This window comes from Cohnella endophytica (assembly GCF_003628305.1).
Classification (GTDB): Bacteria; Bacillota; Bacilli; order Paenibacillales; family Paenibacillaceae; genus Cohnella; species Cohnella endophytica.
The window spans coordinates 1-57,671 of sequence record NZ_RBZM01000004.1; the positions used below are offsets into that span (position 1 = coordinate 1).

Here is a 57,671-nt window from a genome sequence, read left to right on the forward strand (position 1 = left end):
AATCGGTTTTTTTCAAAAAACCTAAATATGGGGTTTTTTGTGCTTTTTTGTTTGCCCCCCCCCCCCCCCCCCCGTCCTACAGGTGTAATACGAAACCGTCCTGCATCAATTAATTTAATAGAAGAGACTCTGTATATCAGAGTCTCATTTTTTTCTCAATGAGAAGGGATGTATTAAGATGAAATTTTTTATATTTATATATTGTTTCCTCTTGTTAATTACTGGGTGTCAAAGCCAAAGCAAGGAAAATAAGCCTTTCGAAAAGGAAATGTCATCCGATTTATTTACACTCCTAGTTAAAATAGAAAAAATAGAAAAATCAAAAATAAATGTTCATACGGAATTGGTGTATACAGGCGATCAATCCGTTAAGTTTGTTCACTCTGACCCATTAGTGGGTGTAGTCCTTGGAGATGGTTTAACTCGGCCAGAAATTGTGAATAGTTTTGTTGGTATCTCAGGGACATTAGTTAAAAATCAAGTACATAGTTATGATAAGGACAGAGTTTTTGAAATTCAGCCCGTAGATAAAATAATTTACACTGAGGCGTTTCTCACGAGTAATGATGAAAAGAAAGTAATAGATTTAGAAATAAATTTAGATGAAATCAAATGAAATTACGTAAAACATGCCTGCAATCAGACTGGCCGGTGTTTTACGTTGTAAACTTATGGGTGTTGAGCAGCAAACATATTATCCTTTTGTGAGAGACCGTCCTCAAATAAGAAATTAGTTGTAACCAATAAACGATCAATAGATAATGCAACTTTACAAAAAAGTGTCCGAAAATTAAAGGAGATTGATTGGTCATCAAGTGAACCTTTGAGAATTATTAAGGTTCTTCTGGGTTCCAGGACACTGTCCGAGGAAATTATTGAGCTCATGTCACTATAAAATGTAAACACACCGTATAGATTACTCTCTATACGGTGTGTTTATTTACTGTGTTATTTTTTAGTATCAACAAGATATGAATACTTCAGTTAAATCAAATCACTAGCGTTTTGTCGATAATGCTCTGGTATGAGATAATTGATAATTAATAGCGGTAGAGATCTTGGGGAATAAATATAAGTAGCACAAAAGTAGTTATGAATGGGATGATAAAATGACTGAAGATCAAAAGAATAAGAAACTTTTATATTTAAGGAGTCAAAGAGAAAATCCGACAGGTAACTACAGAAAGTATTTAGTTAATACATTCAATTATATTTTTAATGATTCAAAATTAAATGGGACGGGGTGGAGCAGAGCTGCTATTCGAGATATGATTAATTTTGTTTATGATGGCAACCCCGATCATATGGCCTTTAAGATGATTAATGAATACAAAAAAACTTTAAAAGACTTGGGGTATATTAGATATATCAAAGAAAATAACGAGTGGCGAACATACATTCAGAAAGAATTAGATTTCTAGAATCAATGCTTTTTCTTTGAAATTGAAAGGGAAATAATTACTTAAACAGCTGAAAGAAGGGCTATGGGTTGCGCATATACTGCAAAAGCGGCATGATTACAATCTGCATTGTTTTTATTCTAAGTGGGTGCCGTTTTTCCGGTCAAACCGACGACAGGTCACTCTCCGAAGAGGCAAAGGGACCATTCAGTAAATACGAACTGACTGTTCCGATCCGTATCGGAACATCGGTAGACCCGGCGGATAACAGTTTGCCTGCTGGCGACACACCGGGAGACAATATGTATAGTCGATATGTGAAAGACCAATTAAATATTGAGACGAATGTCTTATGGTTTGGATTAGACGGAAAAGACTACGATCAGAAAGTAAGTCTATCAATCGCCAGCAACTCGCTACCTGATGCGTTAACCGTTAATGATACACAGCTCCGCGAAATGGTAAAAGCCGGAATGTTGCAGGACTTGACACGGGCATACAACGATTACGCTTCACCATTGATGAAAGGACTAAACGACAAAGTGGAAGGCCGGGCTTTGCAGACCGCGACATTCGATGGTAAGTTGTATGGCATCCCTGGCATCAATGTTCAAGCTGATGGAGTCCATACGATGTGGATCCGCAAAGACTGGCTAGACAGGCTCGGACTCGAAGTGCCCAAAACGCTGGATGATCTGGAGAAGGTAGCAAAAGCATTCGTTGAACAAGATCCCGACGGTAATGGTAAAGACGACACCATTGGCATTTCCGGACCTCAAAGCGGTGGCCGACTGTATGGGACGTGTTTGAGCCCGACTAATAACACTTTCGGTTTCGATCCGATATTAAGTTCGCTCCATGCCTTTCCGGGATATTGGATCCAGGATGCTAACGGACAGCCGATTTACGGCTCGATTCAGCCAGAGATGAAAACGGCGTTGGGTAAATTGCGTGAATTGTACGCCAAGGGATTGATCGATCCAGAGATGAGCGTCCGCAAGGATGCGGCGGAGCCTGTCATTTCAGGTAGATCCGGCATTTTTTTTGGTCCCTGGTGGATGGGCTACTGGCCGTTGCCGGATGCAATAAGGAAAAATCCGAAGGCGAATTGGCAATCATATGCAGTTCCGCTTGACGCTAATGGCCGTTTCAATGCTCATATGCCTTCGACTACTCATAGCTGGGTCGTTGTCCGTAAAGGTTACGAACATCCAGAAGTGCCGGTGAAGATGCTGAATTTGCTCGTTCGAGACGAAGGACCGGTTTTCTACTCTTGGACAATTAGTGCTGGTAACTATCCGCTTCGTGTCGTGCAAGCAGCGGTGGACGAAGAAGAGTTCACTGCTCAGGCGCTTCGGGATGTACTTATGGGAACGAAACAACCCGTGGATTACAACAATTTGCCGGAGTACAAGCTTCTGAAGAGCGACTTGGAGAACATCAAAAAAGTGAAACTGGAGCCATACGACAAGTTGGATATCGACGCTTGGAATACGTTGGCTGACCTGGGGGCATGGAGCCGGCTGTACTCGCTGATGGTTGGAGTTCCTTACTACAAAGGAGATTACGACAAGGTTTACAGCCTGACCTACTCGCAGACGAAGACGATGGAGAGCCGATGGGCGAACCTGAAGAAACTCGAAGACGAGACGTTCCTCAAGATCATCATGGGGGTGGCTGCTCTAGACGACTTCGACAAGTTCGTCGCCGACTGGAAGAAGCAGGGAGGTGATCAAATTACGCAAGAAGTAATGGCAACTTTACGCTAGCAAGTTATTATGTGAAGTTCCAGACGTGTAAATGTTTCCTCTGTTCTTATTGACTATTGTCATCTTAAACGATAGACTTTTGTCCGATGCGTTGGGGTACATCAATCTGTAAATCCCAAGTGCACAAGCATTTGTCACAATAAATACGAAACCACTTTCTGCACAGGAGGGTGGTTTTTTTATGTTAGTTTTTAATAAGGCTAGAAATTAACAGCAAAGGAATGGGCTTTTAGAATTGACATCTTGGTGATGCTAATAGTTTTAAGTTGCATTACAAACCAGGGAGGTAAGATTCTATGTTGACGAAGAGTTTGAAAAAAGCGGTAGTCTTGATCATGAGTGCCTTGTTAATGATTTCAGTCGGAATGGTAACCAATAAGGCGAGTGCTGCCCAAGTAGTTGTATCTAAAATTGTAACCGGTAGTAACGGAAAGTCATATGTGGAGGTTGATGGAATGCCTTTCATGTATGAGAACGTAGAAAACATGGGGACGTGGCAGCTAAAGGGTTTTAATGATAATGCAATTAACGGATACACGACTCCTTTGCCTCAAGACTGGCTTGAAAATGTATTTGAAAAAACAAAAAATGCAGGATACGGCATGATCAGTTTATTTCTAAACTGGAATGATATAGAACCAACATCTCAGGGTGTGTATGATTGGACACTAATTGACAAATATATTTCCTGGGGCCAAAAGTATAGTCTTCGCATAAGTTTTACTTGGATGGGCACAGATACAGGAGGCGGAACTAGATTGCCCGGTTATGGAGCTGGATGGGCTACTCAGGTTCCACAATACCTTCAAGACTGGTCGACATATTGGAATACGAAAGGAACACCACCAGCTAGCGCAAAAACTTCGCATTATGTATTCTATGCGACTAAAACGGGCACTGCTGGCACAAATCTTAAGACATGGGAGAAAGCTACTTTAACCGCTTTGTGTAATCATTTAGCTACAGCGGATACCACTCACAGAGTGATTTCATTAATGATTGAGAATGAAACGCACAATATTCCAGATAGTTGGATGTCTGAACTTGCCGCTGCAGTTAAGAGTTCAAATTATGTTATGGTAGTTGGTCAGCATCAGCAAAAACCCGATTATCGCGCTATTTCAAATTATGATTTTGTAGGTTTTGACGATTATAGCACAAGCATTTCAAGTAAATTGGGTTATCTAAATAGCTCACCTACTTCTTTAAAGGTCGAAACTGAATCCGGAGGAAATGCTGATAACCTGACATCAGTCACCGTTGCAGCGATTGCAAACAGTGGGTGGCTGCAAGCTTGGGAACTTAACGATGCTTTCGGAAATTGTTATCAATACGGTATGTACGAAACACCTAACGCAGATTACGTCAATTTTAAACCGGATTACTTAAATTGGACCCTTGGAACGATGCCAACTCTGAAATATGGTGCTCAGAAAAACAAACGATTACAGCTTGCTTTTAGTAATGGCTATTGGGTGATAGCTCAAGCAGCAGCTTCAGAAATGATAGCTTTTAATATCGAGACCGATAAACCTGTAGCCAGCTATTTATCGATAAAGACTTTAAAAGGACAGAGTATTGGTTTTAAGTCTGATGCTGCAGATTCTAAAGGCAATGGTTCCGTTGGACTTGTGGTGAATAAGGGAAATTCATATTATCTCCTGTCTGATACTGGCACTACGGTTACGTATTATACCCGCGTCGCGCCAACTTCTGCTACTTATGGATATCAGGACACAAATGGAAATTGGGTAAGTCAGGGGAATGTTACGGTTACAACAAACAGCGACGGAACCTGGGGTATTCCAGTCAGCGCCTCTCAGGTGATCAAATTGGATTTACCTGCAAGTTCAGGGAATTCCGCTACTTCAGCAACAGCATCGGCTACCAGTCTTCATTCTGGATCAGTTGCGAGTTATGTTAATGATGGGACCACTAGTACTTCATTAGTTAGTGCTGACAACCCAACATTCCCATACTATGCTACATTGAGTTGGAGTACAGGACAGACAATAAATGATGTAAATGTAAAAACAATATACAGTCAAAGGCAAGCGCCTACAGACTATGATGTTCAAATTACAACTGACGGAAGCACATGGACGACAGTGGCTTCAAAAACAAACTTGACTTATTCATACAGTGATGGAACTGTTGAAACAGTAGATATACCCTTTACTTCCAGATCCAATGTTAAGGGTTTAAGACTTAAAATTAACGGAGCGAATTTATATTATAAACATGTGGTCATCTCTGAACTAGAGACATATGGAAACTAACTAACTACTAACTAACTAACTAACTATCTATGTAGGAAAATAACGATATCGACGTAGAGTCGTCAACAGGTTTACAAGTACAAATCTATTCACACAGAGAGCTGCCACAAATCATCATTGATGAGTGATGGCTCTCTTATTTATTAATGAAGAAATGGGCGAATCTAATTACGCAAGATAAGTAAGTAACTCTATTGGTAGCGCCAGAGATGTCTAAGATTTCACTATTCATGTTGACATTTGTCGTCTCATACAATAGGCAATTGTCAGATTCATTGGCAATGGCTTTATTATTAAGGCGATGAATGCGTACATTTGTCACAATAATCTCGAAACCGCTCTCTGCACAAGAAAGCGGTTTTTTTATGTTAGTTTTATTAAGCAAGTCCAAACAAATTAAAGCGAAAGAAGGGGTATGGTTGAAAAGGAAACAGATGTTGCTTTTAATGCTTGTTATTTCCACTGTTGCGCTGAGTGCTTGCAACAACAAGACTGGGGATTCGTCACCGAGTAGTTCAGTAGAGAGCAGCGCTTCCGCGACTGCAACTGCAAGTGGTACTTCGGAAGCTTCTGAAGCGGCTGATCCGTTCGGCAAATACGACCAAGCGATTACCATCAATATCGGTAAAGCGGTAGATCCATCGGACAAATCATTACCTGCAGGTGACACTCCTGAGAATAACGAGTACACCCGTTACATCAAGGAAAATTTGAACATTGACACCAAAATCGCCTGGACCGCGGCAAACGGCAATGACTATGACCAGAAAGTAAATTTGTCAATTGCAAGCAACTCGCTTCCAGACGCTTTGGTCGTAAATGACACGCAGTTGCGCCAAATGGTGAAAGCCGGCATGCTAGAAGACTTAACGCAGACTTTTAACGATTACGCATCGCCGCTGATGAAGGAACTCAATGACAAGACGGAAGGCCGAGCTCTGCAGACTGCGACATTCGATGGCAAGCTCTACGGCATCCCTGGCATCAGCGTTCAAGCCGACGGAGTCCATACGATGTGGATTCGAAAAGATTGGCTAGACAAACTCGGTCTCGAAGTGCCCAAAACGCTTGACGATCTCGAGAAAGTAGCGAAAGCGTTCGTTGAACAAGATCCTGATGGAAATGGGAAGAAGGATACCTTTGGCATCTCTGGACCACAAAGCGGAGGCCAACTTTATGCGACGTTTTTGACGCAGACTAACAATACATTTGGTTTTGACCCGATATTCAGTTCGCTCCATTCTTATCCGGGATATTGGCTCAAGGATGCTAACGGACAACCGGCCTACGGTTCGATCCAGCCCGAGACGAAAGAGGCATTGGCCAAATTGCGGGACTTTTACAGCAAAGGGTTGGTCGATCCGGAGATGAGCGTCCGCAAAGATGCTACGGAACCTGTTGTCGCCGGAAAATCTGGTATTTTCTTTGGTCCTTGGTGGATGGGTTACTGGCCGCTTCCGGACGCGATCAAAAATGATCCAAAGGCGAACTGGCAGTCGTACACGCTGCCGCTCGATGCAAACGGCCGCTTTAATGCGCATATGCCTTCGACAACCCATAATTGGGTCGTTGTTCGCAAAGGGTATGAACATCCAGAAGTGCCTGTGAAAATGTTGAACTTGCTCGTAAGAGACGAAGGACCAAAATTCAGTTCTTCGACCGTGAATATTGCCAACTATCCACTGCGTGTAGTACAAGCTGCGGTGGACGAGTCTGAGTTCAGCGCACAGGCGCTCCGGGACGTGCTTGCAGGAACGAAGCAACCTTCGGATTACGCTAATTTGACGGAGTACAAACTTCTGAAGAACGACTTGGAGAACATCAAGAAAGTGAAACTTGAGCCATACGACAAGCTGGATCTTGACGGTTGGAACCCTTCGGCCGACCTAGGGGCATGGAGTCGGTTGTACTCGCTCATGGTCGGAGTTCCATACTACACAGGGGATTACGACAAAGTTTACAGTCTGATCTATTCGCAGACGAAAACGATGGAGAGCCGCTGGGCGAATTTGAAGAAACTCGAAGACGAGACGTTCCTCAAGATCATTATGGGCGCGTCCCCGCTGGACGACTTCGATAAATTCGTAGCCGATTGGAAGAAGCAGGGCGGAGATTTAGTTACTCAAGAGGTAGCAGAAGCCGTTCAACAATAAAAAGTTAAAAGAGAGCGCCGGCGTGGTCGGCGCTCTCTCTAAAATAGAGAATCCGGGGAGTGATGTGAATGAGAAACCGCGCTTTTGTAAAACACTATTATTTAATGCTAATTCCCGGCTTCGCATGGCTAATCTTGTTCAGTATTGTTCCGATGTTCGGAATTGTGATCGCGTTCGAAGATTTTAACCCAACACGCGGATTTTTTCGATCGGAATGGATTGGGTTGGATAATTTCGAATACTTGTTTCTGATGAATGACAGCAAGACGATTTTCATCAATACAATTGTTATCGCGGTAGGCAAAATCGTTTCAAATCTCATTGTTCCCTTGACTTTCGCCTTATTGTTGAACGAACTTCGGGTGACAGTATTAAAGCGATGGATACAAACAATCGTCTACATGCCTCATTTTCTGTCTTGGGTCATTCTATCGGGGATTCTACTGGACGTGTTTTCTCACAATGGACCGGTCAATGGAGTTCTAGCAATATTTGGTATTAATCCGATTATTTTCTTTGCGAAGCCTGGTCTTTTCCCTTTTCTAATCATTGGAAGTGATACATGGAAAGAATTTGGGTTTAATACCATTATTTACTTGGCGGCACTTGCCGGTATTAATCCCGCGCTTTATGAAGCTGCTGCAATTGATGGTGCTGGACGATTCAAGCGCTTGGTGCACGTCACGCTTCCGGGGATTTCAACGACTATCGTCCTTTTAGCCGTGCTCAGCCTGGGGAATGTGCTGAATGCTGGTTTTGACCAAATATTCAATTTATACAATCCGATCGTTTACTCGACAGGAGATGTTATCGATACTTGGGTATATCGAACTGGTCTCCTGAATTTGCAATATGGACTGGCGACCGCAGCTGGATTGTTGAAATCCGTGATCAGCTTCGTGCTTATCGTTGTCTCCTACACGCTCGCATCCAAATTTGCTAACTATCGCATTTTCTAAAAAAGGGGGGGCAGTTCATGGTCCAGGGAAAAACGTACTCATCTAAAATTTTCGATATTTCGCTTATCATCTTACTATGCCTCATCGCATTTTTTTGCGTTTTACCATTGTGGTATACACTCGCAGTATCTCTTAGTGAAAAAGCAGCTGCTACCGCAGGAGAAGTTCGATTATGGCCAGTCGGATTCAATATGCATTCGTATAAGCAGATAGTTGGAGACATGAAGTTTTTTCACTCGTTTCTGATTTCGGTTGAACGAGTTAGTTTAGCCGCAATTGTCAACTTTGTTATTATTGTGTCGATGGCTTACCCTCTCTCCAAAAGTACGAAAGAATTCAGAATTCGTAACGTTCTCATGTGGATATTGGTCTTTGCAATGTTGTTCAATGGCGGATTAATTCCTTGGTACATGACCATTAAATCTTTGAATCTTATAGATAGTATCTGGGCACTTGTGCTTGGTGGCGGACTTCCGGTCTTTAATGTCATACTGGTGATCAATTACTTCCGTAATTTGCCGAAGGAGATGGAAGAGGCTGCTTTGGTGGATGGCGTAGGACCGTGGAATATGATGATTAAAATGTTCATTCCTTTATCTGTACCTGTTTTGGCTACCATCTCTTTATTTACAATCGTTTATCATTGGAACGAATTTTTCAACGGACTTGTACTGACTTCGAAAGGTGACCACTATCCACTTCAAACGTATATCCAACAACTGGTTGTAGTCATCAATACACAGACAATGACAGAGGATCAGCTCAAGACGTTGAACGAAATGTCCAATCAGACGCTAAATGCAGCGAAAATCTTCATTGCAATGATTCCCGTGTTGGCGATATATCCATTCCTTCAAAGGTTCTTCATTCACGGAATCACTCTGGGATCGGTTAAAGAGTAACAGTTAAATACAAAAAATGATGAGAAAGGGGACATGGATCGAATATAATTTAGCTAGCAACAAGAGGAGGCGGTTTTGCCATAACTAATGTTCTGGTGGTAGATGACGATCGACTGGTACGTAAGGGGATTATCTCGGCAATGCCATGGCGGGACTTTGATATGGAAGTGGTCGGAGAAGCCGCCAATGGTACCAAAGCGTTAGAGTTCTTGGAGTCCCATGAAGTTGATCTATTGTTGACAGATTTGGCTATGCCAGTCATGACAGGAATTGAATTGATGAGGGAAGTGCGTGAGCGATATCCGCATATTCACATTGTCATCCTGACTATGCATCAGGATTTCGAATATATTCAAGAAGCACTGCGCCTTGGTGCCATTGACTATATTGCGAAAGTGCAGCTTGAGCAGGAAAAATTCGATAAAGTGCTGGAACGAATTGCGAGCAGAATCCGTACATCTCAGCCAACAGTGAAAGATAGGGAAATCGCCAAAGTAACCGACGAAAACGGTAGCTTCTATAATGATGTTTCTGAAGAAACACTGAACCAGTGGAAAAAAGCATTGAAATCCTTCGAATGGATTCAGAATGAAGCGTTGTTTCGTACAATCTTAGAGGAATGGAACGCGGTGAGACTGCCGCAGACGAAGTGGGTCACACTACTTGCAGAATGGGTATACGATTGGAACCGTGTGTTTGAGTCAGATAAGTCGATGATAATCAAATTGCCAGCAAACGGTGAAGAGATTGGTCAATGGCTCACTCGAATCCGACAGGACATCCGCGACCATATTCGAAAGCGGAATGTTTCTCCGGAGGTGGGTGCTGCCGTCATGAAAGCGATCGATTTTATGCAAAACGAACTGAACCAGCAGGTCACTGCGGCGGATATCGCTTCCCGAGTTGGCATAAGCAGAAGTTATTTCAGCCAATGTTTTAAAGATATCGTTGGGATCACCTTTAATGATTATTTGCGAAAGATTCGAATTGAAAAAGCGAAGACTTATTTAATCGGAACTGGGAAGACCGTTCAATGGATAGCCGAGAATACGGGTTATATGGACGAAAGGTATTTTAGTCGGATTTTCCGCGACCAAACCGGGAGTCTTCCAAGCGAATTTCGAAAATCGTTTCGAGACGGGGGATCGCGATGACTTTAAAGAAAAGGATCGTGATCCTTTTTCTTCTATGCTCCATGATTCCATTCGTTAGTATTGGCCTAATTTCCTTTTTCACACTAGACTCTATACTCTCTAATAAGGTCAAAAAAGGGTATGAGAACAATTTGGCGCAAGTGGAGATGTCCCTCGAAAATACTTTTACCAATTTGAATCATGTTTCGCAACAGCTAGCTTTTGAAGGTACGATTGGCCAAGAGCTTAATGAGTTATTGCTTTCCCAAAAGCCGTTCGAACGATCACAAATTACAGAGCAGTTGAAAAGTCAAATGAGTCTTGTCACTTTTACGAATCCGAATATTGGGTTGGTTTTGTATTTCTTTACTTCGAATAATAGCATTATGTTCGAGAACTCCCCCGTCAAGGATGGATTTAGTTTGGAGAAACTCCCTCTGATGGCGAAGTATTACGGCATAAGCTATTACGGTCCGCATATCAGCAACAGCAGGTTCGATAACCAGTTTGTTTTATCTGCTCTTCGCAAAGTGGATTTACCAAATCATGATGATGTTTATATCTATATCGAGAGCGGACTGCACCTTACCCAGAATTTGTTCGATAGTAATCAATATAGCAGCGATCTTTCCCATCTTATTCTGGATAATGATGGGAGGATTGCTTATACCGACTTACCTGAACAGTACAGAAGAAACGATATCTTTTCGAATAATCAGAGTGGCATGGCGTCCGGATCGGACAATGCGAACTATTGGTTTAAGATTAAGAGCGCGCAAGGCTGGAGTATCGTATCAGTTGTGCCCAAAACGAAATACAACATGGAAATCAACCGTTGGTACGTTCAAATGACGATCTTTACGTTATTCTTCACTTTGATTGTGTTCCTTTTAGCCATATTACTGTGGAAAATGCTTTATAAGCCATTGAATACGTTCAATAGGGAGATTAAGCAATTTTACCAGCATTCAAATCACACTCATTTTGCTATCGTTCCTACCCGGATTCCCGAATTCGATCACCTGCTCCTGCAGTTACGATCAATGAAGGAACAGATTTGGGAATTGTTTCGTGAGATTGAGAACAAAGAGAGGGTAAAGGCAGATCTAGAAGTAGAGAAATTGCTTTATCAGATAAACCCTCATTTTCTCATGAATACGTTAGATACAGTACATTGGCTCGCAGTTATGAACGGACAAACAGAAATCGATAAAGTTACGCTTGCGTTAAACAAACTCCTTCATTATAACCTTGGTAAACTCGGTCAAACTTCCACAATCGGAGAAGAAGTGGAAGCATTAAATCAGTATTTGATTCTTCAGCAAATTCGATATGATTTTCAATTCGATGTGCAAATCTTCGTGAACGAAGATACGATGAATACTGTGATTCCGCGCTTTATTTTGCAGCCGCTTGTAGAAAATTCGCTTTATCACGGATTAAGTGACGACGGTTATATCCGCGTGCAAATCCAAATGACGAATCATATCGAGATCATAGTCCAAGACAATGGTGCAGGGATGTCACCGGATACGATCCATCAGTTGTTAAATACAACTCAGACAGCTCAGCGCAAAGCAGGGTTGGGAATCGGTATGAACTACGTTAAACGGGTGCTTGCTGCCAAGTATGGAGATGCAGCAAAGTTGGACATCCAAAGCGAGCCGGGAATCGGAACGATGATAATCATGATATTACCAGCCAATTGATAAAAAACAGATGACGAGGAGAGAGTTCTATGATTTTGAATACTGAGAAATTCCGCTCTTACATTGATCGCTTCTCCGGTATGGACGAAGAGACCGTAATTCAGCATATTGATAACGTCCATGCATGGGAGTGGCTTAAAGAGCAAATGCCGCTGTTCGAGTGTCCCGAACACGAGTTGGAAGAAACATATTATTTTAGATGGTGGGTTTACCGCAAGCATATCAAATTGACGACTGACGGATATATTGTGACAGAGTTTCATCCTGACGTAAATTGGTCTGGTAAGCATAACTCCATCAATTGCGCAGTAGGTCATCACTTGAACGAAGGGCGTTGGCTGAAGCACAATGGTGATTTCTTAAAGGATTATATTTTGTTTTGGTTTCGTGGGGGAGGAAGTGTACGATCTTACAGCTCATGGATAGTTGATGCTGTTTGGAATTATTCGAAAGTAAGCGGTGATTTCGCATTCGCCATAGAACTCCTTCCGGATTTCGTCAACCATTATCGAGCATGGGTCGCCTCGCACTTGAACGATAGCGGTTTATTTTGGTCGCATGATGATCGAGATGCGATGGAACTCTCCATCAGTGGGTCGGGTCTGCGCCCAACGTTGAATTCTTATTTGTATGCGGATGCAGTAGCAATCTCGAAGATTGCTAGAATCGCTGGAAATCAGAAAGTATTAAACGAGTTTGAAGCTTATGCGCAAAGGCTGAAGGAACTTGTTCATACCAAACTATGGGACCCACAAGATGAGTTCTTTAAAGTCGTGCCGCTAGCTGATGCAAAGTCCAACGTGACCGAGTGGAATTTTGACAAAATGGATGCAAGCACAAATGTGCGCGAACAAATCGGGTATATTCCGTGGTATTTTAATTTACCTGATCATGGCTATGAAGTTGCATGGAAACAACTGATGGATTCAGAAGGGTTCCTTGCGCCGTATGGTCCGACAACTGCAGAGAAACGGCACCCTAGGTTTATGTACGAACATACCCATGAGTGTCTGTGGAATGGTCCTTCTTGGCCATTCGCCACGTCACAAACTTTGACGGCTATGGCGAATTTGCTGAACAACTACGTCCAAACCTACATCAGCGAAACGGATTATTTACAATTACTGCGGACGTATGCGGCGTCGCATTACCGTGTATGTGAGGACGGAACCCGAGTTTCTTGGTTGGATGAAAACCTAGACCCATATACGGGTAAATGGCTGTCGCGTCGTATTCTAGAGTCTTGGGGATGGAGAGAAGATAAGGGAGGTCGAGAACGCGGTAAGGATTACAACCATTCTACCTTTAACGATCTAATTATATCTGGACTTGTTGGTATACGGCCTCGTGAGGATGACGTGCTTGAAGTTCGGCCACTGGTGCCGGTTAACTCATGGGATTATTTTTGTTTAGATAATTTGAATTACCGTGGACATACAGTAACAGTCCTCTATGATCGCGACGGGACGCGTTATGGAAAAGGACATGGACTACGCGTTTATTTGAATGGTATTGAATGCGCATCTGGAGAGTTGGGCGGCACTTCATTGGAAGTTTTATTGAAGCAAGTAGGAGCGGAGAGCAGGGCATGAGGCATGATCAACGCATTCATGATCCTATACTAACGAGGCACACAATATGAAAGAATTCGAGTTAATGAAACAGCAATTTATTGACCCGCCAGTCGAATTCAGTCCGATGCCGTTCTGGTTTTGGAACGATGAGTTGTCCAAAGACGAGATTGTTCGTCAAATATATGACTTTCACTCTAAGGAAGTGGATGGTTTCGTCATTCATCCAAGAATGGGGCTTCCGCGGGAAATGCCCTACCTCTCAGAGCCGTACATGGAATTAGTCGAAGTAGCTGTTGCAGAAGCTGCGGCATTGGGAATGAAAGTCATCCTTTACGATGAGGGGATGTATCCTTCCGGTTCTGCATGTGGAATGGTTGTGAAGCAGAATCAAAATTATGCCAGTCGCGGATTATTGCTGCAAGAATATCCTTGTGGGAATGAAGGCGGTTCTATATGCGTTCCGGTTACAATTCTTCCGGGAGAGTCTCTTGTATCGATTCAAGCTGTTCGTATGACCTCCCGTGAAGAGATTGCAGCGGAAAGAGTGCTTATACTCGAAGGAGGAGGGGAGAGTGTAACTTTCACTCCTCCTGATGGTTCCGGTGAGTGGTCGGTCCTCGTCTTTATTGAAACCTATACTAAAGGTAATATCCGTGGCATCCATCACGGTCAGGATGACGATGAGACAAATGCGCCTTTAGCAGCCGACCTGCTGAATCCGGACGCGGTTCAGGCATTTATCTCATTGACACATGAGGCTTATTATCAGAAGCTCAGCCCGTATTTTGGATCAACCGTAATCGCCATGTTCACCGACGAGCCAGATTTACTTGGGCGTGGTCATCGAGAGGGATTAAAGCCATGGACGCGAGGTTGTTTGGAGGAGTATCTCGCGGCTGGGGGTCAGGAAAGTGATCTGCCAGCACTATGGTTCAGCATTGGAGAGAATACGCTTCATATTCGGCACAAATATGAAGCGATGATCAGGAATCGGCTCTCTCGAACGTATTACAAGTCTCTTGCTGATTGGTGTGATGCGCATGGTATCGGGTTGACCGGGCATCCGGCGGGCAGTAACGACATCGGTCTTCTCAAAGACTTTCATATCCCGGGACAGGACGTCGTATGGCGATATATTGCACCGGAGGAGGACAAGTCTCTCATCGGTGATCATAGCACAATGGGTAAGTGTTCGTCAGACTCTGCACGTCATCGAGGCAAAAGAAGAAACCTGAACGAATGCTTCGGTGTGTGTGGAGCCGTTGGTGGCTGGTCTCTAAGTGCGGACAATATGAAGTGGTATTTGGACTGGTTGTTTGTAAGAGGTGTCAATCTGATCAGTCCGCACGCTTTTTATTATTCTATCCGTGAGGAGCGCCGTGACGAACGACCACCAGACGCTGGACCTAATAATATTTGGTGGTCGGATTACAAACTGTTTTCTCGCTACATCAAGCGGATGAGTTGGCTTATGACAGACTCTATGAACTGTACGGAAGTGGCGATTTTGGCTGGCGCCGCATACCTACCATGGAGAATAGCAAAACCAATGTACGAAGGGCAAATTGAGTTCAATTATTTAGAAGAAGATCTGTTGCGTAGTTCTTGCGATTACAACAACGGTGTGCTTGAAATTTACGGGTACATGTATAAAGCACTTTTGATAGAGGATGGTCGGCAGGTGGCTCCATCAACGTGGAAGACACTTGAAACTTTTGTAAAACAAGGTGGGATAGTCATTGAACTGAATGATGGAAGGAACGAGACGTCTGACATCGGCCAGTTGAAAGTCGACGATGAGGAGGGAATTCCAAAAGTTCTAGCCGACAGGCAGTGTAGATCATTTGTAATTGAACCCGCATCCAAATCCATCCGAATTAGCAAGGTGACAAAGGAAGGCATTCTATTCTACGTTATCGTTAATGAAGGCGAGGCAAATTATCAAGGCATATTGCGTTTGAAGCATTCAGGTGCGGTGGAATATTGGTATCCTTGGACAGGTGAAAGCGAACCCGCAACGGTTGCCCAAGCAGACGGGGAACTGATCATCGTAGTAAACATGGAGCGCAGAGAATGTCTTGTCGTTGCTGTCGACCCAAGCAGAGACAGTGAGATAACGAATGTGTGCATGAGAGGAAATTCTGTGCGCCTTCAGGAGCTATCAGCTGGCTGGTGTGTGCTTGATGGACCATGGACTGGCGAACTGCCAGTTCTATCTTCATGGACGGATTGGCAGGAAATGGAGCATTTTTCGGGTACGGTTATTTATGAGCGGCGTTTAGAGATCGGCGAAATGGATATTCAAGACGGGGTTCTGCTGAATCTCGGTGATGTGCAAGAAATTGTCCGGCTATGGGTTAATGGAAAGGATATGGGCGTACGAATGTGGAGTCCGTACGTTTTTGATCTCGAACGCGAGCTGCGACCAGGTATAAACGTACTACGCGTTTCAGTAACCAACAGCTTGGCAAACCGTTATGATGGCAAATCACTGCCGTCTGGTATGCTCGGACCGGTAGAGCTCACCCGTAAATCTTAAACTCTCGATGTAGAATTGGTTGGTATGGAGGCTATAAACGAATGAAGATTCAGACATCCGCTCATGATTTGAGAAAAGTTGCGGGCCAAATAGCAGATTTTACGTTCGGAATGGATTTGACTTGGGACTGGCCAGGTGGTGTTGCGTTCTACGGAGTATGTCGGGCTTACGAAGTAAGCGGCGAGAAGGCACATTTAGAACGGATGGTCAACTGGGTCGATGATTATATCGAGGTAGGTCTTCCAAGTTGGACTGTGAACACTTGTGCGATGGGGCATATGCTGCTCACCCTCTACGAACAGACCAATGACCCAAAATATCTCGATATTATACTGAGTAAAGTCGATTATCTAGAGCATCGTGCATTAAGGTTTGGGGACCGGGTTCTACAGCATACTGTGTCGACCAGAAACGATTTTCCAGAGCAATGTTGGGCGGACACCCTGTTCATGGCAGCGTATTTTATGTTGCGCGTCGGCGTCATGTTGAAGGAGAAGCGATGGATCGACGATGCACTGCATCAATTCTTCTGGCATATCAACTATTTGCAGGATGAGAACAATGGTCTATGGTATCACGGATATAATCATATAAATAAGGATCACATGTCTGAGATTCACTGGGCACGAGCAAACGCTTGGGCGGCATATACGATGTCCCGTGTGTCAAGGGAGATTCCTGATGGTTATTTGTATCCTAGTATGATGCATATCTGGAGTTCAGTGCGAGATCAGCTTGCTGCACTCAAAATGCTGCAAAAGGAAGATGGTCTCTGGGGCACAGTGCTAGATTACCCAAGTGCTTATGGTGAAGTATCGGCGACAGCGGGCATTGCCGCCTCTATGGTGATACATGGAAATCCGCTGCATTCGAAGTATATTCAAAAGGCATTAGAAGGCTTGTTTGAAAATATAGGAGAGAACGGGCGGGTCATGAATGTATCCGGCGGAACCGCTATTATGAACGATATCGAGGGGTATCTCGAAATTGACTGTAAATGGGCTCAAGGCTGGGGTCAGGGGCTTGCACTCGCGTTCCTTGCTGCAGTCATCGAGACAGTTGAAAAGTAGACAGGATCTTGGAACATATTGGCGATTGTATAATGTTATTCGAGCGCTCAGTCATTTGGACAACACAGGCTCAACACTATCCTGCGACCGCATCGATACACAAGATACTTTTACTCTGCTGGAACGGCAATTTATGCAATCGTGATCGTTGAAATGTTTCCACGAACAATTAACTTCAAACTGGAGTTCTAAAAAAGATCTTTCTCTAGTATAGCTACTCATATTTTCGCGGTAAATCATTTAAGTGGTCGAACAATTAATTATTGTCTATAATGCATAAACGTATTTGACGAAACAGGATACACCCTAATGCTAGATTTAGCACATTATATATTGGAACTATGCCCTGAGCCTCTAATTGACCATATTAACTTTGTAAACCGTTGCCAAGTTGAGAAGAGAAAGTCTGGCCAGTTTTACATTTAGCCCGTGGGCTTCGGTCTCGGGCTCTTTTGTCGTTTGATTGCTACTAAATGATAGAGGAACAGATATTCCGATTGCTAAAATAGGTAAAATATCGGAAGATATAGGAAAGATATTTGTCGAATAAAGTAATCGGAGGAGTTCATCGGTGATTTCCTTAGCGGCCTTAAAAAATATACAGATTCAAGAATTTGAAGATTTTTTTAGAGAACATAAAGTTCCAAAATGGACCGTAAGAATATCAGCGGGTTCAACTATTCAGAAATATGACAAAGTAAGACAGATAATTCAAGAAGAACTTGCTTTAGAAAAACCAAGCTTTACATATGATGAAATTGATGAGTTTATCTTTGAAAAGCTTTTTTATGCTAATTCTAATTATCAGATGGTATTTCGGTATAACAGCTTCTTTGGGGATGTCCATTTAAATAGTGACGAAGTGAATGAATATCTCGCACAAAACACCAATATTGAGTATCTTAAAAACTTAATTAATTGGGTCGACAATACTGATTTAATCAACCTTTGCACTGTGCGTTCCGAATTTACAACAAGGCGAACATTAAAGGCAATTCATATTCTCCTACGAATTGACACACTTGATCAATTATATGGGAAGAGAGTCGCTTTCTGTGGAGTTACCGTTAATGTCCGTCAACGACTTGTCATTTTGCGTTTCAGCCACCAACAATTTGAGTTAATAAAAACTGAGCCATTAAAGTTAATTAAACAAATTCTAGATACTCTTGGTGGTATAGGTACTGAGGGCAAAAAGTTCGAACCATTACAATTGAATATTAACCAGATAAGCGAGGATGATTCAACTTCGGCTATTTATGAATTGTTTGCTGAATTGAGTTCTGAAGCTGAGGAGATACTACATAGTCGTGTAACCAAGGAAACGGAAAAGAAAATTGTTTCTTTTTTAAATGACTTGAAAGTAAAGGAGGTTAAAAAAGAGTACATCGAACAAATAAAGAATGTGGTATATCAAGATATCGCTGATTCAATGGAAGATACAGCATTTGAAAAAGGGTGGATTTTTAAATTTCAATTCCGTGAAGGAGACCATACGAAAGCGTCATCTCGAAACGACAAACGTCTCCCAGTATATACAGCGTAAAGTCTTTTTGGCAGTTAAAAGAATTGATACATAAAACTCAGGCGATGCATGAAGCAGGATTTCATTGGCATATTAATGAAAAAGCTGGTGATGAACAATTCGTTGATGTACGTATTGAGTCAAAAAATGGTACAATGATACTGCATTATTATTCTCAAATGAGGAACAAAAGAAGGGAGAAGGAAGATTATGTTGTACGAAAGGTTAGTGCATATTTATAACACAACCAATTGTCGCAAATACTATCCTGTCTCCTCTGTTGATAATTTGTACAGATTTATTCAACAATCTCTAGATCAGCGAAAGAAGAATGTAAGTCCTTATGGATTCGCCAATTTTTCGGGCTTTTCAGTTGAAAACTCGATTCAGTTCTTCATGTATTTTTCTAATCGAGACGGGATTTTTGATATCATTTATTTCTTTGAGTGCTCTAAGCCAACTTGTGGAAACAGAGTATACTTATCTACAGATGACTTGAATAGCGGAGATAATATGATAAGCTGCGACGAATGTGATAAAGAGTACATTGTTGAAGATATCCAAGAATTTATAAAAGCGTACTATGCAATTAGAAAAGAGTTTCTCTTGGGGGTCCCAAGAATTGCAGTTACGGATACAGGAAGAAAAGATCCCAATTCAACATTCCAAGTGATAAAAGGATTAACCGATGATTTAAAGTGGGACTCCCCTTCATCTTTAAGTAATCACCTTCGAGGTGACGATGAAGGGGAGTGTACCGACCCCGTCACACTTGATCAAATAGTTAAAGGAAATATTGATAATTCAGGAGAAGCAATCTCAGATGCAGTTCAAACGTTTCTCGACAAAATGTATCAGAGGTACGAATGAAGAAATTCTTTATTAATTATGGATTAATTACGCTTGGCGCAGCATTAGGTTGTTTCATATCTTTTTTGATAATAGCAATTTTTATTCAAGAACAGTTGTTTGAAAAGCCTTTAGATACTATATGGCTAGGGCTTTTTGGTCTGTCTGGATCCTTAATTGGGAGTATTATTGGCGGTATTGCGGCGTACTTTGTTGCTCAAGTTCAGATACAAAGTCAAATTAACAATGAGAAGAAGAAAATCGAGGACTCTCAATTGACTTTAGCAGTCATCGTAATTGAAGAATTGAAGGTAAATAGAAAGTTTGTTGAAATTATGTTAGAGGCTGTTCCTCAAGAACTGAAAGATAGAGAAAGCATTGCGGCGAGTATGGTTGATGACATTAATACTGAAACAAAAGAAGCATTGACATTGCTTTTAGAGGAAATCCAAATGAATTACTTGCTTCAAATACGTATCAATTTAACTGATTTGAAGTATATTCCTATCCATAGAGCGATTCAAAGACTTGTTTCAATACAAAAGGTTGGATTTAACTTAGTTTCATTAAGACAACAAAGATTCATATCAAGCGGACTGAAACATATTCGTGAAGAAGCAAATGAGTATTTAGCAAGCTTAAAAAGTCTTGACGATCTGGTTTACCCTAAAGAAAATGATTAAGTAATGTTTTTGATGAAAGAAAAATTTCCATATAAATAATATCACTGTCACTTTGACGTAGATTCGCAACTTTTAAATTAATCCTAAATTAAAAAATCAATAAATTCCGGAGTCCTAAGCATCCCCGCTAGGGTCCAATTACGGAACCGTACTTGAGCTGCAATCTTAGGCTCGATATATACGAAATCACGATCCTCTCCAGTTACTAATCCCTTTGTTACTCCGTAAAAGGCTTTCTTGTGCGCTGATGGGACGGCAAACTCCAGAATTCCAACAGGTTTATTACGGTGCTGTAGAAGCCAGCCGAACTGGTTTTTTCGGTATCCAGCGATCTGTACCTCGGCATAATTGTAGTTAATGATTTTGATCCAGTTAGAATCCCGTCGGCTCACGTACTTGCTATTCTTTCGTTTGGCGACGATCCCCTCGAGTTGCTTCTCCTTAATCGCGGTGAACATCGAGTTGCCGGCGCCCTCTATATTAATTACCTTACTGAAATGCCTATTCTCCGTCAACACTTCCGTAAGTAGCGATTTACGTTCCATCAACGGTCGGCCGCGCAAGTCTTCACCGCGGTACCGCAAAATATCGAAGACGAAAAATACAACTGGTTGTCTTACGGATGCTTCCGTAATAGCCAGCGGCTTCTTTGTTATGAACCGTTCCATAACCATTTCGAAATCGATTGTACCTGTAGCCGGATTTATACACGCGACCTCACCATCCAAGACAACGTCTGTTCCATCTTCGATCGGCACGTTATAAAGCTCCGGGTATTGCCTGGTTACATCGTTATTGTGACGTGTGAAGAGGCGGACGATACCATTTTCCATAGAAAGAATCAGACGGTGGCCGTCGATCTTAGGTTCGAATATGTACCGCTCATCATCGAATGGTTTTTCACGTTTTTCAAGTAACATAGGTACTAAAAACATGGTATCTCCGCCTTTCTTGTCCCATAATTGTAGCATCGGACAACTTGCAGATAACCCGGTAAGTTTATGCATAGCAGGAAAGTAGGGGATGAATAATACGTGGTAAATCGTGGAGGTGAAAATCATAATGGCAAGCGATCGTAACAGCCAGCTCGTTGTTCAGCAATCCCGAAAAGCGCTCGATCAACTAAAATTCGAAGCATGTCAGGAGCTCGGTATCACGATTCCGCAAGATGGCTACTACGGGAACATGATGACCAGAGATACTGGCCGGATAGGTGGTAACATCACTCGGCGCTTGGTACAAATTGCGGAGCAGCAGTTGGCCGGACAATCTAATCAATTCAGCCGTTGAACTAATAAAAGCAGGAGGGATGACCTCACTGCTTTTTTTATCACTTGCATAAGAACATATGTTCTGAATATAATAAGGGAACAAATGTTCTTACTGGGGTGATGGATTGGTTGGTCCAACGAAAAAGCAATTACTTATAATCGATCAGATCGAAAAGCATATTGCGAACCATAAATACTCTCCGACAGTAAGAGAATTAGCAGCAGTAGTTGGCATGTCCTCATCAAGTACAATGCACGCTCACTTGTCCAGCATGCTAAAAAAGGGATTAATTGAGTGGGAACCGACACGTCCGAGAACGCTTAAGGTCCTGAAAAAGGATAATGTCAGCAAGAATCATTCCTTGGGGAGTTGAGGGCTTATGCAGAAGTACACTGGGAAATCAGTTACGATCATTTACCAAGATCGTAAAGGCCAGATCACTCAAAGACGAATCCTTGTCCGTTCAGTAAGAAACGACGTCATACTTGCCTACGATCTCGATAAGCGAGCGCCTCGTAAGTTTGAAATCAATCAGATACTGGCACTGCAGCCGGTGAGCCGTTATGCCTCCTAATAAAGACAGGACGATTTTTCTAATCGATGGGCAATCGTTTTACGCTTCATGTGAAAAGGCAGCACATCCCGAACTGGCAAACAAACCTGTTGCCGTGGGTGATCCAGAACGTAGGAGTGGCATTATACTCGCTGCCTGTCCGATCGCGAAGTCAAAGGGCGTCACTACGGCTGAACGAGTAGGGGAAGCGATGGCTAAATGTCCCGACCTTGTTGTAATACGCCCGCGAATGCAGCGGTATATAACGATATCCTTATTGATTACGGAGATATTTGAGTCATTTACGGACCAGGTTGAACCATACAGTATCGACGAGCAATTTTTGGACGTTACCGGCACAATTGGACAGTTCGGATCGGCGGAGAAGCTTGCGAATCAGATTCAAGAGCATGTCCGGCTATCAACTGGCGTATGGTCCCGGGTGGGGATCGGACCGACCAAGATCCTCGCCAAACAAGCGACCGATAACTTTTCGAAGAAAAGGCCTGACGGGATATTTCGGTTAGATTATGACAATATAGAGCGCGATCTATGGCCGCTTCCTATACATCAAATGTTCATGGTAGGATCCCGCATGACCAAAAATTTCATGTATATGGGACTTCAGTCGATCGGGGATGTTGCCAGAATGCCGCTACCTGACTTCAAGAGGAGATTAAGGCAGCGAATGGGCAAACAGTCGGATATCCAAGCTGAATACTACTGGCAAACGGCCCGCGGAATTGATCCGAGTCCGGTCGTGGCTTCCATTCGTGGCGATCTAAAATCAGTCAGTCACGGCAAGGCGCTACGGAGCAGTCTTTACCGCAAATTGCCCGATATCGAAGTTGTGCTTCTGGAATTGGTTGTAGAGGTATGTCGGCGGGCAAGGAGGCACGGATATCAAGGTCGGGTCGTTTCCGTGGGAGCTGCCGAGACAGACGGTGAGCGGTCGTCGGGGTTTGGACGGCAATTGACTTTGCCTCATGCCACTTCACTCACACACGAAGTAGCTGAAGCTGCTATGAAGCTGTTTACTGAGAACTGGCGGGGCCTTCCTGTGAGCCATCTTTATATTTCACTCACACAACTCTCCGACGATAGCACGTATCAACTTACACTCTTTGACGATCGGGCAGCGGCATACGACATTGAGCGGGCAACGGATCAGATAAAAGATCGTTATGGAAGTGGAGCAATTATGCGCGCTTCGTCACTGTTGGCATCCGGTGTGGCAAGAGAACGATCCGGTCAAATCGGAGGGCACTACAAATGACAAAACTAGACGGTAACGAACGTTGGAAATCTAAGATGTTGTTAACCGAGCACCAAGAGCAATATCAGGACCGCCATAATAAAGCACCTACAGGCAAGGCGACGATCGAAGAGCTTAAACTCATTAGGGATTCGATCTTGTTCCCTCATATACTTACAATGACTCAAAAAGGTCTCGACGAAATAAGTGGCTCTCGAATAACTCTGCATCAAATAATGGCTCAATTTATGCGGGCTTTGATGGATAGAGTTAGCCTCGAGTCGTTCCATGTGCGCCGGGAATTAAAAACAAAAAGTATAAGAGTCATATCTGACGAAACAATCGACGAGATCGTTTATAATAGGTATATTTGCCGTGGATATAACGAAAAATTTGGAATGACACGTGAGGTTATGAGAACTGAGATAGCTAAGCATATTTCAAGAATGGCTAAAGATATCCTTGGCTTCGAAAGTAATACAAAGGAGTGAGCAACATGCCACCAGTGGAAAAACCAAAGAAGAAATCTAAAGATAAAAGGCCAACGCGGGACGAGGCGATACTCGAAGAGATCGGTGAAAGGTTGGTTGAGGCTTTAAATGAAGAGTCAGAAGTGATCCTTACTATTTGGGGATGGGATGAGCCGGTACACGGGCTGATCGTCGCATTGGATGCCAGGACAAAGCTAGTGCATGTTCAGAAAAACGGTGAGATAACCAAAGTTCCCTTCATGGACATTATGAAAATAGGAAGTCCAGAATGATTTCAAATCATGTTGGGGACAAGAACATACATCCATTAGAAGCCGCGAATAACGCGGCCTTTTGTTTTAACGATGCAGGTTCTGTCCAAGGCTTAGGACAAGAACTTACATTCATTCCCGATGCAGGACAAGAACTTGCATTGCTTGCCGAAATCACCACGGGCAGGATAATGCAACTAATTCGGTAAACCAATGTCTAACTATTGGTAATAATTGCGTGGTTATGGAGGTGTTTGAATGCTTAAAAAATATTTTGTAATAATAATTTTATTTGGCACTTGTTTATTACTTGTTGGATGTAATCCAAGTAAAGATGAAGTGGTTCAGAACTTAATGCCTGAAAAGGAATTGAACTATGCTTATGCCCTTCAGGTGTTTTGTTACCAAGTAGATGTTAGAAAAATAGGGGATGAACTTAATCGTTTTCAGAATTCATCACCAGATTTGCAAAAAGAATTTCAAGTACAGCTATTGGCTATTGACCAAGAAATAATTAAAAAATGGGCGCATGCTTTGGGCATTAAAAAATTCCCTACTTATCTCATACTCAATAAAGAAGATGGAATTGTTCTACAAACAAAGGACATGGAAATGGCAAAGAAATATCTTACAGAACATTCAACTAACGGCGAACGATAGTTCAACAAAAACAGGTTTCCGAATTATCGGAAGCTTGTTTTAGAACAACCACTTTGTACTGGCTGGGTTTATGCAATTTGAGAATGGGGTGTTATGAAAGTTTAATTGTGGATGTCAAAGTGAATATTGAAAGTGATTGATTTAAGGAGGTACAAATTACAACTCAAATGAAGCTTCGTTTGACAAAAACTGGCAGTTGGATCAGGACTTGCTTCGCAATTCAAATCTGCCTGCAGATATATGATTGCATCTAAAAAATGCTTTACCCCTTCTGGAACGACATGTAAAACGCGTCAAACAAATGCGTTGCCCTCATTATTGCATTGTCTGGTGCTCTTTTATAGGTATCTAAATTTGCATATTACTCCAATGACAGCATTAGTAGCAGTGTATATCCAACAAGGGTATTTGTTGAATTACTCCGAATTTTAGTCCTTTTTTTCAAGGAATGAACCTTTCTCCTTACGGGCAAGCTTAATGATAAACCTTAAGAAAGGATTTGGATGACATGAGCATTTTCATTTCCAAGTTGTTACTCGTCTCAATGATGTCAATTGCGCCAATACATGAATCAGGTAGCCATCTGTTGTTGAATAAGGTTTCAATTTCAGAAGTGAAGCAATATTCTTTATCCGAAGCAATTAGTGAGGAATTGAAGTCTGCTTATGACAAAGGGCAGCCCCTAAGAAAAGGGTTCAAAAAGTTATCAGGAGAAGTTTCAAATCTTCATATTTTAGAAAATAAAGATGAGACAACAACCTTCTTTAGTTTCATGCTTAACAGTAAACTTCGTTTAGGCATGGCCGAGGTTGTTCTAGCGAATAATGGTTACAATGTTATAAACAGAACTGAGATCAATGTCAATAGTAAAATTCCTCTACAAGTGATGTATAATCGCATTTCAACATATCCTATTCGAGTATTTGGGGCAATAAATGATTCTCGAATAAAAACAGTTGAAATTATATTTAAAGACAAAACATCAATTAGCATCGCTCCTACATATGGGGAATATTTCTTTGAAATAATAAAAAGAAATATCCGTGACATTGAATCGATCGTTGGATATGATAAAACAGGAAAGCTTATTTATACAGTTGAATAAGCAACGGGAAGATTGAAACTTGCGTATGTAAATAGAAACAAAAAAGACACCTCAAAACCATATAGGTGTCTTTTTGTTTAAATAGTAGATTAACTTTATTGAAATACGTACCCAGCTCCATCATCCATTGTTACATAGAAATAACCGTTAGTTTCATTACTGGTAAGGGATTCCCACATAAGCTGATAGCGCCCTACTGCTAAATCTTTTAAAGTAAAGAATCCATCCACATCTCCAACACCAAGGTCTTTGGTGAATACTACGTCACTATTAGCATTATATAATACAAATTTTATGTGTGCACTTTGTCCAGTATGCACGCCGTAAGCTTTAAAGGTCACTACTGCATTGCTTTTTTTATAAACATCAATATATACTCCGTCATAAGCTCCATTTTTATCCGGCCTTATTGGATAAGAGCTACTTTTATAGGCAAAAGCTACCGATGAAAAACACAAAATCAAGATCATGGAAAGAAACAAAACTTTTTGAGTATGGAAAATAGATTTCACCATTTAGCAATTTAACCTCCACATTTTTAATAGTATGCATAAATCTTGAAGATCAACATAATCTAATATTGAGTAAAATTTGAAATCCTAGCAGAATCACAATTAATAGAAATAAATATTAAAAGAAGTAACCGAAGCGAATAAACAAACTTTGCTTACTACCGCTCCTTTCTTTGTTTCTTGTTTTCATCAAGAAGGTGAGAGTTCTTTATGAAAACACATTTATGTATTAACCTAACTCTTTAAAAATAACCATATTTGTAAGATTATTGGATGGTTATACTTATCTATTTTGAGTAAATTAAATGTCGATCTATAGACAGCACTGCAATATTCTCTATGCAAATAAAGTGAGGACGATGTTGGTTCGTAGTTCAGCTACAGTATCCGGATGAGGAAAACGGCAGCAGGTTTTCGTTGATTTTTCTTTCTGTATCAGTTAACCTGACGACTATAAACAGGATATCAGCAAGAATTGCATACGTGACCTTCTTTCTCACTGATGGGTTAGCGATAGTTTTGGATTTTTTATGTGTTAGCAGAAGTAAGAGAAGACAAACATGTTAACTTCTCCTACTAAAACGATAAACAGGTCAACTTTACGTCGTAAAAGCACGACACAAAGTTGACCTGTTGTATCTCACAAACTCAAAACCGCGTAGATACAGTGATAATACACGCCCCACGACCGCGTTCATCTTGAAATTCAATAACGCGACAATCGCGGAAGTCTCCATATGCGCGACGCATTCGCTTTATAAACTTGTCGAATTCTATGTACGATTAACTCGCAACGTTATCGAGATCTTCTTCAATAATAACCGCGTTTACTCCCATCCGCGCCTTCATGGGGGAAGATCACATGCCGAAGAATTATAAGAAATTCATCCAGTGGAACGCTAATCGATTCATCTCATGGGGCACAAAGCGTTGGCCCCTACTGCCGCCTCTGTCCAAGCAATTCTCGCTTCACATAAATTTGAGCAGCAGGGCTACAGAAGTTGCATGGCGCTCCTTAAGCTTGCCGGCAAACATGGTGTGGCTCGCCTTGAAGCGGCTTTTGCTAAAGCATTATCCTGTACGCCAAGGCCGAGCTTCCGGAGCATCAAGACGATTTTAACTACCGGGCAGGATCGGCTTGAAGTACATTCGGAAACCAAAGCAACGCCACTCTCTTCTGAGAGCCACGGATTCATTCGTGGCGCAGATCATTACGGGAGGGCATAACAATGGTGCAAGAATTGACCCTAAACAAACTCCAAGAAATACGCTTTTCCATCATGTCAGAGTCTTACCAAAATCAATTGTTAGACCCGCTTTTCAGGCTCTTTCGTTTGAAGAGCGTTTTGGATTTCTGGTTGATTTGGAGTGGTCACGGAGAAAGAACAGCCGGTTGGCATCGTTAATCCGTAAAGCAGATTTCAAACAAAGTAACGCTTGTATTGAAGACGTTGAATATCACGCTGGACTGTCGGATGACAAGAATAAATACTGATTCCAACCCGTGTAAATCGTGGGTTTTTCACTTTATCGGTACACATTCTTGACAATTTATAATGTCAAGAATGTGTACCGATTCCCGATTATCAAAATGAGGACAATGCTAAAAAGGGAACCGGAAAATTAAAAAAAGCCGTCCGATTGGACGGCGTTGTTTGTGTCGTGCCCCTGGCACAGCTGTATCATACCGGCTATCGTAACTCCCCACATGCAACCAGGGACAACGTAAATACGAATGCGCTCATTAGCACCATTCCTTTCTTTGGAAGCAAAAAGAGTAGGTTAGCAATCGAGGAACTTATAAGTCCAGAAATCAAACTACCTAAGAACCAGTTGCTTTGCATCAGAACCGCTAGGAATGAGAGTGTAGGAATCCAACCTACGCCGGGTACAACCAAAATGTTCAAAAACATCTTATAATTTTTAGAGTTAGAAAGCAAGATGAGATGGGAAGTAAAATCTTTTAAGGCTAAGCATATTAGGATTGATTCTGAAACCAGATGCGTGGGAAATGAAAATTTCCTTGCACCGTTGTGTGATTTCGGCCGTGTTACATCATTTGTTTGTATCCTGGGATTAGATGTACACCGGTACATCTAGGTGTAAGGCAGCTTTCTGGTTGACTAACTTCAAAGAAATCTTTCCCACATATGGAACATGTGAATTTTTGCTTTAATTGAGGAACTTTCTTTGTTGCATGAATAGTGCCTACGACCCTCGCTCTTCTTTCTTCCTTTTTGGGCTCAGAAGTTTCAGGTAGAGGAATGAAGTCGACCATTTCTCTTCGATAGTGTACTTGATAATTAAAGGAGGAAGTTCTGATCGACGACACAAAGCTTTCAACTTGTGATATCGATGTTGTGTAGTTAAGTTCTGGGAGAGCACTAAGCAATTGCTGACCATAGCTTCTCGCTTTATCCAAAACCCGACCATCCAAAATAGAAACTATTCCGTAATCGGTTTTGGATCTGATAAGTCTTCCGAATCCCTGCTTCATTTTAATAATCATATCAGGTACATTGACTACGTTAAAAGGATCTAGTCCCTTACTAGCCGCCTCTTCTTTCTTAAATGCTAAATATGGATCTTCTGGAGAAAATGGCAACTTGACAATTATTACATTTATTAATTGAGCACCTGGAATATCAAACCCTTCCCAGAATGCTCCAGTAGCAAACAATACACATGAATCAGTACTCTCCTTGAACATCTTTGAGACATGTTCCTTGCTACCATCTGTTTGCTTCATCAACTTCCAAGAAAGTGATTTTGAACATAAGTTTCGATAACTTCGTTCCATATGCTCATGTGAAGTGAATAGGATAAGAGCATGTCCGTCTGTGATGGTAAGCAATTGTTCGATCCTATTATCAACAGATTTAAAATATTCATCGGTAACACTATTTCTTTTGTAATCATGGAGGTCCTCTGGGATATACAAGAGTGATTGACGCTTATAATCGAAGGGGCTAGGCAGCTCCCTTTTAAAATAATCACTTCCAAGTTGGCCAATTCCATTAAAAAAATAATCAAATGATTTATTCGAAGACAGTGTTGCCGATGTCATAATAAATGGTATTTGTTTATCGGAATATTGATGTGAGAGCAGGTCACCGGTAATTTGAGAAACTTCTCTTGGTAAAGTTACAACCTGGCTTTGCTCAGGTTCAAACCAAGTAATGAACTCATTCGATCGGATGTCATATGTGAAATCAATACAACGTTCGACTCTTTCAAATAAAGGATTATTTTCATTTTTGATTTGCAAATGCATGGTGTCTTTAAGATCCTTAAAAATCAAATTAAGTTGATTCGCTGTCGAAAGGCTTGAATCGGGTAACGCAATTCTTGATGGTGTTTCATCAAGGGTTTTTAGTACAAATTTTATTTCTGATATAAATCGTAAGACCATATTTAAATAGCTTTCCTTTTTGGCAGAGGAGATGATCAGTTTACTGTCAGAGAAAATTCTTTCAAGTGTGAGCTGTAATTCGTTTATACGAAACCTGCTACTGAATAAAGCAACTCCTGCATGTTCAAGATTGTGAGCCTCGTCAATTACAATCGCTGAAATATGAGTTGAAAATAATAACTTGTACGGGTTTTCATATCTCATCCTGAGGTCCTGCAGTAATTGACCGTGATTCGTTATAATGAAGTCATTATTGTTATCTTGGAAAGACTCTCTTGTTCTCCAATACTTACATTCGTTGATTAAGGGACAATATGTGCAATCTTGCGTCGATTCAATATTTATTAACTTCCAAGTCTGGTCATCTAAGTCGCCAACTTCACTGCGATCACCAGAGCGAGTGGAATTCATCCACTTATAAAGTTCATTTATTTGTCCCTCTGACATGCGTTTTTTAAGTTTGTATTTATTATTTTGGAATTTATACTGACACAAGTATTGCTGGCTGCCTTTTGCAAGAACAGCCGTATAAGAATAACCTAATTCTCTTAACAAGAGTAAATCTTTATTCAGAATTTGTTCCTGCAGGTTGGTCGAAGACGTAGCTATTATAGCAGGGCCTTTAGAACCGGTTCGCTTTTTCCAGGCGAGAAGAGGAAACAAATATGCAAGAGTTTTTCCTGTACCTACTTTTGCTTCAATGGATGTAGGAATCTTAGTTTCTAAACTCCTCACAACCATTTGACTCATCGAAATTTGCTCCCATCGAATATCAGGAGATAAATTTTGTTCTTCGAAATACTTGGGCACTTCGTCTTCGAAGAAGTGGAAAATCTGTTCATTCAATGGATGCATACTTCGCCCCTCCCTATGCGAACACTAGTTTGTTTTAAGTATATCAAACAATGTAAAATACTGTAAGGGGCAGTCGAATTCGCATATTACGTTTTGGAATGTAAGTTGTGAAATTTATCAACTTGATGACTTTATTGAAGTCAAGAGAGTACGGATAAATCATGTCTTTGCAACCTACTTTCGATTTTGCTTGGATTTCAGTACAACGATTTTCGGTCGGGGTAGGTACGGATTAATAGGATTTATATGAATATGGTAGGTTAGCACCCATCAAGCAAGGGATAATAATATCCTCTAATTTTGGCGGCTTATTGTATATTAAACCCACTTAGTAAGGAGGTGGAAAGGATGATTCATGTGTTATTGGCGAAGTTGGTAGTTTGCGGATCATATGGTTTGCTGAGTGCTGTTGTTTTTTGATTAATACCTTGAATCATGAATCAGTTAAAGACTTTTTTGTAGTTGTCCAAGGACACAAAAGTGGGGACATTGTACTCTAACGACGCAAATCTAAAGACATTGTCGCGATGTCCAGTAGCTACAGTTAAACAACAACTGGTTTAAAGCATCAGCGTAACTATTTTTGGCACTTTTGATTACAACGAAGTTCGTCAAGAAGTTGGAGATCCAGTAAGAGCAATAGGACAAAGCGGTCACTATTCAACACCAGTAACACGGAACAGTTGTAGAACGACAAGAACATACATTTATTAGACTCCGCGCCCACCGTGGAGCTTTTATTTTATGGATATAGGTTCATGTCCTTTCCTCGGGACAAGAACTAACATTGTTTCTCGATTCGGGACAAGAACTTGTACTGTTCAACCGCACAGCATTAGCGGTAGCCCTCTGTAGACTGATTTGTAGATTGAGAAAATAAAGCATTAGACTCCCAGACTCGAAAAGTCCGCTCCGTTATAGCTTTACATGTTTTCACAATCATCCTATAATACTAAGTGCAGGGCGGTTGTACAATCACATTTTGACTAAGTATATATTGGGAGGTGCTTTGTATGGCACGTATAAATTTGTCAATCAATGATGACCTATTTGAACTCTTAAGTAATGACGCTGGGCGACATAACTGTACAGTAAATGTATATCTAATCAGTCTGATTGAAGGTTTGTACTTACAAGATCCTTTTGATTACGAAGCGGCATTAAGCAAACTTATCGCAGAAGCAAAAATTAGACCGTTAAATGCGGAATTTATATTGTTCGACTTGCCTTCTTTTAAAGAAATATGTATTGCAAAAGCAGAGAATGCAAATTTAAAGCCATCAATGGTCAGAGCGCGCTTGGGAAAATCATTTAACAAACTTGTGGAGAAAAAAATGGTGGGAAGCGTTAGGCGAGTGCGCAATGAAGATGGAAGCTTAAAATTCATTTCTAGTACGGCAGTCTTTATTCGAAAGGCAGAGGAGGATTTGGAGGACGCTATGCACAGAATAGACAAATGAATGCGGGGATGACTATGAGAGAAGAACTAGAAGAAAAGCTGGCAAATGAATTTCCGTTCATGAGGAGAGGAAACAGTTATAAAGAACAGGAGAAAAGTGGCGAAATACGGGATTTATTTGGTGCTTTCGGGTGTGAGGTTGGGGACGGGTGGTATGAAGTGCTCCGCGGACTTTGCCATGAAGTTGCCAAGGCTTACGAAAGTGCGGGGTTGCCTGTAGACATCGTTGTTGATCGAGTAAAAGAAAAGTTCGGGCAATTACGTTTTCATTACCATCGTGTAGATTATGACCCTGGTATTCACGCCATTGATTCTCTTGATGGGCGCGATCTTCAGGCAAAGCCCGACCGTTCCGAGCTTCATCAGGAAGTTACAAAGATTGTGCAAAAATGGAAGATCAGTTCAACGACTGTGTGCGAAAGTTGCGGCGCAGCCGGAGTCTTGCGAAGGGATTTAAGGTGGGTTCAAACCTTATGCCAACAGTGCTACTCACCGCGAAAACAAAAAATCGACGAGTGGCGGTTGAAAAAGGAGTACAACGATGGACAAAGAATATGAAGAAGAAGCAGAACTAGAACATGAAATGTTGAATTATTTATACAGTGAGATCTTGTGTAACTACTCCAGTGAGGAGGATGCAGGAGAGGCGTTCGACGGCTACGATGACTAATTTAGGCTTTTTTTATTTTTTGATGGAATGCAGAAATGGATGCGTAACGTTCGTTAAGGAATAATAGGGGGATTCTATTGCGGATACCTAATAGCAAGGGAGTTCTACCAATGAAAAAGAGTATAGAGTCAATAATGACTGATATTCAGGATTTATCTAAACAGGATAGGCATTTGCTGTGGGAACTCCTTGATCTGAAATATGATGTTTTTCCTAAGGTTTGCAGAATATATGTTGATGAAAGTAATAATCCTTGGGGACCTGAAGACGACTATTGGGATGTAGAATACAAACCAAATGAACGAGACGAACAAGACGAATAAGATCTCAAAACCATCAACGAATACTTAGAGTTATAGCTATTCAGCGAGCCATAAAACCATCAACACAAATACACTAGTCCACACATTTATGTCGTTAGACACGTAATCAATTGGGCCACAAGAAACACGCAGTAGTAGGCCGGATCGCTGTTAGCACTTGTCCACTTTCTAGTCTAGATTCAGATGTATAAAAGTAAACTTTTATGTGAATGATATTTCTATTATTTATAATGAAGAGAAATTCTCATGGACACACCTGGGGAAATACGATACATAGAATTCGTTTGAGCCATTATGATCATGGAATTGCTGAATCGTTAGCTGAATGTTTTGGTTATTCAATTAATAATGCACAAGGGCTCATCGTAAAATTATAAAGGTCATACGGATGTTGGAAGGATATGATACTTGTCTGGATCACGCTGAACGCCTTAACACAGCTAATCATATGGTATCTCTCCAAACCAATGTGTTTCACCAATCAAGGAGGCTTGTCGCAATAAACTGATGATAAAGGAATAATCCAGTTACGGTACTAATAAATTTAGTGAAGTCAAAGGAGGGGTAATTAATTAGCGAATTCGTTTAAGTAAAATATGTAGTATTACTCGGTCTATAGATGACGGAATTTTGGTAGTTCCTATTCCAGTAGAGCAACGAGTTGAAACTGATTCTGATATGAAATTATTCATTAAACGTCACAGGAAATTGCTCACACTAATTTAAGCTAATGGAGTGTTTGTAGAAGCAGGTTCGAGCCTGCTTCTTTTTTATGTTTGGAGTAAGTTTATTCAGTTTATAAAGCTCAAAATTATTAATGCATATTTATGCAAGCAGCTATGGAGGGTATTATCAGAAATAATGACCAGGTCATGAAGTAATTTAAATATTGATTATATCATTCTAAGTATTTATGAAAACGCCCTTTAATAAAGCAAGGTTTTTCAGTCAGTTTTCTCCGGATTTCTGACGCCACCCATCAATATGTCTCGGAGATCGGCCTACTTATGATAAAAGCACCCGGAATCTGAATAAAATAAACAGTTCAGGGCACCCTACCCATTGGCGGAATTCGTTGAGCCAATCGACTAAGGGGGCATTTTAGCATGCGTAGAAGCTTGATTAGAATGTTTATTCTTGCTACCGTTATCTTAGGTTCTTCAATTGCGTTAACGGGATGCATGGGCAAGACAGGAGATTTAGGAAACAAAAATATTCGTCCGAACGCCGTCCGGGGCGAAGGCATGACAAAGATGAGATTCGCCAGCGATCAAGATAACGCGAAGAACAGGATGTATGGCGAACGGCGGGAAAACAATAACGTAGTCGGCATGCACGACAATTCTCACCTCCAGTTAAGCGACAAAGTAGCGGCAAAGATTTCGTCCATGCCGGGCATCTCTTCGGCTTACGTCATCTTAACCGAACATAACGCGTACGTCGCCGTGAAAGAAAAAGGCAAAACGCAGCTCGGCGCAAAATCAGTGGAATCCGGAATGAAGGACAAAATCGCGAATCGCATCAAATCGCTCTCGCCTTCCGTCCAGCACGTCTATGTTTCCGCGAATCCTGATTTTACGAAGCGGATGGAAGGCTATGCGAACGACGTGAAAAAAGGCCACTCGCTCCAAGGCTTCATATCCGAATTCAACGCGCTAGTCGAGCGAGTATTCCCTGCCTCGTCTGGAACTCACCATCGCTAACAAGGAAAAGGAAGTTAAGCCGTGAACGGAGAGCAGCCAACTGCCTTTGTTTGCGGCTTTTTTGCGCGTTCGGAAATCTCCGTGCCCATTTTCTTTGACCTCCGCACCACAAGAAAACCCCTTTCATATGATAAAGTTGACTGTATCCCTATACCTTGTAATCACACATTCCCGGGCAAGGAGGGGTGACAAACGTTGAAAGGCAGCGACCATAAAAGCAAATTCCTACTCACCAATCGGGAGCGCGAAGTCTTCGAACTGCTAGTGCAGGATAAGACGACCCGCGACATTGCGCAGCAGTTGTTTATCAGCGAGAAGACGGTCCGCAACCACATCTCGAATGTGATGCAAAAGCTGAATGTCAAAGGTCGTTCGCAAGCGGTTGTCGAGCTTATTAAGCTCGGGGAGCTAAAGATCTAAGACGGCACATGGGATCTCCTTGGCCCGGTATATCTGGCGCAAGCCTTCTACTTCGCTTCCTGTACAGGTGCGAGGGAGAAGGCTTTTTGATCGGTACAATACCAGTTGAAGCAACTACGGAATTAAAGGGTTTCCCCGGCTCCTCGCCGAATAAAAAAGGAGCGAATTGGCTCGCGCGGCATAACGGCGAATCGATTCGGTCACAATGGAATGGGAATAAATAACTTTATTTATCGCATATCGGGAAAGCGGGCGAAGGCATGCCAGGAAACGATATTCCTACTAACGAGTTATCGAAGCACGAACAGCTTCTTCATTATATCCGAGAGCTTCCCGTCGGCACGAAGGTGCCCGTACGCCAGATGGCGAAGGAACGCGGCGTCTCCGACGGAACGGCCTATCGGGCTATCAAGGAGGCCGAGCAGCTTGGCTTGGTGAACACGAAGGAACGGATCGGAACGGTGCGCGTCGATAAAAAAAGGCGCAGCAATCCGGAGCAACTTACGTTCGCGGAAGTGCTCGAGATCGTTCAAGGACGCTTGCTGGGCGGACAAGAAGGGTTGGAGAAAACGCTCCATAAGTTCGTTATCGGGGCCATGGAGCTTGACGAAATGATCACGTACATCGACGCGGGGAGCTTGTTGATCGTGGGTAACCGGGAGAACGCGCACCGGATCGCGATCGAGCAAGGAGCGGGGGTGCTTGTTACGGGGGGCTTCGGTACGAGCGAAGAAGTTCGCGAGCTCGCGAACGAGCGGGAGCTGCCGATTCTGACCTGCCGTCACGATACTTTTACCGTGGCTTCGATGATCAACCGTGCGATGTACGATAGGCTGATCAAGCGCAAGATCATGATGATCGCGGATCTGCTCGAGCCAACGCCGGCTTCGCGCAACGGCGTTCTGAAGCAATCGTCGGACGTAGCCGATTTTCTCAAGGTTAGCGCGGATACGGGGAACAGCCGATTTCCGGTTACCGACGAATGGAACCGGGTCGTCGGCATGATCACTTCTAAGGACGTCATTGGCGCGGCTTCTGACCAGACGTTGGACAAGCTAATGACCCGCAGGCCGATGACCGTGACGTTGAGTACGCCGGTCGCTTCGGCCGCGCACCGGATGGTGTCCGAAGGTATCGAGTTGCTTCCCGTCGTCGATCGGCAGCGCAAGTTGGTCGGCGCGATCAACCGAGGCGAGGTGCTACGGGCGATGCAATTCGCCAATCGTCCTGCGCATTTGGGAGAAACATTCGACGCTCTCATGTGGGGAGGTTTTTCTGAACAACGCGATGAGGAAGGGCGTCCGTATTATACCGGCCTGGCGACGCCGCAGATGTCGGGTCCGCTCGGCACGATCTCCGAAGGCGTACTCACGTCCCTCATGCAACAAGCGGCGAGCCGGGCGGTAGAGGATCTGCGCAAGCGGGAGCACGTCCTCGACAACATGACGACCTACTTCCTGCGCACGGTTCCCGTCGAATCCAGCTTGTCTCTCGTGCCGCAGATAATCGAAGCGAGCCGGCGCTATGTCAAGGTCGAAGTGCAAGCCGTCCAGGACGGAGAAACCGTTGCGAAAGCGATGCTGACCGCACAAACGATAGACCCGGCTTAGGAGCCGGGTCTAAGGGAATCATCGCGGGCGGCGGCGAGCGCCTCCGTACTATTGGGATAGTCGCGAGAAGTGCGAGTGATTACGCATCCCCGCGAACAGATTAAAGACGCCGAGCAAGAAGAATAAAGCGCCGACGACGACGCGTACGGAAGATCCGGTGAACATGAACATCTGGATGATCGCGATGAAAATGAGCATCAAGCCCATGCTGATGTTCATGCGGGACGCGTTCAAGCCGCTAATGCGACGGTCAGTGGAACGGCGGGACTTGAAGCTATATACCACGGACAAGCAGCAGGTGAAGACGATGAGGACTCCTAGCACCCATTGCATAAAGTTTTCCATTTGAATTAGCAACTCCTTCTGAATTGTCGTAACGCCAACTATTGTAACATAAACGAAGAGGAACGCGCTCGTCCGCCGAGCCGCGTTCCTCTTCGTTTGTTGCAACCTCGTATGGTCATTATCCCGCTCGCTCAGTGGTCTCGCCGACAACCTCGTATGGTCATTATCCCGCTCGCTCAGTGGTCTCGCCGACAACCTCGTATGGCCATTATCCCGCTCGCTCAGTGGTCTCGCCGAGAACCTCGTATGGCCATTATCCCGCTCGCTCAGTGGGCTCGCCGAGAACCTCGTATGGCCATTATCCCGCTCGCTCAGTGGGCTCGCCGACAACCTCGTATGGCCATTATCCCGCTCGCTCAGGGCATGACGCACCTGCATTTAGTACAGGTGTTTTAGGGGGAGATCGCCTTTTCGCCAAACCACCTGCATTTTGTACAGGTGAAATGCCGGTTTTCGCCCCAAACTCCCGATTTGACGTAAAACTGCTGTACTTTTTGCAGGTTGTAGAGCTGGTTACCGCCAAGAAGCCGATTTCGTCTGTAGTAAATGCAGGTTGAAGTTGAAGTTGAGGTTGAGGTTATAGTTGAAATTGAGGCTGGAACGGTTCAGGTTCTCGGTCCTTTCTCGGCCGAAGCCCACACCTGTAACGTACCGTCGACGACGAGCATCGTATCGAGTACGACTCTGTAGCGCGTTTCTTCGATGTCGTAAGTCTTTTTGCTTAACAACATGCGCGCGAACTTGGAGTCCGAGTCGATCTCGTAAATGCTTCGTCCGAGGAAAATTTTAAGGTCATTTTTCAGTTGCGTCTTAAGTCGTGTTTCCGTTAGAATATCGAGCTTGGACTTGGTTTTCTCCGAATCCTGTAGAAATATGATTTTGATTTGGGAGATGACGTTCTCTTTATGCGATTGCTGCGCGAATTTCAAGTCCTGCTCCATCGTCGACAGCTGGGTTTTCAACCTGATATTTTCCAAAGCGACATTCTCGTACATTACGTTCTTCAAAACATTAAAAACCGCGCTCCCCACGATCATGCCGCATACGAAAAACGCCAACGCCTGCATAAACTTCCGGAATCTATCGAAGGTCGGAACCCGCATGGCCGAAACTCACCCCCCGTGGCTATACAGCCAATGAACGAGCTCCGTCCCGAGATGGGCGCCGAGGAACGCGAACATAATGTAACCTACCTGTTGCATAGCGGGGGATAAGTATCCGCTCACCATATTCGACTCGATGACCCGGATCGGATCGATCGTACCGCCGACCGCAGCCACTAACGCCCATATTTTCAAATTTCCCGCGACCTGAAGCATTTTCTCCTTAGGCGGGGTCATCAGGAATACCGAACCGAGTCCGGCCAATAACGCACCCCCGAGCACGATTCCGAACGCGATGAAGAAGCTGAATGCCGCTTTCGTCAAAAAATCGTCCATTTTCATTCCCCCGTGGTTTGTCTTCACTATCATATGTATGGGACGTGCCTGTGCCCTTATGATACAATTCAGTTAAGAGAGTTCGGCGGAAAAGAAGGGATAATCATGTGCGACTTCGTTCATCTTCACGTTCATAGCGAATACAGCTTGCTAGACGGCGCGGCTCGCATTAAGGAAATGGCGGCCAAAGCGGCCGAGCTTGGCATGAAATCATTAGCTCTTACGGATCATGGCGTCATGTACGGCGCCGTTCCTTTCTATAAAGCGTGCCTGGAGCACGGAATCAAGCCGATTATCGGAATGGAAGCGTATATGACGGGCGGCTCCCGTCACGAGAGGCAGTCCCGCAAGGAGCAACCGATCTATCACCTCACGTTGCTGGCCAAAAACGAGACCGGCTACCGGAATCTCATGAAGCTCACTTCGATCGGCCATCTGGAGGGGTTCTACTATCGTCCGCGGATCGACTTCGAAGTGCTCACCGAATATGCAGAGGGACTCGTGTGCCTTAGCGGCTGCATGAGCAGCGAATTATCGCGCAAGCTGATGGACGACGACTATGAAGCGGCCAAAGAAACGGCGTCCCGTTACCGGCAATTGTTCGGCGACGATTATTACTTGGAAATTCAAGATCACGGCATTCTCGAGCAGAAAAAACTGACGGCGAACGTGATCAAGCTGTCGGAGGAGCTCGGTATTCCGCTTGTCGCGACGAACGATTCCCACTACGTCGGCGATGATGACCATTCGTTGCAAGACGTGCTCCTGTGCATCGGGACGGGCAAGACGATCGACGACCCGGACCGGTTCAAAATATCGACGAACCAGCTGTTCCTGAAGACCGGGGACGAGATGGCCGGCTTGTTCCGCCATGTGCCCGAAGCGATCGCGAATACGGTGAAAATTGCCGACAGCATCTCGTTGGAACTCGAGTTCGGCAAGCATATTTTACCGGCATTCTCGCCGTTGCCGGAAGGACAGTCAGCCGCAAGTTACTTGAAGGAGTTGTGCGGGAAAGGATTGCTCGCGCGTTATCGTTCCCTCCCGGAATGGGAGGAACCGGCTTTCCGCAAGGTAGCGGAGGACCGGCTGAATTACGAACTGCGCGTCATCGGAGAGATGGGGTTCGACGATTACTTCCTGATCGTATGGGATTTTATTCGATTCGCGCACGAAAACGGCATCGTAACTGGACCGGGAAGGGGATCGTCCGCGGGTAGCTTGGTTGCGTATTCGCTCCGGATTACCGACGTCGATCCGATCAAGCATAAGCTGCTATTCGAGCGGTTCTTGAATCCGGAGCGGGTAACGATGCCCGATATCGATATCGATTTCAGCGACGAACGGCGCGACGAGGTCATTCGTTACGTCGTGGCGAAGTACGGTGCGGAGCACGTCGCGCAGATCATTACGTTCGGAACGTTGGCAGCGCGAGCCGCGGTCAGAGACGTCGGTAGGGTGCTTAACCTGCCTTTCGGCGACGTGGACAAGACCGCGAAGCTCATACCAGCGGCTCCGGGAATGTCGATCGAACGGGCCATGAAGGAAAGCTCGGAGTTTAAGGCGCTGGCGGAAGGCGGAACGAGAGCGGCGGAACTGATCGCGATGGCGAGAAGGGTCGAAGGCATGCCTCGGCATGCTTCGACGCATGCAGCGGGCGTCGTGATTTCGTCCGATCCGCTGACCGACTACGTGCCGTTGCAAGAAGGAACCGACGGGGTTCCGCTGACGCAATATTCGATGGAGAACCTGGAAGCCGTCGGATTGCTTAAGATGGACTTCTTGGGTTTGCGGACGCTGTCCATCATCGAACGCTCGTTGGCTTCGATCAAGGAGCAGACCGGCCGAGAGTTGCGTTGGGAGGAAGTTTCATACGAGGACGGTCCAACTTACGAGCTTCTAGGCAGGGGAGATACGACGGGGATTTTCCAACTCGAGTCCACGGGGGTAAGGCGCGTTCTCAAGGAGATGAAACCGAACTCGTTCGAGGATATCGTCTCCGTGCTTGCTTTGTATCGTCCGGGGCCAATGGAGTTCATTCCGCAATTCATTCGCGCGAAACACGGCTTGGTCGAGGTCGAATATCCGCATCGAAATCTGGAACCGATTCTATCGGATACGTACGGCATTATCGTCTATCAGGAGCAGATCATGCAGATCGCTTCGACGATGGCCGGATTTACGTTGGGAGAAGCCGACTTGCTGCGAAGAGCGGTAAGCAAGAAAAAACGGGAAGTGCTGGACGAGCAGCGGAAGTTTTTCGTGAAGGGCAGTTTAACGCTCGGTTATGACGAAGAGACGGCGAACGGCGTGTACGACCTGATCGTCCGTTTCGCGGACTACGGTTTTCCAAGGGCGCACGCGGCGGCTTACGCGGTACTCGCTTTTCAGACGTCTTACCTTAAAGCGCATTATCCGGTAGCGTTCATGGCGTCCATGTTGACTTCGGTCGTCGGGAATCAACGCAAGACGGCGGAATACGTGGACGAGTGCCGCCGCATGGGCATTCCCGTACGGAAGCCGGACGTGAACGAGAGCGGAGTGCTGTTCACTCCGATCCTTCCATCCGGCTCCGATGAGGACTCCGATAACGCGAACGTAGGAGCCATTCGTTTCGGGCTCGCCGGAGTGAAGAACGTCGGTACGCAAGCGATCGACAGTATTCTGAAGGAACGGCAGGACGGTCCGTTCGAGAGCTTGAGCGATTTCTGCAGGCGAGTAGATCCGAGAGTATGCAATAAGCGCGTCGTCGAATCGCTCGTGCAGGCCGGCGCGTTGGAATCGTTGCCGGGGCACCGCTCGCAGCAACTCGCCGCTCTCGAGCCTACGCTCGCGGCTGCGGCAGCTTGGCGCAAAGAGAGGGAAGAGCTGCAGATCGAGTTGTTCGACTTCGAGGAGTCTCCGAATTGGAACATCGAGCTTCCGAACGTGCCTCCGTACTCTCAGACGCAGATGCTGGAGCTCGAACGCGAGTTGATGGGCCTATACTTATCCGGCCATCCTTTGGACGCTTACGATGAATTAATGGAAGAGCTCCGGTTGGACCGCTTGGTCGATATCGCGGACTCCGCCGACGGGGCTACCGTATTCACCGCGGGGATGATCGTATCGCTCAAACCGTTCGTGACGAAGAAGGGACAGGCGATGGCGTTCCTCGAGATCGAGGATCGGATCATGGGCGCGGAATTGGTCGCCTTCCCGACGGTATGGTCCAAAGCGGCGGCCATCGCCAAGAAGGGCGCTCTTATCCTCGTTCGCGCCAAAGTGCAGCAAGGAGACGAGGATTACAAGCTGCTCGCCGACGATATTTTCCCGTTGGATGCTGCCGACTTGAGGTCTCAAGTGGAGAGGCTACGGCGATTCGTTCAAGGGGGGCTACGGAGCGGGTACGCATCGTCGAACGCTTCGCAGGGTTACAAGTCTAGGATGCCTTCAACGCGGCCTCAGGCGGTCTCACAGTCGCAACCACCGAAGCAGGAAACGCCGCCCGTTCCGCAACGCGTCTATATCCGCATCGACGAGCCGCACGAGAAACCCGCAACGCTTATTCGATTGAAGCTTTTGCTTAAATCGCATCCGGGCGAATTGCCGACCGTGCTTCGGTACGAACGGGAACGGCGCACCGTCGCGTTGAGCGACGAGTACAAAGTCGATCCGACGCCGGAATTGGTCGAAGAGATGGAGAAGTTACTCGGCACGGGCAGCATTCGCGCCAAATAAAGGAGGTCGTTACCCGATAAGCCGTTTGCGGCCGAAGGTGACGATCTTTAGCGGGCGATAAAAAAGTCTTTGAATGACTCGCGCGATTTGATAGATTAATAGAGGCGATTTATCAACATCCACGAGCGGAGAGTGCGCACCCTATGGCTTTCTTTCAATGTCAATTCGATTCGGAAGCGTTGCAAATCAAAGTTTCCATGAACGTCATCCTTCCCGATCACAAAACAGGTCCTCACCCGACGTTATATTTACTTCATGGTCTGTCGGACGACCATACGGCATGGACCCGCCAGACTTCGATCGAACGCTACGCCGCGGCCAAAGGCATCGCGGTCGTCATGCCCGCGGTTAATCGCAGCTTCTATGCGGACATGAGCCATGGCGCGAAATATTGGACGTTCGTCGGCGAAGAATTGCCGCGAATAGCCCGTTCTTTCTTCCCGTTGTCCGCCGAGCGCCGGGATAATTTCGTTGCCGGTTTGTCTATGGGAGGTTATGGAGCGTTGAAGCTGGGCCTTTCTTATCCGGAGCGCTTCGCCGCCGCGGCAAGCTTGTCCGGAGCGACGGACGTTCATCGTCTCGTCGTCGAGAATTTCGCGGGAGACATCAGGCTCGCGCTTGGGCAACCGGAATCCGTTGCCGGGTCCTCGACGGATTTATTCGCCTTGGCGGAAAGCGTCGTGGACAAGCGTCCGATTCCGCTCCTCTATCAATGCTGCGGAACCGAGGATTTCCTATATGCGGATAACGTTCGTTTTCGCGACCATTGCCTGAACTTGGGGCTGCCCCTTACTTATGAAGAAGAATCCGGGGATCATAATTGGGAATATTGGGACAGTAAGATCCAAAACGTCCTGAACTGGCTTCCCTTACGTTCGGAAAGCTAACATTATCCCGTTCGCGGCTTGACTTTCGGGGGTTCTCGGAACGTCCGGTTAACCTATTCGGTTGCTAGTCTCACGCCTTGTGTGCTATGATTTCTTTATCTTTTCTTTATACTTAGGTAGGATTAACCGTTCAAGCTCGCTAAGAACGATGAAATTGGGGGTACATCTTCATGTGGACGGTCATCTACATCGCGCCGACCGCTAAGATCGCAGAACGTATACAGAAGCGACTTACCGAAGAAGGCTTCCTCGTACAGGTACGCCCCCTTAATCTAACCAAGCCGCAATACGAAATATTGGTCCCTTCTGGCGAAGTGCGGGAAGTGCAAGAGGTATTAGGCAGCATTCTGCACCTGTAATCCAGTTCGATGCCTATAGCTTGACGGTCGCCATTTATCGCTTGAGAGGTGTCGCTGTGTTCAAGGATTTATTTCAGAAGAAAAAATATGCCGTCGTTCCCTCGGAACGTACGAAGAGGGATATTCCCGAAGGGTTAATGAACCGTTGCCCGAAATGCGGTACGATTCAGTTCAGCAAGGAACTGGAGAAAAACCTTAAGATTTGTTCCGCTTGCGGACATCATTTCCGTCTGAACGCCTGGGAGCGCATCGCAATGACGCTCGATGAGGGGCGTCTTTTTGAGATTGACGAAAATCTGATTTCCGAGGATCCGCTGAAATTCCCCGGTTACGCCGCCAAGCTGGAACAACAGAAGGCAAGCTCCGGATTGAAGGACGCGGTCGTCACCGGAGAAGGAGAGATCGGCGGTTATCCCGTCGTCCTCGGCGTCATGAGCTTCGACTTCTTCAGCGGAAGCATGGGTTCCGTAGTCGGAGAGAAGGTAACTCGCGCGATCGAGAAGGCTACAGAGAAGCGGGTTCCGCTTGTCTTCTTCTCGACGTCCGGAGGAGCAAGGATGCAAGAGAGCATTCTGAGCTTGATGCAGATGGCCAAGACGAGCGCGGCTCTTGCCAAGTTCCAGGCCGATGGCGGTTTGTTCATCTCCGTGTTCACGGATCCTACGTTAGGCGGCGTATCCGCAAGCTTCGCTAGCCTGGGCGATTACAATCTGGCCGAACCGGGAGCGATCGTCGGCTTCGCCGGCCGAATCGTCATCGAGCAAACGATCCGCCAGAAATTGCCGGAAAACTTCCAGACGGCCGAGTTCAACTTGAAGCACGGCCAATTGGACAAAGTCGTTCATCGCAAGGAAATGAAGGCGCTGCTGACCAAGCTGCTAGACATGCATTCAGGGAAAGGAGAGCCGGCCGATGTCCAGTGAACTGCCCTTTGAGAGGCCGCTCGCCGAATTACGGAAAAAGATAGACGAGTTGAAGCACTTCGGCAACGAGAAGGAAATCGACTTCACGGATGAAATCGGCCGGCTCGAAGAACGCTACAAACAGTTGGAATCCGAGATTTACGATAATATGAGCGCGGCGCAGATTATGCACATGGCTCGCCATCATCAGCGTCCAACGTCTCTGGATTATATAAATCTGGTGTTTACGGACTTTATCGAATTGCATGGAGACCGCGTATTCGCGGACGATCTGGCGATCGTCGGCGGTCTTGCCAAGCTGAACGGCGTTCCGGTTACGATCGTCGGCCATCAGCGCGGCAAGGATACGAAGGACAATATTCAGCGTTTCTTCGGCAGTCCTCACCCCGAGGGCTTCCGCAAGGCTTTACGTTTCATGCAGCAAGCGAATAAGTTCGGACGTCCGATCATCACGTTTATCGATACGAAGGGCGCTTATCCCGGCAATACGGCCGAGGAGCGCAACCAATCGGAAGCGATTGCCCGCAACCTGCTCGAGATGGCGACGTTCGGCGTGCCGATCATCTGCGTCGTAATCGGGGAAGGCGGGAGCGGCGGCGCGTTGGCGTTAGGCGTCGGCAATCGCGTGCTTATGCTCGAGAATGCGATCTACTCGGCGATTTCGCCGAACGGAGCCGCTTCGATTTTGTGGAAGGACGCGTCCAAGGCCGATGAAGCCGCGGAAGCGATGAAGATCACGGCCAAGGACTTGCTAGCGTTCGAGATCATCGAAGATATTATTCCGGAGCCGCAAGGCGGCGCCCATCGCGACAAAGGGATGCAAGCCGAAGCGATCAAGGAAGCACTTTGGCGCCATTTGCAGGAACTGCAGCAAATGACTCCGGACCAACTGAGGGAAGACCGGTACCAGAAGTTCCGCAAAGTCGGACGTTTCGGTACCGCTGAGCTTGAATAGCTCAATATAAATGCGACATTGGACAGGTAAACGGAGGAAAAAGAAATCATGCGTAAAACGAAAATCGTCTGTACGATCGGTCCATCCAGCGAATCGCTCGAGAACACCAAGAAACTGATTACCGCCGGAATGAACGTCGCCCGTCTGAACTTCTCCCACGGGGACTTCGAAGAGCACGGCAACCGGATCAACGTGATCCGCCAAGCGTCCAAGGAATTGAACAAAACGGTTGCGATTTTACTCGATACGAAAGGTCCTGAAATTCGCCTCGGCAAATTGAAGGAAGAGCCGTTAGATCTCGTACAAGGCGAGTACATCACCTTGTCTACCGAAGATATCCTAGGCGATATCAACCGCGTTCCGATTACGTACAAGGAATTGCCGAGCGACATCAACGTCGGTTCGACCATTCTGATCGACGACGGCTTGATCGGCCTAACGGTCGTAGACATTCAAGGCACGGAAATCAAGTGCCAGATCGTCAACAGCGGCCAAATCAAGAGCAAAAAAGGCGTTAACGTTCCGGGAGTCGCGATTTCGATGCCTGGACTTACGGAAAAAGATATCGGAGACATCAAGTTCGGCATCGAGATGGGCGTCGACTTCATCGCCGCATCCTTCGTTCGCCGCGCAAGTGACGTTCTCGAAATTCGCGAATTGCTCGAGCGCCACGACGCTCGTTACATCAACATCATTTCTAAAATCGAGAATCAGCAAGGCGTAGACAATCTCGACGAGATTCTTGAAGTGTCCGACGGATTGATGGTTGCGCGCGGAGATCTTGGCGTCGAAATTCCGGCCGAGGAAGTTCCGCTTGTGCAGAAGCTGATGATCGAGAAATGTAATCGCGCCGGCAAACCGGTCATTACCGCTACGCAAATGCTCGATTCCATGCAACGCAACCCGCGTCCGACTCGCGCGGAAGCTTCCGACGTCGCGAACGCGATCTTCGACGGCACCGACGCGATCATGCTGTCGGGCGAAACGGCTGCGGGTAAATATCCGGTCGAGTCCGTCGAGACGATGTCCCGTATCGCGGTGCGCGCGGAATCCGCTTTGCATTACCGCGAGATTTTCACGAAACAAGCGAACGCTCAACAAACATCCGTAACGGAAGCGATCAGTCAAGCTGTGGCCAACTCTGCGTTGGATCTGGACGCTAAAGCGATCGTGACTTCCACGGAGAGCGGCTATACCGCTCGCATGATTTCCAAATACAAGCCGAAGTCTCCGATCATTGCCGTAACTCCGGTCGATCAAGTTCTTCGTCGCCTACAGCTCGTATGGGGCGTTAACCCGGTGAAAGGCGTATCGGCGACGACGACGGACGAAATGTTCGAAATCGCGGTGAAAGGCGCCATCGATTCCGGACTCGTTCGCCTTGGCGATACGATCATTATTACGGCCGGCGTTCCTGTAGGGCGCTCCGGCACGACGAACCTGATCAAGATTCACAACGTCGGCGAGCTTATCGCCCAAGGTCAAGGCATCGGCTCGCAAAGCGCGACCGGTAAAGTCGTGATCGCGAACACGCCCGAAGAAGCGTTAAGCAAGATGACGGACGGCGCGATTCTCGTCGCTCCATCGACCGACAAAGAATATATGCCTGCGTTCGAGAAAGCTTCCGCGGTTATTACCGAATGCGGCGGCATTACTTGCCATGCGGCAGTCGTAGGCTTAAACCTGGGCATTCCAGTTATCGTGGGCGTGAAGGACGCGGTAAGCCTGCTTAAAGACGGCATGGAAGTTACGTTGTACGCCGAGCATGGCGTCATCTACTCCGGACAAGCCAGAGTTATGTAATTTAAACGGCTACAATACGAAATATTCCCCGCAGCGTCGCTGTGGGGGATTTTTGTATACTTAGAGAGCAAGGGAGGTTACTGAGGTGGGGAAATGGTTTTTGCATCCGCTTCGCGTCAGATACCAGGAGACCGACCAAATGGGCGTCGTCTATCACGCCAATTACTTGAACTGGTTCGAGATCGGCAGGACGGAATGGGTACGGCAGGCGGGAATTGCCTACAAAGAAATGGAAGCACGCGGGTTGCTGCTTCCGGTTACCGATGTCGAAGCTTCGTTTAAGCAGCCGGCGCTGTACGACGACTGGGTGACGGTGTGCACCCAAGTGGCGGAAATGACCGGCGTTCGCGTTCGTTTCGAATCCCGCGTGTTGAGCGGCAATCTGACGGAGACGCTGGGGCTTTACTTCGAAGGCGATGAGCCTCCCGGGCAACCGCTCGTAGTCGGTCGTACGCGGCATGTGTGGGTGAACAAGGAATGGAAGCCGGTTCGCTTCTCGCGGGAAGCGCCGGAGTGGTACGCGGAAATGACTAAGCTTGCGGACTCGACTCCGTCGGAATGACGGAGGAACAGGAGGGGTATCATGCCAAGAAAGCTGCTTGCGCCGATTGTTATTTTTCTCTTGCTCGAAATCTGGGGCATCGCCGTAGTGGGTAAATGGATCGGGGGAATGCCGACATTTTTGCTAATCGTCGCTACCGCCGTTCTAGGCTCATGGCTTATTAAGACCGAAGGACGCAGAGTATGGCAACAGGCCCAACGTCAGATGCAAGCCGGAGAAGTTCCGGGTCATACGTTGCTGGAAGGATTATGCGTGCTAGTTGGCGGAATTTTGTTAATTATACCCGGGTTTATCTCGGATATCGTAGGTTTGACGATGATTTTTCCGCTGACTCGGCCGATCTATCGCTTAGTGATGTACCGCTGGTTAGAGCGTCTCGTGAGAAGCGGACGGTTCACGATTCGTCGCGGCCCGGATCGCTGGTAAGATCGCTTGATCCGGCGTGCAGGGGCTTAAGGCCTATCAAGCTTTAACCCGAGATTAACCCTATGTTAACGTCTGGTTTACAATCGAAAGACATAATAATAAGGAATGGGAAAAAAGGACAGATTCCCGTCGCTTGCAATACGAACAGGAGGAAGTATCGTGACTAGCGCCAAAAAATACATTAACCGGGATTTAAGCTGGCTAGAGTTCAATAGGCGCGTGCTGGAAGAGGCAGAGGATCCGGAAACGCCGCTTCTAGAGCGATTTCAGTTTCTGTCGATCGTGCAGAGCAACTTGGACGAATTCATGAGCGTTCGGGTAGCCGGGTTGCAGGCGCAGAGTAAAGCGGGCTATACGAAAACCGACTTCACGGGATATACGCCGCAAGGCTTGATTACGCGTTTGGTGAAAAAAACGGCGAGGATGGTTCGCGAACAGTACCGAACGTATCGCGAGTTACTGCGACTGTTAGCGAAGGAAGGCGTATCGTTAACGACTTTCGCCGAATTAAACGTTGAGCAACAAACAGCGCTAACGACCTATTTCAAGGAAATCATCTACCCGGTACTCACGCCGATGGCGGTCGACCAGAGCCGTCCGTTTCCGCTTTTGCATAGCAAAGAACTGTATTTGGCGGTCGTGCTAAAGCAGGAGGACGATTCTTCGGACGATGACGAGGACAAGACGTTCTGCGCGATCGTTCAAGTGCCTTCGATTCTTGCGCGGACGGTGATTGTACCCGGACGTAAGAATAGCCGGAAACTCAGCTATCTACTGCTGGAGGATCTGATCAAGGAGCACATCGGTCTCTTGTTCAGCGGATATAAGACCGAAGCGGTCCATGCATTCCGGATAACGCGCAATTCGGACTTAACGCCGAACGAGGAAGGCGCGGAAGACCTGCTCCAGGAAATCGAGAAGGAGCTGCGCCGCAGACGGCGCGGGCTTCCGGTAAGGCTCGAGGTGGAGAAGGGAATTCATCAAGACGCGCTCGAACTTCTGCAGGACGAGCTGGAAATGGAGCACGAAGGGTTCGATGAAATCGAAGGCCCGCTCGATCTCGGATTTTTGTCCAAGTTCGTAGGTGGTTTGCCGAACTACGAGCATCTCCGGTACCCTAAGCACGAACCGGTATATCCGGAGGAATTCGACGAAGCGGAAGACATGTTGTCCGTGCTTCGCGAGAAAGACGTCCTTGTCTACCATCCGTATGAGTCATTCGAAGTGGTCGACGACTTTATCCTGGAAGCCGCGGCGGATCCGAACGTGCTTGCGATCAAGATGACCTTGTATCGGGTGAGCGTCAATTCGGTGCTTATTCAAGGGCTCGCAAGGGCGGCGGAGTCGGGCAAACAGGTTACCGTAGTGGTGGAGATCAAGGCCAGGTTCGACGAGGCTCGCAATATCGCTTGGGCGAGACAGCTGGAGAAGGCCGGCTGTCACGTCGTGTTCGGTTTGGTCGGACTAAAAACGCATGCGAAAATTACGCTTGTCGTACGCAAGGAAGCGGATACCCTTCGCCGATACGTGCACGTCGGAACGGGCAATTATAACGAGAACACGGCTCGCCTGTATACGGACGCGGGACTCTTCACGAGCCATCCGGATATCGGAGCGGATGCGACCGCGCTCTTTAACGAGATGACGGGGTATTCTACGCCGCACTTATGGTCGGCCTTCGCCGTTGCGCCGGTAGGCTTGAAGCCGAAGCTATTCGAGCTGATCGATCGCGAGATCGGCCACGCGCTTGCGGGCCGTCCGGCGAGCATTATCGCCAAGATGAATTCCCTCTCGAACCAATCGATGATCGATAAGCTGTATGAAGCCTCGCAGGCGGGAGTCAAAATTCAATTGATCGTGCGGGGAGTTTGTTGCTTGCGGCCGGGCGTACCGGGCTTGAGCGACAATATCCGGGTGATCAGCATCGTGGACCGCTATTTGGAGCATGCGAGAATTCTCGCGATAGGCGGCGGCGGCGAGCAAGAGGTGTATATTTCCAGCGCGGACTGGATGACCCGGAATTTAAGCCGAAGAGTCGAGTTGATGTGCCCGGTGTACGATCCGGCATTAAGGCATATGCTGATGAACTTGCTGGAGATGAACCTGCGGGATAACGTGAAGGCGAGGGAATTGTCTTCTACGGGTTCTTACGAAAAGGTGAAAAACGAGGAAGCCCCGTTGCGGAGTCAATTTCTGGCGGGAGACATCCCGCTCTGGAAGTCGATCGGCGCAACGGTGCGCTAGAAGCTGGGGAATTACCGGACCCGAACTTGAAGTTCGGGGGTGATTCCCCAATTTTTTTTGATTTCCTTGGAGTTGTTCTCGACTTCCATCTGTTCGACGGGCAGCGGATGGGTCGCATGGGCCAGCAGGCGCAATTTGTTGTTGCGCACGGATAGTTCAAGCGTCTCGATGGCTTGGGATTCGCTCCTGTCCAGCGCCGCGGCAAGCTGCAGCAGCGAGCCCAACCGAGCGATCGCATCGATATCGCCGTCCTTCAGCATGGAGCGGTAAGGCGCCAGCTTGCGTCTTAACGGGTTCGCTCCGCGATAGGAAGCGATGGCCGCGGAGATGAGCATCTCCCGGTGGGACAGTCCGTTCCAATGCGTATGCAGAAGCATGTAGAACGTGTGGTCCGCGCTGTCGTTGAAATCGATGACGGATCCGATGCGGAACAAACGGGCCGCGATGTCCAATAGACGACGCGAGTAAGCGGGCATATTCGCCCCGGCCGCGAGTTGGTCGTATAAAGTAACGGCTAATTTGCGCACTTGTTGGACGTGTTCGGCCGGAACGACGGGATATAGCGCGCTTAAGTTGCGAATGCTTTCTTCGAGTACGTAATCCTCGGCGTCCGAATGATGATGAGGCAGACAAGTTTCGTAGAAAAGGCCGTCGCGAAGTCCTGCGCCGCATGTGACGAGTTTCGAAGCTTGGGTGACTTGCATCACGGAGAGCAGGATCGCCAATCCCGGAACGATGACATCCCCGCGATCCTTGGACAAGCCCGGCAACTTCCGTCTGCGGTCAACGTCGATCGCCGCTAAGCTGCTTAGGGTCGTCGTAAGATCGGAATGATTCAGCTCGTACCCGTGCAAATAGGGGAACGGATAGTTCGATTGCCGCTGATGAAGCTTGGCGAGGGCTCGGACCGTTCCCCCAAGTCCGACGAGCGGCAGGCCGGCATGCTTCGATATCCATGCCTCGCCGGCGAGCATCCGGCGTGCTTCCGTCTGTATTTCCGCCAGAACGGCGGTCGATACGGGACCTTCTCCCAAACCGTATTTACCGGAAACGTTGACGCAGCCGATCGGGAAAGAAACGGCGGACACGATGCTCCGGTTTCGGATGAGGCTGATTTCGGTGCTTCCGCCGCCGATATCGACGACGAATCCGTCCGTCAAGCTCAGACTGTTCAACATGGCTCTGCTGCCGATGCGAGCTTCGTCTTCGCCGGACAAAATTTCGATCGAGAGTCCCGTAGAGGCCTGCAACCGATCGATAATCGAATCGCGGTTAACGGCTTGGCGAATCGCTGCCGTGGCGACGGCGCGGATGCTGCTCGCTCCGTGCTTCTCGCTGATCCTGGAGAAGTGCCGGAGCACCTCCGCCAGCTCCTCTACGGCGGCATCGGACAATGCCCCCTTGGAATCCATGCGCTGACTGAGACGGGCGGGCCAACGGCCCTGGTCCACTACGCGGTATGCTCCGTTGCCGTATAATTGATATACGGAAAGACGAACCGTATTCGAACCGATATCGATAATGCCGGTAATTTGATTTAATGGCGTATGCATAGGTTATCCTCCACCACGCGAATGCTTTGAACCATTGTATCATACTACGAATCGATCGAATAATTACGAAGTTTAAGCGCATGATTAACGATGACGAAATCCAACGTTTCAGAAATTCAAGAACGAATTGTTATGGTACCGATAAAGCATTTTTATTCCCCAATCGGTTCCATTCCCCGTAAAAATCGATTATCATTAAAAAAGGTCGGAAAATGTGAAGTTATTTCAGGTTTGCGTTCATTATTGAGTCAAGAGTGCTTCTTGCTCCCTCGCAGACTGATCTAGGCGTCAATCGGCCGTTTGCTGAGACAAGCCGAGCGATCCGAATTTTCTGGTTAAAGGAGAGAGAAAATATGACGGCAACCAAAGGCCTTGAAGGAATCGTTGCGGCGAAATCGTCGATTAGCTCCATCATTGACGGCGTCCTAACGTACCAAGGAATTAACATCGATGAATTGGCTGAAAAAGCTTCTTTCGAAGAAGTCGCTTATTTATTGTGGCACGGCAAGTTGCCGACGCAATCCGAGCTTGACGCTCTGATCGCCCAATTCGGCGAATACGCATCGATACCGTCGCAAGTAATCGACGGGTTGCGCTTATATCCGAAAGGCGCCAATTCCATGGCCGCGCTTCGGACGGCCATATCCAGCCTCGCTCTTTACGATAGCGAAGCAAACGATATGAGCACGGAAGCGAATTATCGCAAAGCGGTTAAGCTGCAAGCTCAATTGCCTACCGTCGTTGCGGCGTTCGCGCGCATTCGCGAAGGTAAAGAGCCCGTAGCTCCGAAGAAGGGCTTAAGCATCGCCCATAACTTCTTGTATATGCTTACCAGCGAAGAGCCTGCGGAAGTCGCAATCGAAGCGATGGACAAAGCTCTCGTATTGCACGCCGACCACGAGTTGAATGCCTCGACGTTCGCGGCGCGAGTCACGGTAGCTACGCTGTCGGATATTTATTCCGGCGTCACGTCCGCGATCGGCGCCCTCAAAGGCCCGCTGCACGGCGGCGCCAACGAAGCGGTAATGGTCATGCTTGACGAGATCGGAACGCTGGCTAACGTGGAGCCGTACATCCAGAACAAGCTCAATAACAAAGAGAAGGTTATGGGCTTCGGTCATCGCGTCTACAAGAACGGCGATCCGCGAGCTAAGCATCTCATGCAAATGTCCCGTCAACTCGGCGAGTTGAAAGGCGACATGACTTTGTACGAAATGTCCATCAAGATCGAGGATCTCATAACGGGTCAAAAAGGCTTGAAACCGAACGTGGACTTCTACTCCGCATCTTGCTATACGATGCTCGGAATCCCGCGCGACTTGTTCACGCCGATTTTCGCGATCAGCCGCGTATCCGGTTGGTCGGCGCATATCCTGGAACAATACCAGGACAACCGTCTGATCCGTCCTCGCGCGGAATACGTCGGACCGGTCGATCAGCATTACGTGCCGATCGCTCAACGCTAAAATCTAAAGTTGTTGCCGGCGGCTTGTCTTCCAGCCCGATTCGGGGGGGACAAGACGCCGGTTCTTTGCGAAAATATACGATTATCCAGGAGGAGAAGCAATTTATGAAACTCGAAAAATTCGCTGCGCCGACTTCCGGCGAGAAAATCACGGTAGACAATGGTGTATTAAACGTTCCTAACAATCCGATCATCCCATTCATCGAGGGCGACGGCACTGGCCGCGATATTTGGAAAGCTTCCAAACGCGTTCTTGACGCTGCGGTGGAAAAAGCCTATAACGGCGAAAAACAAATCGCTTGGTACGAAGTGTTCGCCGGCGAGAAAGCATTTAATACTTACGGCGAATGGCTTCCTGCGGACACGCTTACGGCGATCCGCGAGATGATCATCGCGATCAAAGGACCTTTGACGACTCCGATCGGCGGCGGTATCCGTTCCCTGAACGTAGCCCTTCGTCAAGAGCTCGACCTCTACGTTTGCTTGCGTCCGGTTCGTTACTTCGATGGCGTACCTTCTCCGGTTAAACGTCCAGAGCTCGTTGACATGGTTATTTTCCGCGAAAATACGGAAGATATCTATGCAGGTATCGAGTATCAAGCCGGCACGGAGCAAGTGAAGAAGGTGCTTGAGTTCCTGCAAAACGAAATGGGCGTTAACAAAATCCGCTTCCCGGAAACTTCCGGTATCGGCATCAAACCGGTTTCCGAAGACGGATCCAAACGTCTCGTTCGCGCCGCGATCGAATACGCGATCAAACACGGCCGCAAATCCGTTACGCTCGTTCATAAAGGCAACATCATGAAATATACCGAAGGCGCGTTCAAAAACTGGGGTTACGAAGTAGCCGAGCAAGAATTCGGCGACAAAGTATACACTTGGTCCGAATACGACCGCGTAAAAGCGGAGCAAGGCGAAGAAGCCGCTAACGCTTCCCAGAAAGCCGCTCTTGACGCCGGCAGAATTCTCATCAAAGACGCAATCGCCGACATCGCGCTTCAACAAGTACTGACTCGTCCAACTGACTTCGACGTTATCGCTACGTTGAACCTGAACGGCGACTACCTGTCCGATGCTTTGGCTGCTCAAGTCGGCGGTATCGGTATCGCTCCGGGCGCCAACATCAACTACTTGACTGGACACGCGATCTTCGAGGCGACTCACGGTACTGCGCCTAAGTATGCCGATAAAGACGTCGTGAACCCGGGTTCCGTTATCCTGTCCGGCGTTATGATGCTCGAGCATCTGGGCTGGTTGGAAGCTGCCGAGCTGATCTACAAAGGCTTGGAAAAATCCATTAACAGCAAAGTCGTGACTTACGACTTCGCTCGCCTGATGGAAGGCGCTACCGAAGTTAAATGTTCTGCTTTCGCAGACGAAATCATTAAGAATTTTTAATCCCTTTGTCCCCTGATAGGGGAGGATCAATCCCCCTAACTCCCCCTTTCCAAGGGGGACCCCAAAGGGCCGCGCCCTCTGGACACCCGCTTTCGAGCGTGGAGTTCCCGACGAGCGGTCCGAGCGGGGCTAGCGGTGGGAGGCGCTGAATTTCCGGTTGAAGGGAACCGCTCGCTGTTGCTGGCGACTCCCTTTCCGGAAATTCTGTCGCTCACTGCGTGCGCACGAACTGGGGCTTGCCGCTTATGCGTCTCGCCTGTTTAGAGGGCACGATTAAGAACAAATAGCCGAGCTACTGCGTGCTCGGGCATGAGCTGCGTTTCACGCACTCATGGAAAGAATTAAGTGCGTATAGGAAGTCGTTGCGGAAGAGCAATTCATTTGTCGGGGAACGTGCTGAAGGGCGCTTTTTCGGGGAATAATTGCTCTTTAGCTATTAATACAGTGAAACAGTAGGGGAAGCGTGGAACGAGTTGGCCTACGAGGATGCGAAGTGGAGTCATAAAGCATGCCTGTCCGGGCGCGAAATGCGTCTGACATAGATCAAAGGAGGAGATATGAAGTGGCAATCAAACGTGCGAAAATTACGGTCGTAGGCGCGGGATTCACTGGGGCTACGACGGCGCTTATGCTGGCTCAGAAAGAACTCGGAGACGTCGTATTGCTCGACATCCCGCAATTGGAAAACCCAACGAAGGGCAAGGCGTTGGACATGATGGAATCGACGCCTGTACAAGGCATCGACTCCAAAATCGTCGGCACTTCCAACTACGATGATTCCGCGAACTCCGATGTCGTCATTATTACGGCGGGTATCGCGCGCAAGCCGGGCATGAGCCGCGACGATCTCGTGAACACGAACGCTGGAATCGTAAGATCCGTGTGCGAGAACGTCAAAGCGACTAGCCCGAACGCTTACGTTATCATTCTCTCCAACCCGGTCGACGCGATGACTTACGTGGCTAACAAAGCGCTGGGCTTCCCGAAAAACCGCGTGATCGGCCAATCCGGCGTACTCGACACGGCTCGTTACAACACCTTCCTCGCGGAAGCGTTGAACGTATCCGTCGAAGACGTGCGCGGAGTCGTTCTCGGCGGACACGGCGATGACATGGTGCCTCTCGTACGTTACACGACGATCGGCGGCATCCCCGTCGAGAAGCTGCTTCCGAAAGAGCAGATCGATGCAATCGTGGCCCGCACTCGCGTCGGCGGCGGAGAAATCGTAAACCTTCTGGGCAACGGCAGCGCGTACTTCGCTCCGGCCGCATCCCTCGTGCAAATGACGGAAGCGATTTTGAAAGACAAAAAACGCATTCTTCCGATTATCGCGTTGCTTCAAGGCGAGTATGGCTACAACGACCTGTTTATGGGCGTCTTGGCCGTTCTGGGCGGCGACGGCATCGAGAAGATTTTCGAAATCGAGCTGACCGACGAAGAGAAGGCGGCGCTTGAGAAATCCGCCGACTCCGTACGTAATGTTATCAAGATCGTTGAGAACGCTTAAGCTAACTTGAACGAATCGGACATTACGGCAAAGGGGGCCCCCGGGCTCCCTTTTTTATCGACGAATCGAGCATCAACGTTGTCAGGTTATCCATTGTCATTATTTTGCTATATCGTGAAGGTTTGTTGTGGATTGCTCGCGGATGTTTTGTTCGTGCCAAAATTTGTGTATACTAGGGTTGTCTCAGTTTTGACTATTGGAGGTAATGACGCATGTATTCTGTTATGATCTTTTTGCACATTTTAGGTGCGGTAGGTATGGGAATTTATGCAATTATGCCTTTTGTCGTAGGCAAATTCAAGCAGCTGTCGGGAGCCGCGCAAGAAGGACTGGCGAGCGGTCTGATTTCGTCCGGAAGAATCGGCCAGTATGCGCTGGTTCTCCAATTGTTGACGGGCGGATACTTGATTTCCAACGCGGATGGCGGCGCTAAGTACACTGTCGGTTGGATGGTCGGAACGATCGTCCTGTTCATCGTGATCGGTGCGTTATCCGGCATTATTCAAGCGCCACTGAAACGGATTGCCGCCGCTGCAGTGAAATCGGAGAGCGCTAGCTCGGACATTTCCCGCGTTCAGACGCTCAGCGCGATCCTCTTCGTGTTGTTCTTGGTCATCATCTGGTTGATGGCGCATCCGACTTTCAAAGTGTAAAAAGCGATAAAGAGCAGAGGCGGCTAACCCGTTCGCGAACGATGCGAGCGGGTTTTTTGCTTAATTATGTTCAAATTCGTTGTGCTATAATTTTGAAACCCATAATTCGATCTTAAAGATAGGAACTTATAACGAATGAAAAATTGGTTTTCCAACTTCATAGGGCGTTATGACGGCGGGATATGGATTCGCGTGCTAGGCGCTGCGTTAACGACGATTACCGGATTCATGATCCGTCCATTCCTGGTGCTGTATTTGTACGATAAGCTCGAAGGCTCGGTTATCCTGCCGATGATCATCGTTGGCTTGCAACCGTTATGCGGTCTGTTCGTTAGCT

General features: G+C 46.5%; 52 protein-coding genes and 1 pseudogene (1 of these 53 running past the window's edge). 46 read left to right on the forward strand and 7 right to left on the reverse strand.

Annotated features, from left to right (window positions below; genetic code table 11):
- The first annotated feature begins 178 nt into the window (after positions 1-178).
- From D7Z26_RS06665 to D7Z26_RS06735, 16 genes and pseudogenes are all read left to right on the forward strand, one after another.
- Complete coding sequence (locus tag D7Z26_RS06665; protein ID WP_120975298.1) at positions 179-616, forward strand: hypothetical protein; 438 nt, start codon at positions 179-181, stop codon at positions 614-616.
- A 493-nt stretch (positions 617-1,109) separates the two neighbouring features.
- The gene (locus D7Z26_RS06670; RefSeq protein WP_120975299.1) at positions 1,110-1,421 is read left to right on the forward strand and encodes a hypothetical protein; all 312 of its coding nucleotides are present in this window, start codon (positions 1,110-1,112) and stop codon (positions 1,419-1,421) included.
- A 68-nt stretch (positions 1,422-1,489) separates the two neighbouring features.
- Complete coding sequence (locus D7Z26_RS06675) at positions 1,490-3,169, forward strand: extracellular solute-binding protein (RefSeq protein WP_233566696.1); 1,680 nt, start codon at positions 1,490-1,492, stop codon at positions 3,167-3,169.
- 296 nt (positions 3,170-3,465) lie between these two features.
- Positions 3,466-5,448, forward strand: coding sequence for a galactose-binding domain-containing protein (locus D7Z26_RS06680; protein WP_120975300.1), 1,983 nt, complete (start codon positions 3,466-3,468; stop codon positions 5,446-5,448).
- 419 nt (positions 5,449-5,867) lie between these two features.
- Positions 5,868-7,601, forward strand: coding sequence for an extracellular solute-binding protein (locus D7Z26_RS06685; RefSeq protein ID WP_325050437.1), 1,734 nt, complete (start codon positions 5,868-5,870; stop codon positions 7,599-7,601).
- Between the two features lie 68 nt (positions 7,602-7,669).
- Complete coding sequence (locus tag D7Z26_RS06690; RefSeq protein ID WP_120975301.1) at positions 7,670-8,560, forward strand: ABC transporter permease; 891 nt, start codon at positions 7,670-7,672, stop codon at positions 8,558-8,560.
- A 17-nt stretch (positions 8,561-8,577) separates the two neighbouring features.
- Positions 8,578-9,462 carry a carbohydrate ABC transporter permease gene (locus D7Z26_RS06695; RefSeq protein ID WP_120975302.1) on the forward strand — a complete coding sequence of 295 codons (885 nt, stop codon included), beginning with the start codon at positions 8,578-8,580 and terminating at the stop codon, positions 9,460-9,462.
- Between the two features lie 80 nt (positions 9,463-9,542).
- Positions 9,543-9,914, forward strand: a pseudogene (locus D7Z26_RS28070) (response regulator); the annotation flags it as partial.
- 399 nt (positions 9,915-10,313) lie between these two features.
- The gene (locus tag D7Z26_RS28075) at positions 10,314-10,616 is read left to right on the forward strand and encodes a helix-turn-helix domain-containing protein (protein WP_407643494.1); all 303 of its coding nucleotides are present in this window, start codon (positions 10,314-10,316) and stop codon (positions 10,614-10,616) included.
- 140 nt (positions 10,617-10,756) lie between these two features.
- The gene (locus D7Z26_RS06705) at positions 10,757-12,304 is read left to right on the forward strand and encodes a sensor histidine kinase (protein ID WP_325050445.1); all 1,548 of its coding nucleotides are present in this window, start codon (positions 10,757-10,759) and stop codon (positions 12,302-12,304) included.
- 29 nt (positions 12,305-12,333) lie between these two features.
- Positions 12,334-13,896, forward strand: a complete 1,563-nt coding sequence (locus D7Z26_RS06710; protein WP_199731674.1) for an MGH1-like glycoside hydrolase domain-containing protein — start codon at positions 12,334-12,336, stop codon at positions 13,894-13,896.
- 46 nt (positions 13,897-13,942) lie between these two features.
- A complete protein-coding gene (locus tag D7Z26_RS06715) occupies positions 13,943-16,417 on the forward strand; it encodes a glycosylhydrolase-like jelly roll fold domain-containing protein (RefSeq protein ID WP_120975305.1) in 2,475 nt (824 codons plus the stop codon).
- A gap of 41 nt (positions 16,418-16,458) precedes the next feature.
- A complete protein-coding gene (locus D7Z26_RS06720; RefSeq protein WP_120975306.1) occupies positions 16,459-17,487 on the forward strand; it encodes a glycoside hydrolase family 88/105 protein in 1,029 nt (342 codons plus the stop codon).
- A gap of 571 nt (positions 17,488-18,058) precedes the next feature.
- Positions 18,059-19,033, forward strand: coding sequence for a hypothetical protein (locus D7Z26_RS06725; RefSeq protein WP_120975307.1), 975 nt, complete (start codon positions 18,059-18,061; stop codon positions 19,031-19,033).
- Between the two features lie 189 nt (positions 19,034-19,222).
- Complete coding sequence (locus D7Z26_RS06730; RefSeq protein WP_120975308.1) at positions 19,223-19,882, forward strand: hypothetical protein; 660 nt, start codon at positions 19,223-19,225, stop codon at positions 19,880-19,882.
- Positions 19,879-20,544 (forward strand): hypothetical protein, encoded by a 666-nt coding sequence (locus tag D7Z26_RS06735; RefSeq protein ID WP_120975309.1) that lies wholly within the window; start codon positions 19,879-19,881, stop codon positions 20,542-20,544. The genes D7Z26_RS06730 and D7Z26_RS06735 overlap by 4 nt, the downstream gene beginning before the upstream one ends.
- Before the next feature lie 83 nt (positions 20,545-20,627).
- Here the strand turns inward: D7Z26_RS06735 and D7Z26_RS06740 are convergent, their stop codons facing one another.
- Complete coding sequence (locus D7Z26_RS06740; protein ID WP_120975310.1) at positions 20,628-21,479, reverse strand: ATP-dependent DNA ligase; 852 nt, start codon at positions 21,477-21,479, stop codon at positions 20,628-20,630.
- Positions 21,480-21,606: 127 nt separating this feature from the next.
- Between D7Z26_RS06740 and D7Z26_RS06745 the strand changes: the two genes are divergently transcribed.
- The 8 genes from D7Z26_RS06745 to D7Z26_RS06785 all read left to right on the forward strand — a co-directional run bounded on the left by D7Z26_RS06745 (position 21,607) and on the right by D7Z26_RS06785 (position 26,131).
- On the forward strand, positions 21,607-21,834 hold the full coding sequence (locus tag D7Z26_RS06745) for an alpha/beta-type small acid-soluble spore protein (RefSeq protein WP_120975311.1): 228 nt from the start codon (positions 21,607-21,609) through the stop codon (positions 21,832-21,834).
- Between the two features lie 106 nt (positions 21,835-21,940).
- On the forward strand, positions 21,941-22,189 hold the full coding sequence (locus D7Z26_RS28080; protein ID WP_120975312.1) for a LexA family protein: 249 nt from the start codon (positions 21,941-21,943) through the stop codon (positions 22,187-22,189).
- Between the two features lie 190 nt (positions 22,190-22,379).
- Complete coding sequence (locus D7Z26_RS06760; protein ID WP_120975313.1) at positions 22,380-23,645, forward strand: DNA polymerase IV; 1,266 nt, start codon at positions 22,380-22,382, stop codon at positions 23,643-23,645.
- On the forward strand, positions 23,642-24,115 hold the full coding sequence (locus tag D7Z26_RS06765; protein ID WP_120975314.1) for a hypothetical protein: 474 nt from the start codon (positions 23,642-23,644) through the stop codon (positions 24,113-24,115). Before D7Z26_RS06760 ends, D7Z26_RS06765 begins: the two co-directional genes overlap by 4 nt.
- Positions 24,116-24,120: 5 nt before the next feature.
- Positions 24,121-24,387, forward strand: coding sequence for a YolD-like family protein (locus D7Z26_RS06770; RefSeq protein ID WP_120975315.1), 267 nt, complete (start codon positions 24,121-24,123; stop codon positions 24,385-24,387).
- Positions 24,384-24,575, forward strand: a complete 192-nt coding sequence (locus D7Z26_RS06775; protein ID WP_120975316.1) for a hypothetical protein — start codon at positions 24,384-24,386, stop codon at positions 24,573-24,575. The genes D7Z26_RS06770 and D7Z26_RS06775 overlap by 4 nt, the downstream gene beginning before the upstream one ends.
- A gap of 49 nt (positions 24,576-24,624) precedes the next feature.
- A complete protein-coding gene (locus tag D7Z26_RS06780) occupies positions 24,625-25,026 on the forward strand; it encodes a hypothetical protein (RefSeq protein WP_120975317.1) in 402 nt (133 codons plus the stop codon).
- A gap of 508 nt (positions 25,027-25,534) precedes the next feature.
- Complete coding sequence (locus D7Z26_RS06785; RefSeq protein ID WP_120975318.1) at positions 25,535-26,131, forward strand: hypothetical protein; 597 nt, start codon at positions 25,535-25,537, stop codon at positions 26,129-26,131.
- Positions 26,132-26,226: 95 nt separating this feature from the next.
- On the opposite strand, the gene D7Z26_RS06790 is transcribed toward D7Z26_RS06785, so the two are convergent.
- A complete protein-coding gene (locus tag D7Z26_RS06790) occupies positions 26,227-26,646 on the reverse strand; it encodes a hypothetical protein (RefSeq protein WP_120975319.1) in 420 nt (139 codons plus the stop codon).
- 1,195 nt (positions 26,647-27,841) lie between these two features.
- Here D7Z26_RS06790 and D7Z26_RS06800 point away from each other — a divergent pair.
- A complete protein-coding gene (locus D7Z26_RS06800) occupies positions 27,842-28,138 on the forward strand; it encodes an IstB-like ATP-binding domain-containing protein (protein WP_199731675.1) in 297 nt (98 codons plus the stop codon).
- Between the two features lie 555 nt (positions 28,139-28,693).
- Here D7Z26_RS06800 and D7Z26_RS06805 read toward each other — a convergent pair.
- Positions 28,694-30,910: an ATP-dependent DNA helicase gene (locus D7Z26_RS06805; RefSeq protein WP_120975321.1), complete on the reverse strand. Its 2,217-nt coding sequence runs from the start codon at positions 30,908-30,910 to the stop codon at positions 28,694-28,696.
- A gap of 1,013 nt (positions 30,911-31,923) precedes the next feature.
- On the opposite strand from D7Z26_RS06805, the gene D7Z26_RS06810 reads away from it, so the two are divergent.
- From D7Z26_RS06810 to D7Z26_RS06835, 7 genes are all read left to right on the forward strand, one after another.
- Positions 31,924-32,370 carry a hypothetical protein gene (locus D7Z26_RS06810; RefSeq protein WP_120975322.1) on the forward strand — a complete coding sequence of 149 codons (447 nt, stop codon included), beginning with the start codon at positions 31,924-31,926 and terminating at the stop codon, positions 32,368-32,370.
- Positions 32,371-32,384: 14 nt separating this feature from the next.
- Positions 32,385-32,927, forward strand: coding sequence for a hypothetical protein (locus tag D7Z26_RS06815; protein WP_147423837.1), 543 nt, complete (start codon positions 32,385-32,387; stop codon positions 32,925-32,927).
- A complete protein-coding gene (locus D7Z26_RS27915; protein ID WP_267900982.1) occupies positions 32,911-33,039 on the forward strand; it encodes a hypothetical protein in 129 nt (42 codons plus the stop codon). Before D7Z26_RS06815 ends, D7Z26_RS27915 begins: the two co-directional genes overlap by 17 nt.
- 110 nt (positions 33,040-33,149) lie before the next feature.
- Complete coding sequence (locus tag D7Z26_RS06820) at positions 33,150-33,362, forward strand: hypothetical protein (protein WP_120975324.1); 213 nt, start codon at positions 33,150-33,152, stop codon at positions 33,360-33,362.
- Positions 33,363-34,468: 1,106 nt separating this feature from the next.
- The gene (locus D7Z26_RS06825) at positions 34,469-35,065 is read left to right on the forward strand and encodes a YhcN/YlaJ family sporulation lipoprotein (RefSeq protein WP_120975325.1); all 597 of its coding nucleotides are present in this window, start codon (positions 34,469-34,471) and stop codon (positions 35,063-35,065) included.
- A 195-nt stretch (positions 35,066-35,260) separates the two neighbouring features.
- Complete coding sequence (locus D7Z26_RS06830; protein ID WP_019422432.1) at positions 35,261-35,485, forward strand: helix-turn-helix domain-containing protein; 225 nt, start codon at positions 35,261-35,263, stop codon at positions 35,483-35,485.
- A gap of 260 nt (positions 35,486-35,745) precedes the next feature.
- Positions 35,746-37,095 carry a DRTGG domain-containing protein gene (locus D7Z26_RS06835; RefSeq protein ID WP_120975326.1) on the forward strand — a complete coding sequence of 450 codons (1,350 nt, stop codon included), beginning with the start codon at positions 35,746-35,748 and terminating at the stop codon, positions 37,093-37,095.
- A 48-nt stretch (positions 37,096-37,143) separates the two neighbouring features.
- Here the strand turns inward: D7Z26_RS06835 and D7Z26_RS06840 are convergent, their stop codons facing one another.
- The 3 genes from D7Z26_RS06840 to D7Z26_RS06850 all read right to left on the reverse strand — a co-directional run bounded on the left by D7Z26_RS06840 (position 37,144) and on the right by D7Z26_RS06850 (position 38,879).
- Positions 37,144-37,440, reverse strand: coding sequence for a YtpI family protein (locus D7Z26_RS06840; RefSeq protein WP_120976468.1), 297 nt, complete (start codon positions 37,438-37,440; stop codon positions 37,144-37,146).
- Between the two features lie 605 nt (positions 37,441-38,045).
- A complete protein-coding gene (locus D7Z26_RS06845) occupies positions 38,046-38,543 on the reverse strand; it encodes a hypothetical protein (protein ID WP_120975327.1) in 498 nt (165 codons plus the stop codon).
- Positions 38,544-38,552: 9 nt separating this feature from the next.
- Complete coding sequence (locus tag D7Z26_RS06850) at positions 38,553-38,879, reverse strand: YtrH family sporulation protein (protein WP_120975328.1); 327 nt, start codon at positions 38,877-38,879, stop codon at positions 38,553-38,555.
- A gap of 105 nt (positions 38,880-38,984) precedes the next feature.
- Here D7Z26_RS06850 and D7Z26_RS06855 point away from each other — a divergent pair, with 105 nt between their 5' ends.
- The 9 genes from D7Z26_RS06855 to ppk1 all read left to right on the forward strand — a co-directional run bounded on the left by D7Z26_RS06855 (position 38,985) and on the right by ppk1 (position 50,758).
- Positions 38,985-42,599, forward strand: a complete 3,615-nt coding sequence (locus D7Z26_RS06855; protein ID WP_120975329.1) for a DNA polymerase III subunit alpha — start codon at positions 38,985-38,987, stop codon at positions 42,597-42,599.
- Positions 42,600-42,742: 143 nt separating this feature from the next.
- On the forward strand, positions 42,743-43,486 hold the full coding sequence (locus tag D7Z26_RS06860) for an alpha/beta hydrolase (protein ID WP_120975330.1): 744 nt from the start codon (positions 42,743-42,745) through the stop codon (positions 43,484-43,486).
- 170 nt (positions 43,487-43,656) lie between these two features.
- Positions 43,657-43,845, forward strand: a complete 189-nt coding sequence (locus tag D7Z26_RS06865) for a glutamate decarboxylase (RefSeq protein WP_120975331.1) — start codon at positions 43,657-43,659, stop codon at positions 43,843-43,845.
- A gap of 56 nt (positions 43,846-43,901) precedes the next feature.
- Positions 43,902-44,768 (forward strand): acetyl-CoA carboxylase, carboxyltransferase subunit beta, encoded by an 867-nt coding sequence (accD, locus tag D7Z26_RS06870; protein ID WP_120975332.1) that lies wholly within the window; start codon positions 43,902-43,904, stop codon positions 44,766-44,768.
- Entirely contained in the window at positions 44,758-45,723 is a 966-nt protein-coding gene (locus D7Z26_RS06875) for an acetyl-CoA carboxylase carboxyltransferase subunit alpha (protein ID WP_120975333.1), read from the forward strand. Before accD ends, D7Z26_RS06875 begins: the two co-directional genes overlap by 11 nt.
- A gap of 48 nt (positions 45,724-45,771) precedes the next feature.
- The gene (gene pyk, locus D7Z26_RS06880; protein ID WP_120975334.1) at positions 45,772-47,526 is read left to right on the forward strand and encodes a pyruvate kinase; all 1,755 of its coding nucleotides are present in this window, start codon (positions 45,772-45,774) and stop codon (positions 47,524-47,526) included.
- An 85-nt stretch (positions 47,527-47,611) separates the two neighbouring features.
- Positions 47,612-48,088, forward strand: a complete 477-nt coding sequence (locus D7Z26_RS06885; RefSeq protein ID WP_120975335.1) for an acyl-CoA thioesterase — start codon at positions 47,612-47,614, stop codon at positions 48,086-48,088.
- Positions 48,089-48,109: 21 nt separating this feature from the next.
- Positions 48,110-48,514, forward strand: coding sequence for an FxsA family protein (locus tag D7Z26_RS06890; RefSeq protein ID WP_120975336.1), 405 nt, complete (start codon positions 48,110-48,112; stop codon positions 48,512-48,514).
- Between the two features lie 105 nt (positions 48,515-48,619).
- Complete coding sequence (ppk1, locus tag D7Z26_RS06895) at positions 48,620-50,758, forward strand: polyphosphate kinase 1 (RefSeq protein WP_120975337.1); 2,139 nt, start codon at positions 48,620-48,622, stop codon at positions 50,756-50,758.
- An 11-nt stretch (positions 50,759-50,769) separates the two neighbouring features.
- On the opposite strand, the gene D7Z26_RS06900 is transcribed toward ppk1, so the two are convergent.
- Entirely contained in the window at positions 50,770-52,311 is a 1,542-nt protein-coding gene (locus tag D7Z26_RS06900; protein WP_120975338.1) for a Ppx/GppA phosphatase family protein, read from the reverse strand.
- 353 nt (positions 52,312-52,664) lie between these two features.
- On the opposite strand from D7Z26_RS06900, the gene citZ reads away from it, so the two are divergent.
- The 5 genes from citZ to D7Z26_RS06925 all read left to right on the forward strand — a co-directional run.
- Positions 52,665-53,777, forward strand: coding sequence for a citrate synthase (citZ, locus tag D7Z26_RS06905; protein ID WP_120975339.1), 1,113 nt, complete (start codon positions 52,665-52,667; stop codon positions 53,775-53,777).
- 104 nt (positions 53,778-53,881) lie between these two features.
- Positions 53,882-55,174 (forward strand): NADP-dependent isocitrate dehydrogenase, encoded by a 1,293-nt coding sequence (icd, locus tag D7Z26_RS06910; RefSeq protein WP_120975340.1) that lies wholly within the window; start codon positions 53,882-53,884, stop codon positions 55,172-55,174.
- A 562-nt stretch (positions 55,175-55,736) separates the two neighbouring features.
- Positions 55,737-56,681: a malate dehydrogenase gene (mdh, locus tag D7Z26_RS06915; RefSeq protein WP_120975341.1), complete on the forward strand. Its 945-nt coding sequence runs from the start codon at positions 55,737-55,739 to the stop codon at positions 56,679-56,681.
- A 224-nt stretch (positions 56,682-56,905) separates the two neighbouring features.
- Positions 56,906-57,334, forward strand: coding sequence for a DUF2269 family protein (locus D7Z26_RS06920; RefSeq protein WP_267900994.1), 429 nt, complete (start codon positions 56,906-56,908; stop codon positions 57,332-57,334).
- A 135-nt stretch (positions 57,335-57,469) separates the two neighbouring features.
- A protein-coding gene (locus D7Z26_RS06925) for an MDR family MFS transporter (RefSeq protein ID WP_120975343.1) crosses the window boundary here: on the forward strand, positions 57,470-57,671 show its 5' end (the start). The gene runs 1,019 nt beyond the window's last position; the window shows 202 of its 1,221 coding nt (coding positions 1-202); the start codon lies at positions 57,470-57,472; its stop codon lies off the right edge, out of view.

Bases quoted from the DNA above. Each gene is read 5' to 3' on its own strand.
- icd (WP_120975340.1), top strand. From the start codon at position 53,882: ATGAAACTCGAAAAATTCGCTGCGCCGACTTCCGGCGAGAAAATCACG.
- D7Z26_RS06890 (WP_120975336.1), top strand. From the start codon at position 48,110: ATGCCAAGAAAGCTGCTTGCGCCGATTGTTATTTTTCTCTTGCTCGAA.
- D7Z26_RS06760 (WP_120975313.1), top strand. From the start codon at position 22,380: ATGCCTCCTAATAAAGACAGGACGATTTTTCTAATCGATGGGCAATCG.
- D7Z26_RS06805 (WP_120975321.1), bottom strand. From the start codon at position 30,910: ATGCATCCATTGAATGAACAGATTTTCCACTTCTTCGAAGACGAAGTG.
- D7Z26_RS06860 (WP_120975330.1), top strand. From the start codon at position 42,743: ATGGCTTTCTTTCAATGTCAATTCGATTCGGAAGCGTTGCAAATCAAA.
- D7Z26_RS06785 (WP_120975318.1), top strand. From the start codon at position 25,535: ATGAGCATTTTCATTTCCAAGTTGTTACTCGTCTCAATGATGTCAATT.
- D7Z26_RS06855 (WP_120975329.1), top strand. From the start codon at position 38,985: ATGTGCGACTTCGTTCATCTTCACGTTCATAGCGAATACAGCTTGCTA.
- D7Z26_RS06740 (WP_120975310.1), bottom strand. From the start codon at position 21,479: ATGTTTTTAGTACCTATGTTACTTGAAAAACGTGAAAAACCATTCGAT.
- D7Z26_RS06680 (WP_120975300.1), top strand. From the start codon at position 3,466: ATGTTGACGAAGAGTTTGAAAAAAGCGGTAGTCTTGATCATGAGTGCC.
- D7Z26_RS28075 (WP_407643494.1), top strand. From the start codon at position 10,314: ATGCAAAACGAACTGAACCAGCAGGTCACTGCGGCGGATATCGCTTCC.
- D7Z26_RS06780 (WP_120975317.1), top strand. From the start codon at position 24,625: ATGCTTAAAAAATATTTTGTAATAATAATTTTATTTGGCACTTGTTTA.
- D7Z26_RS06775 (WP_120975316.1), top strand. From the start codon at position 24,384: ATGATTTCAAATCATGTTGGGGACAAGAACATACATCCATTAGAAGCC.
- D7Z26_RS06835 (WP_120975326.1), top strand. From the start codon at position 35,746: ATGCCAGGAAACGATATTCCTACTAACGAGTTATCGAAGCACGAACAG.
- D7Z26_RS06745 (WP_120975311.1), top strand. From the start codon at position 21,607: ATGGCAAGCGATCGTAACAGCCAGCTCGTTGTTCAGCAATCCCGAAAA.
- D7Z26_RS06815 (WP_147423837.1), top strand. From the start codon at position 32,385: ATGAGAGAAGAACTAGAAGAAAAGCTGGCAAATGAATTTCCGTTCATG.
- D7Z26_RS06695 (WP_120975302.1), top strand. From the start codon at position 8,578: ATGGTCCAGGGAAAAACGTACTCATCTAAAATTTTCGATATTTCGCTT.
- D7Z26_RS06875 (WP_120975333.1), top strand. From the start codon at position 44,758: ATGTCCAGTGAACTGCCCTTTGAGAGGCCGCTCGCCGAATTACGGAAA.
- D7Z26_RS06820 (WP_120975324.1), top strand. From the start codon at position 33,150: ATGAAAAAGAGTATAGAGTCAATAATGACTGATATTCAGGATTTATCT.
- D7Z26_RS06720 (WP_120975306.1), top strand. From the start codon at position 16,459: ATGAAGATTCAGACATCCGCTCATGATTTGAGAAAAGTTGCGGGCCAA.
- D7Z26_RS27915 (WP_267900982.1), top strand. From the start codon at position 32,911: ATGGACAAAGAATATGAAGAAGAAGCAGAACTAGAACATGAAATGTTG.
- pyk (WP_120975334.1), top strand. From the start codon at position 45,772: ATGCGTAAAACGAAAATCGTCTGTACGATCGGTCCATCCAGCGAATCG.
- D7Z26_RS06690 (WP_120975301.1), top strand. From the start codon at position 7,670: ATGAGAAACCGCGCTTTTGTAAAACACTATTATTTAATGCTAATTCCC.
- ppk1 (WP_120975337.1), top strand. From the start codon at position 48,620: ATGGGAAAAAAGGACAGATTCCCGTCGCTTGCAATACGAACAGGAGGA.
- D7Z26_RS06765 (WP_120975314.1), top strand. From the start codon at position 23,642: ATGACAAAACTAGACGGTAACGAACGTTGGAAATCTAAGATGTTGTTA.
- D7Z26_RS06810 (WP_120975322.1), top strand. From the start codon at position 31,924: ATGGCACGTATAAATTTGTCAATCAATGATGACCTATTTGAACTCTTA.
- D7Z26_RS06865 (WP_120975331.1), top strand. From the start codon at position 43,657: ATGTGGACGGTCATCTACATCGCGCCGACCGCTAAGATCGCAGAACGT.
- D7Z26_RS06900 (WP_120975338.1), bottom strand. From the start codon at position 52,311: ATGCATACGCCATTAAATCAAATTACCGGCATTATCGATATCGGTTCG.
- D7Z26_RS06670 (WP_120975299.1), top strand. From the start codon at position 1,110: ATGACTGAAGATCAAAAGAATAAGAAACTTTTATATTTAAGGAGTCAA.
- D7Z26_RS06850 (WP_120975328.1), bottom strand. From the start codon at position 38,879: ATGGACGATTTTTTGACGAAAGCGGCATTCAGCTTCTTCATCGCGTTC.
- D7Z26_RS06735 (WP_120975309.1), top strand. From the start codon at position 19,879: ATGAAGAAATTCTTTATTAATTATGGATTAATTACGCTTGGCGCAGCA.
- D7Z26_RS06715 (WP_120975305.1), top strand. From the start codon at position 13,943: ATGAAAGAATTCGAGTTAATGAAACAGCAATTTATTGACCCGCCAGTC.
- D7Z26_RS06825 (WP_120975325.1), top strand. From the start codon at position 34,469: ATGCGTAGAAGCTTGATTAGAATGTTTATTCTTGCTACCGTTATCTTA.
- D7Z26_RS06730 (WP_120975308.1), top strand. From the start codon at position 19,223: ATGTTGTACGAAAGGTTAGTGCATATTTATAACACAACCAATTGTCGC.
- D7Z26_RS06770 (WP_120975315.1), top strand. From the start codon at position 24,121: ATGCCACCAGTGGAAAAACCAAAGAAGAAATCTAAAGATAAAAGGCCA.
- D7Z26_RS06845 (WP_120975327.1), bottom strand. From the start codon at position 38,543: ATGCGGGTTCCGACCTTCGATAGATTCCGGAAGTTTATGCAGGCGTTG.
- D7Z26_RS06840 (WP_120976468.1), bottom strand. From the start codon at position 37,440: ATGGAAAACTTTATGCAATGGGTGCTAGGAGTCCTCATCGTCTTCACC.
- D7Z26_RS06665 (WP_120975298.1), top strand. From the start codon at position 179: ATGAAATTTTTTATATTTATATATTGTTTCCTCTTGTTAATTACTGGG.
- D7Z26_RS06790 (WP_120975319.1), bottom strand. From the start codon at position 26,646: ATGGTGAAATCTATTTTCCATACTCAAAAAGTTTTGTTTCTTTCCATG.
- D7Z26_RS06920 (WP_267900994.1), top strand. From the start codon at position 56,906: ATGATCTTTTTGCACATTTTAGGTGCGGTAGGTATGGGAATTTATGCA.
- citZ (WP_120975339.1), top strand. From the start codon at position 52,665: ATGACGGCAACCAAAGGCCTTGAAGGAATCGTTGCGGCGAAATCGTCG.
- D7Z26_RS06710 (WP_199731674.1), top strand. From the start codon at position 12,334: ATGATTTTGAATACTGAGAAATTCCGCTCTTACATTGATCGCTTCTCC.